The sequence below is a fragment of the Mucilaginibacter oryzae genome (genome assembly GCF_003148845.1).
GTDB lineage: Bacteria > Bacteroidota > Bacteroidia > Sphingobacteriales > Sphingobacteriaceae > Mucilaginibacter > Mucilaginibacter oryzae.
Window position 1 is genome coordinate 1 of record NZ_QGHA01000017.1, and the last position, 57,671, is coordinate 57,671.

The following is a 57,671-nucleotide window of genomic DNA, read 5'->3' on the forward strand; positions in this document are numbered from 1 at the left end:
CTCCAGGCAGATCTGGACAGATGGATGTACAATTATAATAATGAACGGACCCATAGCGGGAAATACTGCTTTGGTAAAACGCCCATGCAAACGCTCATCGACAGTATACCAATGGCACAGGAAAAGTTATTGGAGAGGCTCGCCGATGACCAGATTCTTCAGAGCCCTCACAAAAAGGGCTCAGAAGAATCTGTGTCGATGCATTTACACGAGAAAAAACTATATTCACAAATCAAATCTGACAACTTATAAAAACACACAACTGTCAGATCAAATAGTGGCTATTACAGTAACCAGAAAAAACAAAAGCAGTTACATTTTACTGTAACTGCCTAATTTTCAGGTAGACTCTACAGGACTACGGTCTAACTTCACAAAGGACTTAAGAGCCATCGAAAGTGCTGAACATTTCATTAATTTAGCACTAGAAAGACTAGAGATCAATAGCTTAGATGAACTTGAAAGTACAACAATGAAATCTCAAAACTCCAATTGTCGCAAATCTAAATAGTTACGCCAAACTTAGCAGAGCAAGATCGATGAGATAAATTATAAATCTACCGAATCGGAAATAATAGATTGATATGGAAATAAATCAAGAAACATTAAACGCGTATCTGTATTTTCATCTTTTTCAGTTAGGAACGAAAAACCGTTCTTGTGATAAAAGTCGAGGGACTGGTTGTATGCATCAACAGTAATAAACCGGCAACCAGTTTTATTCTTCGTCAGAAAAGAATCAATCAGGAAAGATATAATAGACGTTCCTATGCCTGTTAGTTTGTGACTTTTATTAACTGCAAGTCGTCCTATTTTTACTGCCGGGTAACTTTTCATTTCATTAGAGAAAGGGAAAATATCTCTCAAAAAAGACCAAATACCTGCATTACTGCTGTCTTTAATCGTGATTTTATCGTTTAAAAGGCTAAAAAAAGCAATAGTCTCCCGATCATTTTCAAGGATGTAAGTGACTGCCAATAGTTGATTCGAAAAGTTTTTAGATTCGAGAAGGAGGAAGTCGTTTAGGTCTTGGTCATCGCAATCAAAGGGCTTGATTGCATGATCAGGAGTGAGCCGAATAAGCCTCTCCTGACCAGGCGGAATATTCGGCATTAATTACTTATGGATGTTTTTTAAGCGCTCGGCGTTGGTTTTGATTTTGGACAACTCAGCCGGCGAAACCCGTTTATTCTCCGCTGTCTTCATGACTTGAAAGAAGTTGACAGCATCCCTGCCTGTCAAAATGGGTGTTTCTTTAATTGGCTTTGCCATAATGTTAATGTGTCTTTTTTAAATATAAGTTAAAGTAAAAAATTGGGCAAATATACGATAGTAACACATGATACACAAAATTGTGTGCTATCTATTTGCAATTGCTTAATCGTTAAATAAAGAACGCTGATAATGGCTTATACGTATTCGACTTCAGGAATGTTGACACTAAGATGTATTAACGTAAAAGAAATGTTATCCGCGATAAATTTAACGAAGGACTCGTCAGACGGAAGAAGTGAATTGTAAAGTGACGCCATGCTTAAGGTTTGTTGCACCTAATATATGAAAAGTTCTATAAATCAAATAAATCAATAACTTTTTTATCGTGTTTTTTGCCTGAATATTTTAAAAGATTTGACTTTTGAGGTAATTAGCGCCTTCTGGCTTTTCAGGTTTTTGGGTTTGATCTCTTTGCTTCGAGTTCCGCCAGTGTATTTTTTGTCAAATACGACCACGCTTTTCTTTATCCAATAATGTGAGCCACATTTGAATTTCCAATTCCCAATTGATGGGTTCAGCGTGACTACCTTGCCGTCAAAAGTTAATTTCCAATCTTTCGGCGATAATGGAGTTACTACCTCCATCCCACACCCGCACATACAGCGATGTACAGCTGTAGCGAATGGCATTGAAATATATAAAATGCCTTCTTGTACCTGCTCAAATTCCGGTACGTATTCAACGAATTGATGCTGAACTGTCTTCATTGAATATTTTAGAAATATTAATGGAATAAGCACTATGGTGCTCTTCTTCCAAGTCTTGGTAAAATGAGGCTATCTTTTTCCATTTGATTACAGCCAGTGCTGCATTCAAAGCATTCAAGTCAGCAATCTGGATATTGGTCGCATACATATCATTTCTTTGATCCGTATTAGGAATCCGTATCGCCAAATGGTCACTTTTGGTCGGTGTACCTGCTGTTATACGTAAAGTCCCCAAAAGCTGATCCTCAACCATTTCTACTCCTAGGCCGACATCAATAAATGAAATGTTCTTTTTTACTAAATTATCGGAGACCAGTTTTCTGACCTTATTATTGTCTACAGCGATAAAAACAAATGACAGGTCATCCAAATAATTTAAATTTTCCGCGGTGATGAACTCAGGGACAGCCTGTATATGTTTATGCATAGCTGAATATATATTCGCAAAATGTACCGCCTTATTCACCTGCTGATCAAGTTGCGCTGTCGTTATAGCGCCTGGTGACCGGAAAGCATTATGTTGTAATAAAACGTCTCCATCTATCAATTTGATACTGGAAACCGGGGTTTTAGCAACAAGATCAAGTATATAACTACCAGTTCCTCCCAAGCCTACAATTCCAACACGATAATTTTGCAATTTAGAATTAATGGCGTTGATATTTGACCTGCTCGAATTCGTGTCAATATACTGAAAGACGGAATCGTTGTCTGTATCGGGTATAACCTTGAATGTTTTTTCTGTTACTCGCTCATCAATCGCTTTGGCCGGAGCACTAATTATTGTTGAATAGGTAGTAACCTTTTCATAATAATCATTATATCCACCGATCGGCTTATTGGACAACATGTGATTTACCAAAACACCTCCCAGATCCATTGTTTGACTGGAGTGTGTGATGGAGATGATCGGCTGTCCGTTGTTATCGTATGGCTGGCCACCGGAAAAATACACGATATGTGAATCTGGGCGAGCGGTACGATCACTAGAAAGGGCCAATGAACTTACTAATTGTCCATAGTTAACCTTACCCATAGCATCCAAATAGGGAATGTGTTTTACTATCAAATAGCCGCTGCGAATTTCTATTTCATATCCTTCGTCCCTCAAGCGTTTGAGATCAGGACTACGACTTATCAGTTGCTGTAACATTGAAGATCATTTTATCTTTTACACGAATTTCATTGCCTTTTACCATGATGCCTTCAGGCTTGGATTCCACACCCCGGCTGTAGGTCACGGTATAAGCGCGCGTCATAGATTGATCAATTTTACCGAAGGCTATAATAATTACCTGGTCAAAAGAGATAAGGTCTTCTTTCCATGGTTTGCTTCGGCCATTTATGATCAATGTCTGATTGAATTCTCGCTTTTTAGAAATAAATTCTGCGCTTTTTAATTGCTCGAGATCAATACGTCCCCTATTCGCCAATGGCTGATCGGGCATCTGAATATTGAAAAGGTCGAGTTCCGGATCTACTTTCCCATAGCTTCGTATTTCTTCCGGCGAGATATATGGTTTATCCCAATTAAAAGCGTGACCGTTGATAATGAACTTTAATGTTTTTTTGGTATAAAAGTATTCCATTTCCGGCCGTGAGATATCTACCAATTGATCATCGCTGATCAGCTCATCTTCATATGGTCTTCTTAGCGATAAGTACAATTCTGTACCTGGAGATATTCCAGCAAGTTCTTTCAACTGTTGCCCGGTAAAATAAACTTCATGAGTTTCGAAGTTTTTTCCGTTTATGAAAATATTTAAGTTCATTGTTCTTCGTTAAAAGCCAGTTCTAATTCATCCAGATCAAAATTGTGTATCCGCATTAGCGATAAGAATCGCTCGTCGGTCATAAATTTTGAATAGATACTCTTTTCATCAATAATGTGTTCGATCTGCAACCCGAAGCTCAATGCCACCGATAAGTTTAAATAAAACTCATTTAACTTATTATCTAATGCATAGATCTCCGCCAATGTTGCAAAATACACCTCGTCTTCTGGAGATAATTCCAAGGCCCTGTAAGCGTCCCGATAAGCTAAGTCTAACATATTTAAGTCCCTATACACTCCGGCGCGCATATTTAAGGTCACATGGTCGGTAGGTAATCGATCCAAGATAAAATTGATCAGGTTCAAAGCTTCTTCGTATTCTTTCAATTCTACTTGTATTTCTGCCCTTAATCTAACAGAAGTATAGTTATTTGCCCGAGATAAATAATTCAGCGCGGTCTCATGATCTCCCTTTCTCATATAGCAGTAAGCAATATTTACTGATAGCTGCTGGGCCAGATCTCCGACCTTTATCGCAGATTTAAAATCTTTGATAGCGTCGTCCCACCGTTCTATATCACTGTATAACAATCCTCTGGCAATAAAATAATCCGCTTTCTTGCCGTTCAATTCGATAGCGCTGGTGTAGTGTTTGAGTCTTAACAATGTATCCTCCTCTGATTGCCCTTTCGCAAACTCCTTATCCGCAAAGCGGACTTGATTGAAGCGTTGCATTTCATAAGAATCTAAAAACCCAACTGTGAGGGCGTCGAACAATCTGAGATAATCATTTGAGATAGATACCCCTAATTGATATTCATACCCAATCATCTTTTTTTCTTCAATCTCCAGGCTGCTATCTGAATGAATAAGCATACATTCAAATTCATCTAATTTCAGCGCCTCCATCATTTCCTTTCGCACTTTTTCCTGGATCACAAATTTAGCCTCATTATCTTTTGGAGTGTCCTCAAAAGGCAATCGCGTCAATAAGAATGTGACTTTTGGCGGATTACCAAAAAGAGCTTTATCTGGGTCATAAAGGTTTTTTAATATCCGTTTACAACCAAAAAGATTCTCTTCATTATTCGCTGCCAGAACAACCACCTCATCTGCAAATATTTTTAAAGTAATGGCAGATATGTCGGTAATCCCTGTCCTGGAATCAATCAATAAAAAGTCCGGCGCGATCTCCGTTTCAATCTTCGCTTTCAGATCCAGAAAAAAATCTATGCCGTCGCCATCCTCGCTGTAAAAAAGCTTTGACCAGGGTAACACCGAGAGTTTTTCCCAGTAGTCATCTGATTCAATATTCCCTGCAGGTATAAAAGTGATCGGCTTTAATGTGTTCTTGATCGGCTTTAACTGAATGCTAAAATCCTTTATTTTCTTTTCTGCAATACCCTCTACGGCATAGCGAAAGATGTAATCTACCAGACCCTTTTCGATCTGCTCCGGACGTTCATAGTCATTAAACTTAAAATGCAAGCCAGGCGCATCTAGGTCAAAGTCAATGATACACACTTTCTTACCTATCTCTGCCAGGCGTGTAGCAATATTGCTTAAGGCCAATGACCGGCCTACACCACCTTTGTAAGAATAAAATGTGATCGTCCTCATACTGAAAATTTAAATAATGATTTTACTTCCTTCGTTGTACGTCTGGCCGACTCAATGGAGTCACGGTTAATTGTCGTCGGAACCGACCATTTATTGGATTGTGCTAATTTTACTGATCCGGTCGGCTTGACAGTTTTGCTTACGTTAAAAGGGACCAAGGCAATATCGAGTCCCAAAGCATGGTAAACTTCTATGATCCTTGACCACGAGGCTTTGGTATAATCATCCTGTTCATAGCGCTGTATCTGCTGTTCCTGGACACCTATCTTTTCAGCCAGCATCTTTTGAGACATATCTTTGGCTAGCCGGACCTGGGTTAACAATTCCGTTAGGTCAACCAATTTAAAACCAGAAAAAAGATTGACCGGTCTTTGGATCAGTTGCTCATAACGCTCAAGCTGACCAGCCAGATCATTGATTAAGCCTTCAAATGATTTAACCCCTAATTTGTACCGGATAGGATTTAATATGCCCTGCTGCGTTTTTTGAAACTGATCGAAGTCTTGCTTTAACTGTTCAAGCTTAACTTTCGTGATAGCTGCTTGTTTGCTGTTCTTGATCATAACTGAATGTTTATTTTAACAATGCCTTTTGTGTTACCTGTTTCTTTGTTTTGCTGGAAGAAGTCTTTGAATAGCAGTCCGGAATTTCCCTCATAAATATTTGCTGGAAAAACATCAGCTCGATAACGTAACTGCTGGGCTTTGCGTGGGGGATTAAGGTCGAAAAATATCGGGTAATGCGTATCCAGTAATTCCCAATCTATCTCATCATCATCATCCCAACACACATCAATATCCCCAGGCAATTCCTTGTCTGTTACGTAGCTGCCGTCAATATAAACTACCCAACAATTGATCGCCCTAAGATCATTGACCAATATTAAAAACGCAGCATATATTTCACTTCTTCTTGAATTATACACAAATCGTTCCTTAAATTCCTCAAAGGATGCCTCGTGCACCCCCTCCGGCAAAACTCCCTCATTATTAAAAACAGGAACCATACTTTTATGTTGTGAAATTTAGTCGTGTTGATAAATAATAAACAAATTTCAAAAAAAGTTTTGAGAATATCAAATTTATTACAACTTTTGTGTTGTGATAATTGATGAAATAACACAGTTAAGTTTTATGAAAGTTCAAAAACAAAAAAACAGAGAATAAAAAAAGCCAAGGGCAGAAAGCACCTCGGCTTGTAATTGGTGATTAAGACGAAAGCCTTACGAGCTCTAGACTAATCGGTAAAATGTTTTGCAATACAAATTTACCACCTTTTTCACTCATTTGCAAGTTTCAAGTGTTTTCACTGCAAAAGCGCTCTGCGCCTGCAGGTCTTATTTGTGTAACCTTAAAAATTAACGCCGTACAAAATCAAATGTATTACTGGTACGTCCAGTAGCCGGAAGGAATAATGAACCGGCACAACTGAATTTTAATTTTTAAAAAAACAATGATGAAACAAGAGCATAAAGTCGCCTTGAAGTTTGTGATCGAAGGTAAACCATACGAAACCTACGATCAATATAAGACGGGCGCAGAATTAAAACAACTTGCAGGTATACCATTAGATACAGAACTATACCTGTCGATCGCCAAGCCCTATAAAGATGAGCTGGTCGAGAACGATGCACGTGTTGACCTGGCACGACCTGAGACCGAGTATTTTTTCGTTAAGAAAAAACTACCGTTCACCATTAACAAAAAGGAATATACCTGGTACAAACAGTATATCCGTGGTACTCAGATCAGAGAATTAGGTAATATCCCACCTGATGACGAGATCTATCTGGCGATAGAACGCCCGTTCGAAGATGAACTGATCACCGATGATGAGCGCGTTGACCTCGCCAGACCGGGTAAAGAGCATTTCTTTTCAAAAGAAAACCCGGCTGATTTTACGATCATTGTGAATGCAACCCCAAAAGCGTGGAAGGAGCGAGAGATCTCTTTTGATCAGGTGGTTGTGCTGGCCTTCGGGGCGATCAGCAACCGTCCGGAAACCGGCTATACGGTGACTTACAGCCGAGGCTGGGAACCTAAACCGGAGGGCACGATGGTAAAAGATTCTGTAGTAAGGGTTAAGAATAAAATGGTATTCGATGTCACAGCAACTGATAAATCATAGTCCTGACCTGAAGCGTCTAAGAGACGAAGGTTACGAGATAGTGATCAATGGTGGATTTTTACAGATCCACCAGATTCCCTACCTCAACAGTGCAAAAGAGATCAAATATGGTATCCTGGTCAGTACGTTGTCCTTAGCCAACTCTACAACGACAACGACGCCGGACAACCATGTGATCCATTTTATCGGGGAGAACCCTTGCGATAATACCGGAAGCCCGATAACGGCGATCCAGTATAATAACGCGGCAACCCATTTGATGGAGGGCCTTATCGTTGACAGGTCCTTTTCCAATAAGCCGGCGGCGGGTTATCAGGACTACTATGAAAAGGTGAAGCGTTATGCAGACATCATTGCTGCGCCTGCTAAATTTTTGGATGATGAGGTGACCGAAAAGACCTTTAAGGTGATACCGGATATGGAGAACGATAGCGTTTTTCAATACATCGATACCAACTCCAGCAGGGCGAACATTGATATGATCAATGCCAAATTTAAAGGTCAGAAAGTTGCCATTGTGGGATTAGGCGGGACCGGTGCCTACGTACTGGACCTGGTCGCTAAAACTCCCGTAAGTGAGATACATATCTACGATGGGGACAGCTTTGACCAGCATAACGCATTCAGGTCACCTGGCGCAGCCTCCGTTGAGGATCTGGATCAGCGACAAAAAAAGGCCGAGTACCTGGGCGCGACCTATAGGCGCATGCACAAAGGCATCATCATCCATTCAGGGTATATTAGTGACAGTAATATTCACGAACTTTATGAAATGAGTTATGTTTTCATTTGTGTTGATCGCAACAGTGTGCGTAAGCATATCACGGACCGGCTTGCAGCACGCGGCGTATCTTTTATAGATGTTGGCCTTGGTGTGAATGTGGTTGGTGACCGTCTGACTGGTGCTGTTCGTGTCACTTCCGGTACCGCTGAAAAAAGCGACCACTTATCACAACGTATAAGTGGGGAGGACAATGATCAGAATGAATATACCACGAATATTCAGATCGCAGACCTCAATGCATTGAATGCGGTACTCGCAGTGATCAAGTGGAAAAAGCTGAGCGGTTTTTATGTAGATCTTGAAGAAGAACACCATAGCTCGTATTCAATAGGCGTATCTAAAATTTTTAACGAAGATGCTACAGCATAAGTTTGTCGAGTTTATGCCAGAAAAGCTGGAAGAAGGTATACTTTACGTTTCTGTAGAGTACTGTACGGCATTACACAAATGTGTATGCGGCTGTGGAAACACGGTCGTAACGCCTATATCACCAACTGATTGGCAATTGAAATTTGATGGTAAGTCGATCTCACTTTCACCCTCGATTGGTAATTGGAGTTTCGCCTGCCGATCTCATTATTGGATCGATAAAAACCATATCCGGTGGGCCGGAAATTGGGACAAAGATCAGATCGAAGAGGGTCGGAAAGAGGACCAGCAAAAGAAAGCGCGATACTTTAACAAGCTATCTATCTCTGAACCATCTAACGACAAGCTCAAAACCAAGGAATCCCTTCCAAAAACGTCGTGGAGTTGGCGGTCAATTTGGAATGCACTGATTTCTAAAAACTGATTTGTTAAAAAGTACAAATGAAGCGGCCGCGAAAAGCGACTGCTTCATTTTTTATAACAAAGTACCGTTTCCAAATTACCGAAATTATGATTTTAAACTACTATCAACCTTTATTTTTACTAATCACCAAATGCGCCTTAGCTGGGTCTTCCAGCAATCGCTCGAACACCACTTCTATCAACTCCTGCACATCCTGTTTGACCTGCAAATAATTACGCTGAACAATACCGGGATTAACCTGCCGAATTATTGGTAATTCGACATAATCCGCGATCTCGTTCTTCAATCCCTCATGGTCGTTCTGTAACTCACAATGAAAGGCTTTCAACTCGATCTTTTCATCCGGGTTATCGGCCACTAAACCGACAAACTCGCCGGAACTCAGAGCCGAGATGCGCGAGGCCGGTACCGCCGCTTCCAACTGCTTCGAGCGGCTGATGGAAGTATCGCTGCGATTGATCGACAAACTTTCCCGATCCTGCATGATGCGCCCGATCTTCTCCGATACCATTTTAGCCGTGTCGCCTGCCACCTGGCCGACCGCCATGTTGCCCACGATATTCATGATCACATCAGCCTGCTCCCGCCCGTATTCCTTCCGCAGCTGACTGGCATCCTGTATGCCCAAACAGGTCGAAATTAAATTGCTCCGACCCGTAGCGATGGTCGGTATCACATCAGCCACCAGCGTAGGATATTCATCCAGGATCAGGCTGGATTTGAGTTTGTTTTTCTGGTTAATGATCTTGAGCAGACGGTTGGTGAACAGCGACAGCACCGCCCCGTAGATCTGCAATTTCTGCGGGTTATTGCCCATGCAGACGATCTTCGGCGCTGCCGGGTCGTTGATATCCAGTGTGAATTCATTACCTGAGAGGATATAGTACAATTGCGGTGAAGCCAGCCGCGACATGGTGATCTTGGCCGAAGCGATCTGCCCTTCCAGTTGTTCTACCGCATCCCGCAGGTAGGCGCTGACAAAGGGGTTGATCAGCACATCGATCTCCTGCTCTGTCCGCAGCACGGTGAACAGCTGGTCATAATCCGCCTGCATCAATTCGATCACATGCGGCAGCGTACAGAACTCACCGTCCTTATAGCGGCGCAGGAACCAGATGATCGCCGTTAAAAAATTGATCGGTGATTCCACGAAGAAGTCGCCCTGCCGCTTTACCCATTCCCGGTTCAGGCCCAGCAAGATCGTCCGGGCCGACTCCACTGTGTCGGTGATATCGTGCATGGACGAAGGGTCCAGCGGGTTACAACGGTTGCTGCGGGCCAGGTCATCAAAATTGATGGCGTAAAATTTCGGTTCCACCGCATATTGCCCCTTATACTTCAGCCAGGTATTATAGGCGATGACCGACAGGTCGGGCATCTTGAAATCGTAAACGAACATGGCAAAGCCCTTGCGGATATGCTGGGTGATAAAATGCCGGATGATGAAATAACTCTTACCCGCGCCGGGGCTGCCGATCACCGCCGTGGACCGAAAAGGATTGATGATATTCAGCCAGCCATTCCGCCGTTTCCCCTTTAGCTGGTAACGCGTCGGCAGGTTCACGGAGTATTCATTTTCCAGCAAGCGTTCCTCCTGCGGGAAGGCCTCCTGGTCACGGTTAAAGATGTCGCCCGACAGCTTATCCCGGATGATCCGCGACACCATCGTCCCGCCGCTCAGCACCAACAGGAAACCCAAACCGCAGGTGCCCATATAGCTGGCCGCCAGCCAGGTCATTTTCCACCGGACCAGCAGGATCAGGCCGCTGCCAAAGAACAGCAACAGCCCGACGATCAGGTAGAGCGCCGCCGCCTTTACCGTCTGCTTTTCATCCTTCTTTCCCCTGACCCCGATCAGCGCGATGACCAGGAACGCCAGCGCGATCAGCTTGGGTTTATGAAAACCGCTGAACAAACCCGTCCGCATCACATTCGCGAGTACCCGGTCGACCATCGGCGCCGTCAAATGCCAGTGCACAAAAGCCCCGTAACCAACCACATAAAAGTGCAACACCAACACCACAATGGCGATCAGCCGTGTCATATCCAGGATCTGGCGCATGGCCTGATCATTCTCTCCCGTCTGCATAAACCCTCCCTGAAAAATTAACTTAATAGCCCGGTGATAACCGCCGCTTTTTCTTTCGCTTACGCCGCTTCAATTCGGCATCCATCGTTTCCGGCTGGTAACCCGTATCCAGCAACACTTCCACCAAGCCGGTCCCGTTCTCTTTTTTTCCCTCGCCAGCCCCATAGCCGCCCTGCCGGTCCCGCGCCAGGTCGCCGCCATGCCCCGCGACCATACCCCGCCGCTGCGCCGTGCCGTTTTGTTTTTTCCCCTCGTCGGCCCGCCATTCCCCGCAACGTTCCAGCACCGCTTTGGCACTATAAACTTTACCCAACTCGCTACCGTTAAAGACCACTTTCGTCACGTGGTCCACATAGGTCAAGCCGTAAATCATGCCCCCATCATTACGCCGCAACACCACATCGACGCCATCCTTTTTCAAAGCCGCGACCAAAACGGCCAGCTTCAGTTGATCCGCTAAACAGGCACGCCCGATAATACCCCGGACCCGCCGCGCCGCCTCGTCCGGCTTGAACTTGTTGCGCGCGAACAAAACCTGCAGGTCTTTCAATTGCCGCTTGCCCGCGAACAAACTTGCCTTGATCGGCGGTCCGAGCTTTTCGCCATCGCTATCCAGCACCCGGAACACCAGCCCGTCATGCTGCCGGATACGGCTGTCCGAACTGCCCGGATCGGCGACTACATAGTATAGACCCAGCACCGAGTTCAGCTCCGCAAGCGAAGCAAATTTGTAAGACCTCAGCACAAAATTCAGCACCTTGCCGATCGCCTGTTTGGTCTCTGCGCGGCCATAAATGACCCTTGCCGCATCGACCGGTTCCGGTAAGAGCACCGCCTTTTTTTGCTGACCGCCAGCCGGTACCAAACCATACTTTTTTTCCAATGCCAGCCGCGCCGGTTCGGACCTCAACTTCGCCAGTTTGTGCATCGAGATCGCCGTCCCGTCCGCCCGGATATTGGTCGAAACCAAATGAATATGCGGGTGCGCTGCATCCCGGTGCCGGTAGACCAGATAAGGCTGCCCGCCAAAGCCCAAACCCTCCAGGTATTCCGCCGCGATCTGCTCCATTTTTTCGGGCGAAAGCTTTTCCGAAGGGTCGAAATTCAGCGAGACATGCAGCGCATTTTTGGTCGTTCGCTGGTTCAGATCCGTGAGCTTTTCAAAGCGTCGTAACAGCTCGGTAAAACCCAAGTCACCCGGCTCTTTCAGCCATCCCGAGGCTACCAAAAGATCGGCTGCACCGGCCTTTACCTTATGCTCGTTATAGCTGATCACGCGCGCCATACTTGTGCTCTCATGGATCACTGCAACCATACCGTTTCAATGCTTGCCAACTGCTCATAGATCGCATCCAGCTTGCCCAACAATACCGCCTTGTCCGCATCCCAGCGACGCAGCCAATCCTGCATTTGCGGCGCATGATCGAGCGTATGCAGTTTATGCACCGCCTGGTTAAAATTCACCCCGATGGCATTCAGTTCTTTCTTCAGCAGGACCAGTTCGGCTACCAGTTCATCCACGGAAACATTCCGCGTTTTGACCGTCAACACCCGTCCGAACAGTAGCTGGCGGATATAGGCGCTCAACTTTCTCAGCGTCGTTCTTTTCCAGGCTGACAGCAGCTTTTCATGTTCTTCACCCGTCAAGCGGAAGTTGACCACCTGGCTGCGGCCAATAGCGAATTTTCCGTTTTTATCATCTTTCACTTCATCCATCACCTATCAAAAAAAACAGCCAATGATCTCAAAAAAACATCAAAGCAGCACCCCGCGAAGCGCCCGAGTTCCGAGGGCGCAGGCAATAGTTGTAAGACAACTATACATCTTGCCGTTTGCGTAGAAGGCAAACTCACCCAGGGGCTGACGAGGGGAAAAAGCGATCCTAACCAATCCATCAGAAACCGCGCACTTTCAGGCGCTGCCGCTTTTCCGGCACCTCACCCTTGTGGCAAAGCCATTCGTTCAGATCTTTAAAATGGCTGTATAAACCACTTTCGTCTATAAAGCGCTTTCCTAACGAAAGCGCCTTGTCCCGGTACCGCTGCCCCGTCGCATCCCGGTCCAGCCACAAATGCACCCCCTCATGCGCCAGCAAAAAAGGCAGCGCACGATCGAACAAAGCCGCACTGTTCAACACCACGATATCCGTTGCGCGCGGGTCGTCATAAGGGTGCAGCACCCTCCAAGAAAGCAGATCAAAAAAACCCTCGAAAACCTGCACCGAAGGCGCGCCAAAACGGATGGTCGTGATGTCTTTGGGACTGCTGCTGCTCTTGGCGATCCTGCTGCGGATCTCGTACCCGCCCGCATCATTTTTAAAGCCAATGCCATACAATTCTTTACCCTTAACCTGGTAATTTATCTCACAGCAATATTCATCCGCCACGGCTACCGGGATGCCTCTTTCATGGAGGTAGTTTTTGAGAGGATAGGAGTAGATGGGACACACCTCATTCACCACCAATTGCCGTTCCGGAACCATCCGGGATTCGTCACGTATAACATGCACTGCAAGAGCGCTGCCAACCAAAAAATGTGCTGCCAATTCCGCAACGTTACAACCATAATAACGAAGGCCGAAGTCGACCAGATTACCGCCCGTTGCCAGCCCGAAATCATACCATCGGTTCAGGAAAGAATTGACTTTGAAACTCGGAGCTGCTTCCTCGCGTAAAGGTGATCTGTACCAATATTCAAATCCCTTTTTTACCGACATCGGTTCGTAACCCAAACCAGCCAGCCAGGCCACCATATCCAGTTCCTTGATTTGCATTAAAGACATTCGTTCCGCTTCCATTTTCACCTCCCTCAAACTGATCAGCGGTTCAAATGTATCGCGGCCAAACCACATCTACCTATCCCGACTAAACTTTGAACAGGATCGGCTCGTTGAAAATATATGATCCAGCACAAGTTGCTTAAGTAGTTTCGATTTCGGAACTATAACGATGGATCACATCAGGATAAAGAAATATAGAATTGTATCAAAGAAAAATTGCTGATTTTGGCTTGACTGGGTTTATGAAAACCAATTGATCTACAATATCTTTAGTTAGTTTGGACAATGGTCTTTTGATAAAGTCCTCTTCATTCCAAAAAGTACCAAACGCTATTTTATATAAATCATCGATCGACCCCAACTGCGGAAAGGTATCTTGAAGCATTTCTAAATATTTGCCCCCCGAGATATAATGTCGGCGAACGATATCTGCTATTTCGCCATGATGAGCAGCGTCATAAATTTCAGGCAACTTAAATAATTTACAATTATTCACACAGCGTTGAACTTTTTCGGGCTCCAACGTATTATGCTCAACGGTAACTATATAATTGTCAGATAGACCGGTAAGGCTATCGACATCCAGCGAAAAGAAATTAAATTTCGTGGCGGTTCCGAAACCTTCTTCGTAAGGATGGATATATCTCCCATACACTGTCGGCTGCTGATTTTTTACGCTTCTGTTGCATACGAGGCAACTAGGTATCAAATTATAAAATGATAGGCCAACCAGCGGGTTTTTTGCTTGTGAAATGAAGTGGTCGATATCCGGCCTTGTCACTCGCTTTTTTTTATCAACGGTTACTGTATAATTGCGGTTACAGTAAGGGCACGTATTAACGTCTAATTTCTTGACCAACGTGTAGGCGGAATATTCCGTAACTGGTGCATTGGTGCGTGAAAAATGTTTGTAATTGAAAACGCTTTTAAGGCCTTTGTTGATATTTTTCGCAAGTAAAGCGCCCCGACCTTTAGCGGTACAAAATTTTTTATACTCGCTTAGCAGATCTGAGAGTTGTTTTGGTTTACCTGTGAGAATTCGGTCAATATTTTGATTAATGAATGTTTGCTGACGTGTTTTTAAACTTCCTAACCTGGCAATGATCGATGGCTTTAATTCCGCGCAGTGATGCTCAGCCAGGGCATCTAAATTTCTTTGTAAATTTGATTTTATAGCGATCATTGGTTGGTTATTTTAGAAATTCGATCCTTGATATAGGCTTCCTGCGCCTGTAAACGTGCCAATTCGGTGTTCTGTCCTATTTTTTTTGCGAATAGCTCCATTAGCTTCATCTTGATTATCGGTTCGCCAATGACATTGATTATACGCCGGATTTTTTCAGTCTGATTTAGGCTACCCTCGGATCTGCACCAATTGATTACTTTTTCAATTTCATCTTTGGCAAAATCACCCATTAAAGCATTCTCAATAAAGAAAGTTTCATTAAACAAATCATGAATATTAGCTCCAAAAGTTCCTATTGGGATTTTTTCATTAACAACTGTACAACGGTAGTCCTGCTTCTTCATGAAAATCAGGTTCTGTATTGGAAGATCGGATACGATGAATGGCGAATGGGTTGTCAAAATGATCTGGATTTGGTTGTTCCCGAACAACAATTTGATTACAGCTAGTAAATCGCGTAAATACATTTTTTGCCGCTCAGGGTGATAGTAGATATCACCTTCGTCGATTAACAACCATATGGGGCGCTTCTTTACCTTAGCTTTTAATTCAAACAAACGCGCATAGTGGAGCATAATTGACTCCTCACCTGTGCTAATCCCTCCAAACCATTCGTATTCGAGAAAACTTGATCCTTCGGCACTTGATAAATCATCTATAGCAGATAATACAGGCCAAAGCTGATTATCGATAGTGATTTCAAAACGGGCGCGACTGCCTTGAAAATAATCCTCTTTTGAAGTAAATCGCATAGACCGAACACTATTGGCAAAACGTTTCCCTAACAAGTGTTTTACAACATTCATTGTTGGGAGTTCAACCGACGCAAGGTTAACGTTTGCAAGTAAATTCTTTAAATGAATGAAGATACGTTCTGGCTCCTCAATTATCCTATCAAGAGCGCTATCAAGGTTATCTTCGAATAGACCTTTTGTCTCTTTAGGATTCCATCTCAATACATAATAAAATGTACAAAGTAGCGTGAGATTGATGAAATTTTCATGTTTATCCTCTGATTGGCTAATAGCTGCAACTGCTATTTCTTGAAACTGATGTAATTTCTTTGGTTGTGCCCATCGAGAATTAAATCCCGACGAGAGATATTTAAAATCATCAAAGTTAAAATAGATCACTACAGCATTTGGTAAGTCAGGAAGTCGGTTAAGCTGCCTTGAAGTGGCGTACGTTAAAAATTGTAAGGTAAGCTTACGCTCCCGTTTATGATAATCAGCAATAAAAGATGGAAAAAGGGGAACGATCTTCGTTTCCTTTTTCTTGTTTAACGCCTCTTCCACGTTTTCTTGAATAACTTTTTTCAAAAACGTTTCTACACGATAGTCAGTCGATAGATTTTCCAGACCTTCATAGTATTGCTCGGGATGGCCGTCGAAGATATTAGAATAGTAGGCACTGCAAACGTCCATAAAACTAAAATCCAGTCCCGTCACTTTTTCCTTATTATAATTTAAGCCCAACCTCTCAACTTTATAACCCATGGGATTTATTACATCATACAGCTTGCTTACTTCCAGCGACTCATTGACCGTCACATTCAATAAAGTCATATCATCGACACCGCCGCCCTGATAGTGATAAATTTTAACACGGTCACGTTGTTTTTCTTTTTTTTCTCTGATAGCAAAAATCAGTGAGCTGGTCAGGATACCCAACTGCCCCGTGATAAGTTTTAAGCAATGTAATAATGTTGATTTTCCGGCACCATTTTTCCCGACTATAGCTGTCAGATTTAAAATATTGGAATCAAAGAGATGGACGAAATCGGGATTCAGCTCAATGTTAACTGAGTAGTCCTTATTTTTCTTAGTTTCCGTTTTTAACACCACGGAAAATTTTAATTCCGGGCTAAAGTTAAAGGCCTGCTGATAAAAGCCCCTGAACTGTTCTACATATAAAAATAAAAATTCCATTGTGTGGATTAGGTGATAAGCAGGCCTGAAATTAATATTTTATTTACAGATTGCATATTCATTACATTGTAAGTATCCTGTTTTGCAAGGGGCATTATGGCTATTATACCCCTGACCATTAATCCCGACTAAATTTTGAACAGGATCGTTTCAATCGGGTAAGTTACTTTTGGCTTGTATATAACCTTAAATTTTACGAAATGGGAAAAGATGTGTTAGGGACGGTCTACGAAACTTTGTTATGTAGCCCCGGGATGAATGAAGCCGTAAAAATTGATGCGAAGATCAGCCGAAAAACGATCTTACTGTTGAGCAGCCTGATTGAGAACGGCGCGGGACAAGATGGAAATATGTCTGGTCTGCTCGGGCTCATACCTGCTGAGGACCGTGAGGAATTAAAAAACTTTGGTGATGAATGCTTGAAAAAAGCCGGGCTGAAAGAACTGAGCGAGAAAATAAAGACCCTCAAAAACTAAACAGTAAGGCCAGTTTTATCTGGCCTTACTGTTTAGCCTTATTAATCTCAGGTAAGTTCAACGGCAACAATTCAGTCAACGACCATTTTGGCTTACGTTTGAGCGCCGCATTCATTTCTGCATCTACATCACAATACAAATGTTCAATAATGCCACTATTGAATGCCGCATGGTCAAGAGCCGCCCTCCGTTGGGCAAGGTCTATGAAAAATTTCTGATGCCGCATATCGCCCTGTAGCATCTGGTTAAACGATTTGCGCAAAGCATTCAGATCGTAGGTGTCGATCAGTTTCTCCATCTCTGACGCACACTTCCTCATCGCTTCCTGATCCCTTAGAAAATGAAGGATCTCATAACGCGTTCGCAGGCTATTAAATTGATTTTCCCTGTGTTGAAGCCGCTCATAATTTACAGTGATCTTATCCACGTCTTGTAAGAGGTTCCGTAAAAATGCAGCATCATGTGCAGAGAGTGATGCCCGAAAGCCCTGCAATTCCTTGACCCAATTATTGAAAGCATGGTAGTGGTAGGCCTTCCGGAACTGCCATTCGATCTGTTCCATCATCAAATTACTGATCGCCAAAAAGTTTTGATGTTTTAATGCGTAATCATTCAGTTCCTTTATCTGCCCTAAAAATTGCTCATCAAAATTGATCCATTCGGTCGTAAGCATATCTCTGTAGACATCTACTTTCCGGCCCAATGTATGTAATGCATTTTTGGCTAGGTCATGTAATAAAAGAGTTGCCTCCAGGTTCAAAGTTTTCGCGTATGCGACCACGCGTATTTCATGAAAATCGGGATGCTTGGCAATAACTTGCATCGCTTCATCATAAAACGCCTTGATCCGTCCGCCGTGGTCGCGGTCTTCGCTCTCAAAAAACTGATCGGTCAGATTCTCCAGCTGCAAAAAAGTCCCTGAATGTTCATTGGAAACCAATCTCGCTTTCTCCTGCCGGAACGACTGTTCATCTACCATACCCAGCAAATATTTAGCATGGAGCAAGGTATAAGATAACATGTTGCTGTCTTCCGGATGTAAACTGTCGATTTCGTTGGTAGCCAGTTTAAGTAATTCGATAGCTCTGTACAGATTGGACTGGTGATAATAGGCGATACCACAGATCATATTGAACCGGGCAGAAGCCTTAGGCCTGGGGTATGTGCGCTGTTCTATTTCAATTACCTGCGAAAAGCGATGGCCGTTAAGTAACTCGATGCCAAAACGCTCGATGAACGCCATATTTTGTTCCATGCTATAGACATCCTGCAATTCGTCAATGACCAAACCACCTGGACGCAGTTCATTTCCATGACCGGATCTCAAATGGATGTTTAGTTTTTTCAGCAACGTGCCCGTCTCGAAAGTGTCTTTGTAGATCGCATCCAATTGTGGCTGATCCAGTACTTGCGTGAATTTTACCTTATAAGTTTTGGGTAATTTATCGGGCCGGTACTTTTGTTGTACCTCTCGAAATACTTCAGCTGCTGAAATAACATAAAATTGATCAGCAGTAGCATTATATAAGATATAATAACTTGGTAAACCAAAATTTACGAGATAATTCAGATTGCTGATCTCAATCGGATAAGCGATTGAGCCGTTCTTTTGTTTTTTAACCGATTCCGTAGATTTCAGTTGCACCGCGAAACGGAAGTTGGTATTCGCTCCATTGTGCTTGATCTCACCAATGATATCGACACCCTTATCCCGCAAATGTTCCGGCCGCAGTTCAAATAATTCAACATCGAACAACAGTGCAAGCCTATTGCGGGAGTTGGTCTCTAACGTTTCCTGACGGCTGGAAAGAGGTAATTGCTGGTTTCGGTTCATCTGTTAAATTACAATAATTTAAAGGCTTAAATCGCTTTAAACCTCGCTGATCGTTTTAAACAACTGCCTTATCTCCTTATTGCCCAATGGCTCAATACTGATCTGCCTGTAACGTTCATTCATTTGTTCGGCATGCCAGCCTAAATGCCCTGAGTTTTTTGGATAGATCGCTGATAGTTCATTAGCGCAGTTATCCATAAAGGCGGTGACCAAGCCTAAATCCGCCTCGCTTTTTGCGGCAAGGCCATTCAATATTTCCAGCATCAGGTATTTTGGCGAGTGGTGGAACCGGAGCGACTCCGTGGCGTCGTCCAGTAACAGAAACATAAGCGGCTTTAATTGCGTTAATCCCCAGCGCGTGTCTACGTTCCAATAAGAAACTTTTCCCTGAACATCAAACGGCGCAGTTTTTCCAGCTTCGAATTTATTGATCAGATATAAAAATCCTTCCTGGTTACCCAACTGCGCCAGTCTTTGCGCAGCTTCAATTTTTCTGCCCTCGTCTGTAACGTCAGATCTCAAACATGACAGCAAGCGTGTCTTTACCTTTTCAGGGTAAATTGGTTCCAATAACTTTACCATAAATAAAAACAGATAGTCGTTAAGATCTGTGATTTCCTCGAACAAGGGCAACAACTCGGCATAGTCACCACCTAGCGCGATATATAAGGACATATAATCATCTTCATGGTGCGATTCTGATTTTTTTAACCTGATCGCATCTAAAAGATAGGGCAATGCCTCGGTAGTATTAAGTTCCCGGCATATCTCGAATTGTGTGCCAATAACCTGGTAGTTTCGTAAACCGCCGGCCAGGTTTTTTAAGACTTTATTTTTTAGTAGTTGGGGCTGCTCAGCAAAATGCCGCAATAATAACGCGGTCACGGATTTGCGTTTATTGATCTCCGCAAAATGGATACCGCCATAACTTTCCGTATTGATCCGGGAAAATTCCAGCAATATCCGGTCGTCGGTGGGCCACTGGTGTTCCGCCCATATTTTCATCAGCAAACCAGCCTGAAAGGCCAAGTGCCGGGAACTTTCCATGTTGATCGCGGAAAAAGGGAAATGTACGATCAATTCATCGTAGTAAGTCTTCAACATCGCTGTCAGTAACTCCGGGTAATACCGCTTCAAGTAACCACTGAGCAGCTGTTCACCGCGCCAGCCTTTAAAATAGACATCGTCATCAACCGCGTGCAGACAAACATCCAACGACACCGTGTTACCTTCCGCTTGTAAACTGATGAAATGAGTCAAATGACTTGAGGGTATTTTATTCCTGAGGTTATCCTCATCGAATCGTCCATGCAGGGTATTCGTTTTGATCACCGGGCCACCAGCGAACTCAAATAATTTAATGATCCCTTCTCGGAACGCCTTACGTGAACCGATAAAATAAAGATCATTTTTGCGCTTTGCTTCTTCATGCCGATGCCAGGCATTTGCTTGCGGGTTGGGCTTCTCGATAAAGCCGAATATCTTTTCACCGAGTTGCTCTAATCTGTTCGCATCATCCTGCCGGCCACTAGAATAAAGCCCACTGCAAAATACCCGGAACCCTTGCTGATCCAGTTCACCCTCTTCGATTGCATAAAGCAACTCGTCAAAACAGTCTGGGTGCAATGCGCCGGAATAAGCATACTTCTGCCGGCCATCTTTGTGAACAGGAAGTAAGGCGATACGCATACCCAATGCATGAGTGTGGGTGATCTTCAAAAAATCTGACATTTCATTTGGTTCCCTGTCATAATGATGCCGTCCGGTATGTGACAGGTAATCAATGACCGAAAAGATCATCAATGGATCACTATGATAAATTTCGGCGCAAACTTTAGTTAGCGCATCATAGAATTGCTTAGTCCCGTCTTTATCATCCCGGAATTGTTTTTGAAACCCTTCACCCTTAACTATCTCTAACAAATTAGAGATATGCTTCCTGTCCCGCGTAGTCAGTAGTAAATCGAGCAAGCGCTTTTCCGAACCAAAATGCAGGGTATCGGAATTATATTGTCGTAACGCCTCAAAACCATCCAGCAGCCAATCATAGTAACGATTGATCAACCCATGTGCCGCGAGGTATTGATAAAACCCCTGACGGAACTCATGGAAGTTTTTTAATGCGGGATTTTTCAAAAACCTCGTCAGGAACACTTCGTCCCCCCGGCGATAGTGCGCCAATGCTTCCAGTAACAAACGGCCGAGGTCAGCATTAGTCATATCTATCAGCAAATCTTTCGCGAGTAGCGCATAACGATCTGCTTGCGCAGCACTTAGTTTCAGATAGCGCAATGTCCGGCAAGCCACGATCTTAACGATCATGACTTCCTCGCTGCGCAAAACAGCCAGCAATTCATCAACCACCGCATCGTCATTCCCGGCAAAAGCAGCCAGATCGGATTCGTCGATGGTGACCAATCGCGCCTGGTAACGTGATGTCCTGTTTAATATTTTCTGCAACACTTCCAGCCGGAAAGCATTACTGAATTTGCTGCCTTCACTTTTGGCCAGCAATTCTATATTATCCGCTTCTATAACAGCGACAACCTTATCGCGGTCAGCGTTATTTTCAGGTAACAGCGATAAATAGGTCGCTAAGGTCTGAATCCATTTCTTGCTGACCTTTTTGATCTTATCACCGAGCGTGATCAAACTGATCACTGTCGCGACATTCAGTTTTTGAAGCGCCAATGCCGCCAACTGTTCCTGAAATATGGCATTAATAAATGACCACTGATCATCTTTAATATTCAGGATAGAACTTTGCAATAGCAGATCCAGATCGTCCTGCGCGAATAATGGTTGTAAATCATCTTCCGTGCAGGCATTAAGGCCTTTGATCTGTAAGAGCAGTGCAAATTGCTGTAGGGCGATCCGATATTTGACACGGTATTTGCCCAAACTCAGGCCCGAGCGCAATTTACGGGAAGCGGAGATCTGTAAAGAATCATCAACAAAACGATTGGTGATGTCCATTTTATTTTTTGGCATCTCTATACCCGTGGCACTATACCACTTCGTTAGGTTGATCAGGTAAAAAGGCTTTCCCAGCAGATCAGCGATACCCAGGCCATTCATTTTGCTGTAAAAGTTCATCGCTTTTTCTCGCCCACCCAAAGGTGGCTCCAGATAGTCAAAGATCTGCCGCATGTGCAATTCCAGCAATTCGTAGGCATCAAAACCTTTCAATTCAACCGAAAGGTTTTGATACTTATAAAACATCGTCCGGCAGGATACCGCCAAACAGATGGCAGGATGTTCCATTTGAAAATCCCTGATGTGTGCCGTAACCGTATTGAATTGTTCGGCGGGCACTTCATCCAAACCGTCGATCAAAACGATCAGATTTTTTGCCGGTACTTCGCGCCAGGTGCCAAAGTTAGTATCCAGTAATTGCGTAATTGCCTGAAGAGAACAGAATTTTAAGTCAAGCACCAACGGCGTAAGGCCCAAATCAAGCTGACTTAATTCCCAGGCGGTTTGCCGGAATAAACTGGTTTTACCCTCATAGGCTTCCGCGATCAGACAAATACCTTTCTTATCGCCAGGGGCGGCAAGCAGATCAGTCAGCGTCAATGTCGAGCGAGGTGAATCACTGGTATGCCAGCGGTCATCGGTTATCTGGTCATTAAAGGGTTGAATATGCCGGGTAATAAAGTCTTCTATTGGCAATAGGGCCGGGGCATTGAATCTTGGCTTAAAACAATTGTCAACCGCTTCCTTCTGGCCAAAATACTTTTCGACGATCAGGTAGTGCCACTGTAAACGATCTTCCAACCGATGCCTGTCCCAGACATCGAATGCGATACCCTTTTGTTTCCGTAAAGCTATTTTTTGCTGGTTGACCCAAGCCTGGATAGCTAACTTTTTTTGAAGATCCGCGCTTGTGGTAATAATAAATGTATCTGTTTCGCCCGCAAACTCGCCTGACAGAAACAAATTGAGCGCGCTTTTTAGTTTTGCGAGGGTAAGATCTGTATGCTTACATTGGATACAAACATAGCTGCCGGTAGCCTGCTTAAACGAAAGCAGATCTATACCTGCCTGGAAATGGCCTTGCCGCAAATATTCTTCAATGGCCGGGTCGTCATGATCTTCCCGGTAAAGGAAAAGACTCACCCGTTGGAAATCCTTCCAATCCAGTTTTGCCCAAGTCAATCCATTTTCATTCATTAGGTAAAGATAATGGATTTTAAAGCGGCTGTTGTTCTGCGAATATTCTGACCGAAGCGATCAGACGGGGCATCGTCTCCTGTATGTAATTTTCCAACCCGGCCTCGTCAATTTCCGCTTTTGAGCTTAGGTGGTTTTCATTCACGATGGACAGGGCGCGATCATTGATCATACCAGCTATCTGCGGCAAATGAACGATCAGGTCACGCTGGAGATCAGCCAACATGGTCGGACACATCAGTTGATTCATAAAAGCAGTCGCCTCCGGCATATCAACATCCTGGGGAACAACGCCGGTCAAATATTCTTTCATTAACTCTAAATTCTCGGTTAGCTGATATTTGCCGGTAAGGTCGTAAGCGAAGAAAGGGTCTATTTCAGAATAGTCACGAACGATCTCCGCGATATGCTGCTCCAGGCGGGGAAGTTGCGGTTGTTTGAGGATCACCCGTTTAATGCCAGCAGAAATTATGGCGGTCATTTCCGCCAGTTCAGCCTGGCTCTTATCCGGGGCGGCGACCAGGATGGTTGCCATCATCTTTTCCATATAGCCGGCAATAAAAGGTTCAGCACTAAGTTCTTTATCTACCCAATGCTTTAATTCGAGCATATTGTACAATAAGCGGTTGAGCCGTTTCTTCTCTTGTTTGTGTTCATCCTTGCTGGCATTCCAGCGCCCCAGCGCCCAAACCAGCAAGCCTGAGATAATTGCCGTAATAATCGGTAAGTAAACCATGACCAAAATTTAGGTCGTACAAAGTAAGAAATGCGCCGTATTTATGCAAATAGCCTTAAAAAAGGCTTAATTGTACAAGGCTTACTTCACAATCAGAAATCGCTTTCAACGTCTTCTGAATGATATCCTGTTTGTGATTCGTGGTATCAGTGGAACCGACCTTAGCGGTGAACATCATTTTTAGTCTGGCTAAAGCAACGGACAAAGCCGCATCGCGGCTGGGAAACTGCGGGTCATACACCGATAGGGCCGAGCCACCGCCCTCACAGCCGTAACTATAACTGATGGCATAAGACCAGATGCCATTCACGCCACGGCCGATGCGGATCTCGCTGTACTCACCGTAGCGATCACTATTGCCTAACTTCACGACTTCATAGTCCAGGAACTTGGGGCGGATGAACCATCCATATTGATCAAAGGCAATATCCGTAAACCCAAACTCCAACCCTTTACGGTAGGCGTAAACATTCATTAAAATTGCACGAAGACTATCACCGAAACCGGCGAACCATTCCAGCTTTGCCTTGTCACGATCTGTTATCGCCTTTGCAATTTCATTTAATAGGGTTCTTTCGTAACCGATGGTGCGGCCGGTAAGGTATGCGGCGACCTCGGGTTGGGACTGAAGGGTCAATGCGAACTTTTCCATAAGCTAAGTATTAAGTTTTATTGCCCGGCCCGCGCGGCACGGCTGCCTGTCAAGGGCCGCGGCCCCGCCGCGGTTCATATACCCTTGACAGGCAGGCCGGGCAAGCGCGACCTTTGCAGCCTAAAACTTTAATGCTTAGCGGGAACATGCGCCCGCCGTCCCAACTCCAGCGCCGCCATGAGCGTAGCCGCCTTGGCAACGCCCACCCCGGGAAACCGGCAGTAATCTTCGGCGGACCTTAACCACAGCCGCGAAGGTTCATGCCCCACAGACCCCATGATCTTATGGCAGAGGTCAAGCACCGACAGTTCCGACGAACCCGTGCCGAGCAATATGGCCAGCAATTCCGCATCGCTCAGCGCACCGGCTCCTAAAGCATGCAGCTTTTCCCGCGGCCGGTCATATTCGGCAATGGCTTTCATACCTTTGTGGTTCTTCACCGCATTCATTTCCGCTTCCGGCAGATCCAGCTGGCCATAAGCCACCTGGCCCAATATCATTGAAAACGCTTCTACGAACATCGCCAGGTCTTCCTGCCAGATCAGTATCGTTTGCCGGCAATGCGTGTTAGGATTGGGAAAGTATTCACTGACAGTGAACAATATAAAGTAAGTATCATTTAGCGCCCTTTTTACGTCAATATAATATCGCATCCTTCCGCGGCTAAATGTTTCGCTGGCCAGTGTCGGGTAATTTGTCTTAATTGTTTCCATGGTAGGTACTTGTTTGTTCCCTGCAAAATTGAAAACAAGCGCAATCATTTCCCGGAGATCACTGTTGTTTAATCGATTATATACGTTTCACTACCAGTCGATACCTTCAGCCATGGATGAAGAAAAAGCCGTAGCCCAACCCAAAACCTGCCTCGAATGCGGCCTGGAACTTGGTGCCGGCCGGAGTGACCGCAAGTTTTGCGATCATTATTGCCGCATCGCGTACAACAATAAGCGGCGGTCTGAAGGCATCACCAGATCCGCAGTACCTGTCGAGCCTGATCCCGAACAACAAGATATCGACCGTGACATCGCTGCGATGAACAAGATCTTTGACATCCTGGTCAGTAACCGTATCAAGCTATTCAACATGTACCATATTTTTGAAAGGCGGGTACCCATCAGCGATTTCCACCGCTTCGGCATCAATCTCAAGTATTATACCAGCGAACACCAAGATGACTATTATGAAACGCTATTCAAAATGTGTTTTGATTACGGCTATCACATCGACGGCGAGATCGTTTACATCACTTACAGTGGCAGCGAGCTCTACTTCAACTAAAAAGACCAAACCGTCCGCCAACACAATTGATCAGCAACTGCCGCTGTTTTGGTCAGCGCAGGGACGGCTTTAGCCGCCTGCGCTGGCGCAGCGCAACCAAAACGGCGGCTGTTGCGTCGGCGGTGAAAAGCGGGTGAGCCGTAGCGCACAGCGCGTAGGCGAACCTGCTTTTCCCGCAGCAAACCCCCGAAATAAGAAATGCGATGATCTTGCCAAACCCCAAGGCTCACCTTAGCGGTCTATAGATTCGTGTGATTCGGCGGAAATCAAAAATGAACCGACAGCCAACGTAATCCCGCCGGGCCGAATGGTGCGATAAAGATAAATTGACGTATATTTACTCTTTCAAAGGGCTGTCGATCTTGACGGCCTATTGTGATAAGGTTTAGGTTGAAAGTCCCCGGCAGCGAGTGTTTTGGGGACTTTTATTTGAACTTTCGGCACCTGAATCGTTGTCTTGAAAAGATCGCTTACCCTGCTGTTACTTTTCGTTTGCTTTATCCTCAGCGCGCCAGCGCAAACCATCAACGCTGCCTATGTCAAGGCGCTCTATAAAAAATACCCAACTCAACAGTCCGATCTCTGCCCTTCTTGTAAACTCTGGTTCAATCCGTTCCACCGATCCGTGACTGCTACCGCCGAGCACCGGCCTATAGTTACCTTCTACATATAACAGCGTATATAGCGCCCTTCCAGCATCGCCTGTAATGACCAGTACAGGTAGACCACTGACCAGGCGGCGATCTGGCATTTCCAGTAAAGTGAGGACCTTAGTGGACATCTGCTTTGAATGAATCAAAGCAACATAATACCTGTCAGATCTGAAAAACAAAGTACAAGGGCGCAGTAATTGGGGGATGAACGCAGCTTTAAGGTTGATCGACGACCGCTTTACCAGCGATAGGTTTCAATGCTTTCAGCGGCGCTTTCATAAATTCATCCAGGTAATTCACACCGTCAGCCGAATAACCTGCCCCGTGTCCTTTATCATGGAGGATCAATAGCTGCGCGTGAGGTAGCCCCAGTTTGATCTGCCGGTTAAAGGAAGGACGGCACCAGGGGTCAACGTCACCTGCCGAGATCAGCGCCGGAACAGCTGAACGTACCAATGTTCTGATCTTTTTCGGAACGGGGCGTACCTGCCAGCAATCGCAGACAGGGTGATCGACGTCATTGAACGCGTAACCCGCCAGCCACGGGAAGCGCTTTTCTTCCTGTGCCTCGATCGTTCTGTTGGAAAAAGCGATCTGCCCGCTGCAATAGACCGAGTAACGCATGGCCAGGCTCACCGATGGGTTTCCGGCAAAATACTCGTCCAACACCTCCCGCACATAAGGTCCGTGACGTCCGCTGACGATCTCGGATATCACAAAGGGCACCGACTTGACCTGTGCAGTGTTCAAACGATTGACGACCGCATCCAGCAATTCCTGTTTACTATAATGAACGGTAATACTGTCGGTACTATTTTTCTCCAGGTACCGGATCGTGAATTTTTTGTTGCCTAATCCTGTGAAATATTGGCGGAAACGGGTTTTGAGGCCCTTGTAGGCTGCCGACGAATCTGCCTCGCAATTTCTAAATACCTGATCCAGCGCCTCGTTGATATTCTTCAGCGCGTTCTCTTCATAAGTGACGAAGGCCGGCAGCGGTGAATTGAGCACCAGGAGCCGCACGGCCTCCGGATGGATCTGTGCGACAGACAACATCAGACCGCCGCTGTAAGAAATGCCTACAAGATTCAGTGAGTCGAGGTGCAGCGCCAGCCGCAGGTCGTTGATGTCCTCTACGCTTTCGGCCGTATTGTAAGCCGAAAGATCTACACCCTGCGCGACCAGGCGGTCACGCGCATGCTTCACGGCCAGCAGTACCAAACTATCCTTGTTTCGGTTTTCCCGGTAACTTTGTCTGATCGCCTCATAGACTTCATTCGCTTCCAGGCTCGGTATCGTCCGCTCAGTACCCCGCTGTTCGAAAGCGATAAAGCCCCCATATTTTAAAAAGCCCGAATTATAGGTAACGCTATCAATATTTGCCGCGGTGCTGTAGCCCGGTCCGCCGGTCATATATAAAGATACATGCTTACGCGAATCCTGATCAGGTCGGCGTACAAAGAAAAAGGGTAGCTTCACCTTTCTTCCATTGGGTTTGGCCCGGTTCTCGGGCACGACCAAATAGCCGGTCTTGATGATCAGTCGCGGGTCTGCCCTGACCCGTTGCGGGTAAGGTTCAATGCTGACCGGGTATTTTTGCGCAAATGTCGGCAAAGTAAACAAAAGCGATAGATAGATGGTGATCGTAAATTGACGTTTCATTTTACAAAATAAACCGGTTGTGTAACCCTGCTAAAGTAAAAATCGGACAATCGGCGATGTTTTAGAACACTTCGCTGATCTTTCGGCCGGTAAATTTGAAGACATCCTTATAAAAATGTGCCGGATCATAATAACCATATTCCCAGGGCTTAAAATTACTGCGGTCGCTGACCATGGCCGTCAACGCCGTACGGGCCCGCAATACAGAAAAGTAAGTTTTAGGGGCCACGCCGATCACCCGGTTAAAGTAGCGGTTGATGCTTTTTGAAGTAATGAATAACCGTTCGGCGACTTCCGAAGTATTCAACTGCATCCCCGCAGCTGTGTACTCACCGATGGCTTCTCTTACCAAACGCGTGTAATGGTCTGTTGCCCTGCCTTTTCTGGCACCCAGCAAATAAGTCTCCGTGATACGCACGCGATCTTCGAAAGACGCCGCGGCCCTGATCGAACCCAGTAAGCTCGCGGGTAAGATATGGTCAAGCGTGATCACCTGGTTTGCCATTGATATCTGGTTGAAACCTAATACCGCCTCAAGCCCGCCCGGGTAGAATTTGACCGTAAAGATCCGGTCTTCCGGACGGTTATGCCGTTTTACAGTACCGTTGCGCAGGATAAGGATATCCTGGTCGTCGTTGATCGAAGATCGCTTACCGCCCACGTCGATCAGGTAGCCGCCGCTTAAGTTAATATAAAAAGTAGGCGTCCAGCTTTCAAACATCGTCACACTGGCGTGCCCCTGGTCAAAGTAACTGTCGCATTTTTCAGCCGAGGTTTCAGAAAAAAAATCCACGTAAGGCAACAACTCACCGCAGGGTGCGGTAAAGTCATAGATCTCCCGGATATCCTGAAATATTTCGATCATAGCAAGGTCGCTCATGATAAGACGGGTCTTTACGCCTAAAGGTTACAGTATTTAAAGTTCGATCTTTAGCGACGGAAATTAATATTTGCAGTTATTATTTGCCAAACACCTAAATAGCCAATGGAGCTCTCCGGAATGATCAATATCAGAAACCAGATCTTCCACCATTCAGCGGGTTATGTATTTTTAATCTGCATTGGGGTAAGTTTTGGGCGCCCGGCCCAGGCGCAACCTTCAGTTAAAGACAGTATCGTTCGCTTAACCGAACGACGTACGGTTACCGGGTTTAAGTTCGGGGTATAATTCCCGGAAGTGCCCGATCTGCGCTTCGAGTTGTTCTCCGGCTGAATCGATCACTGTCCGTTCGCGTTGCAATGAGTCCCAGAAGCCAGGATCACTCTTTAATAAGCCCAGCCATTTGCGGTCCAGGCCGTCTTTATTGCGCATGAAAGCCTGTAAGCCTTCGCTGGCTACAACGATGTAAAGCCGGTTAACGAGTAACCTTTGTTTCGCCGTTTCTGTAGTGGCGCTCAGCCTGTCCCGTAGGTTCCAGAAGTGTTGCCAGTCGCTTTGATAAACTTTTTGGGCGTGGCAAAGCGCCGGTACCAGTGGAAACAGTAATATCAACTTTTCATCGTTTTGGGTTCTTGATCATTCGGCTCTTAAACTCTTGACCGGATCGGCCAGGGCTGCTTTGACAGATTGGAAACTGATGGTGAACAGGGCAACCAAGATAACCAGCAGGCCGCCTGCAGCGAACAGCCACCAGCTCAGCGCGATCCGGTAGGGATAATGCTGCAGCCACCGGCTGGTGGCCAGCCAGGCAACAGGCAGGGCGATAACCAGCGCTGCCAGGATCAGTTTTAAAAATTCTGCTGACAGGATGGCTACAATGTTGGTCGCCGGGGCGCCCAGTACCTTGCGTACGCCGATCTCCTTGAGACGTTTTTCGACCGCTAAGACGGATAAGCCGAAAAGCCCGATACATGAAATAAAAATGGTCAGTAGGGCGCTGTAAAAAATAATCGCTTTCCAGCGGGCTTCTGCCGCATAGTTTTGTGCATTCTGATCTTGTTTAAAGGTATAGATGAACGGACTTAAAGGAAAGAGCTCCCGGAAAACCCTGCCAATGGACCGCACACTCGCTGTTTCCGTGCCGGGCCTGATCTTGATATACAACATCCCATAGTCGGCCGCATTCATAGTAAACAACTGAGGGCCTATCTTTTCCGTCAACGGTTTATCATGGTAATCTTTTACTACCCCGACAACGGTGTAGGCGCCACCGTTTCCAAAACCGTTTACCTGTTGCCCTAACGGCTGCGCCCAGCCGGTCTCTTTGACGAAGGCTTCATTGACCAGCGCCGCCTGCTTCTGGTCTGATGGGTATTGTGCAGAAAAATTGCGTCCTGCCGCAATGGGGATGTGCAACAGCGGCAAATAAGCGTCATCGATGGTTACGGCGGAAATGTTCACCTGTTGCCCACCGTTTACGCTGACAGTATTATTCAGGTAACCGCCATTCCTTACCGCAACAGCCACGATACCGGGATCTTTCATCAGTTGCTCCTTAAATAGGGCAGCTTCGCTGCGAGATAGTGGGAATTTGTCTACGGTGATCAGGTCTCGGTCATCATAGCCGAGCCGTTCCGAGGTCAGGTAACGGAATTGCAGGAAAATAGCCATAGATCCGATGATCAGCAACGACGCCAGTGCGAACTGGAAGACAACCAGGCCTTTTTGCAAAGAATTTTTGCCGGCCAGATTAAAACGGCTGTAAAGCGTCTGGACGGGCTGATAACCGGACAAGACCAGGGCTGGATAAATCCCTGCCAGTAAACTGGTGACCAAAAAGAGGATGATGTACCAGCTGACCAGCCTGATATTGAACAGGTAGGAAAGCGCGAGTACCTTATTGGACAACTGATTAAACACCGGTAGACTCACGAGTACGATCACGATGGCGAGGATAAAGGCGACGAGGCAAAGCATGAACGATTCACCGAGGAATTGCAGCCGCAGTTGCTGTTTCGTACCGCCGATCACTTTTCGTATACCGATCTCCTTGGCGCGTTTAACGGACCGCGCGATCGTCAGGTTGACAAAGTTGATGCAGGCGATCGCCAGCACAAAAAGGGCGATCGCGGAAAGAATATAAGTGTATTCGGGATCGCTTTTATCGGCCAGGGCTTCGTTCTCGTTGGGTACGGCCGTTCCCAGGTGGATCGCTGTCAGCGGTTCCAGGAAGTAAGAAATGCCGATGTTCTTCACTTTGAACTTGTGCTTAATTTCGCTGATCGCTTCACTGCCGTCTGATTCAAATACCTTTTGCATTTTGGTCTCAACGGCTTTCAGATCCGCTCCCGGCGCCAGGACGACGAAAGTGCTGAGAAAGGAATTGAACCAGTTGCCATTGTTTTTTTCGTCGGTGGCCGAAACTTTCAGCGGCAGCAATACCTGGAATTTGATCGAGGAGTTCTGCGGGCAGTCCCTGGCGATACCCGTAATGACATAGGGCTGGAAAAGGCTGTCTGCTTTCAGTAAAATGATCTTCCCCAGCGCCTGGCTGGTGCCGAAATACTTTTTCGCCATCTCTTCCGTGATCACGGCCGACCGGGGGTCACGCAGGGCAGTTCGCGCATCACCGCCGAGCAAGGGGAAATTAAAGACGGACAAGAAATTCGTATCGGCAAAACAGACAGCCTGTGACCGGATGTCGTTGTCTGTTTTAACGTCTGCCTGTGCCGGCTGAAAGCGCACGAAACGCTTTATCTCCGGAATGTTGGCGGCAAAGCGTGGCCCGGGGAAATAACCGGTATAACTGCCGCGGGATACGCTTCCGTCATTCTTTGTCGTTTGTTTATCGATGCGGTAGATCCGGCTCACCTGATCATGAAAACGGTCGTAACTCAATTCATCCTGGATATAAAGGAGGATCAGCATGGCGCAGGCCAGCCCGATGCTTAAGCCGACGATGTTGATACCCGCATACGTTTTGTTCTGCAGCAAGTTCCGGAAGGCTGTTTTTAAATAATTCCTTAACATAAAATGGTGTATTGTCTTTTCCGTGGCCCGGACTACCGGGATATCCGGGGACAATATTACCGGTGCAAGGGCGGATCGGGGTGCCGATTTAGGAAATGGTACCTCTTTTTTTAAACAGGTCTTGTACTCCGCAGGCGTTTTTCCGGTCAGTTCTTTGAATACCCGGTTAAATGTCGTTTTTGAATTAAACCCTGTATCATAAGCGATACCCAACAACGTGAGCCGGTCGTTCGCCGGGTCCTGCATTTTACGGATGACCTCCCGAACGCGGAACCCGTTGATCAGATCGTTGAAATTCTTGTCCAGCCCCAGGTTAATAGCGCGGGACAACTCATGCGGGGATAGCTTTAGTTTTGCCGCGAGCGTGGCTACCGTCAGCTCCGGGTCTTCATAAAAACGGTTGGCGGTGATCAGTTCTTTGATGCGTCGGCCCAGCTCCCTTTCCGTGAGTCGATCTGTCCACCGCAGGTCAGGCGGGTGAACGCCAGTGGGTTGAAGCACAGCGCCCGCCGCCATTCCCATCAATACAAAGGCGATGGCAAAAGCAAAGATGCCATTGAAAACCGCCAACAGGCACAGCACACTTAAAAGGAACAGGCACTTTTCCAGCCTACGGAAAGTAAACCGGGGGCGATCCATGAGGACCGGCTTCAGCTCGCCGTAGAACTGTTGGATCAGCCGGTAAGCCAGATATAAATACACAATAGCCCAGACAGCATTCAGCCACGCCGGCAGCCAGTAGCAGGCGACAAGGGTGCAGCCATGCAGCAGGTCTTTCAGCAGGAATGGTCGTTGCGGCCAAGCTGACTGACGGACATAAAAATACAGCGATACGCCGAGGGCCGGGAACGCAACAAGAAAGAGTGTGCTTGTTTTCAATAGCGCCGCCGTCAAAGCCAAGCTTAAAAACAGGTTGGCTTGCCGGTTATCGTTCTTTGCTAAACAGGAAAGCAGCGCGATTGTTAACCCGGAAAACAGGGTGCCCAGTGAAATCAGGTTATAAATGGTGCTATACATGGATGGCGTCGGGTCGTTAATGGCACAAACCCTGTACCGAAATTAACAACTTCTTCATTCATAAGTATTTCCAATACCGGATTATTTTAAAGCTGTAACGGCAACGTACACGATAAGTACGGTTTCGATCCAGGGTGATGCCGGGCTAACCGATCTGAAGACGAAAATATCATTGCCGGGAAGTCAGGATGGCGAGCAAAGGCATAAAACAAATGCCCACCGATCGGCATCGATCTGAGGTACCACACAAGCGAACATCAGGACGAGTATTATGAGAAGCTATTTAAGTTAATCAAGGGACAATGATGGTTTTTCGTTGGATGGTGTGCGCGCTGAAATAGCCCAGTGCGCCGCCGGAAAGATTGGTATCCGGGTTAGCCGGGGCCGCGTTGTTGCCATCGCCGCCGGCACCTGTTGACAGGCTGTACCAGTACTGGTAGATCACCGGGTCCAGGCAAAGCATTTCTACCGTCAGTTGGTCGCCGCTTTTAAGGTTACGCGCTGGATCGTCGTTGTCATTGCTAAAGCTCAGGCGGTTGTTCACCAGGTTGCCGTTGGTGAATTCGTCGTCGTCAATAAATACGGTCTCTTCTTTTTTGTTATTGACGTATTGGACGAAACGGTAAAAGTTTTTTGAGATGGCCGGGTCATGGTACCGGGTAAAAGCGTAAAGGAGAGGGCTGCCGTCTTTGTTATGGCCGTCCCCTCTTTTGACATAAAGGCTGTCAAAACCGACCGGCTGCGGCATGGTGCTGCTGGCCGTGAAAGTCTTGCCGTCCACTTGTACGGTCAACTGGTCGGTTTTTCCGGGAGCGCCCGTAAACGCGCTGTTCTGGCAAACGCCGGCGGAAGTTGGCGAAAGCGTTTGGGTGCTGCCGTCGCCGCTGATGGCCACGGCAGCGCCGCTGATACCGGTAAAGCTATTGTTTTCCGTAAATGGTTTGGTTTGCGAAAGGCTGACGCGGCAGCCGCCGGGCTCGTTGGTCAGGACCGCTTCGATCACGTATTTAGGGGTATTGTCGGGTAATTTCAGGTCAATGGCTTTTTTTCACGAGGTTAGTGAGATCTTGATAAGATGTCAAGGAGTTCCTGTTTTGCTGGTCGGGCGCCAGCAGCTCGATGATGGTTTCCCGCTACGCTAATATTCGCTTTTTTAATAAATGCATGACATAGTGTGTAACTTTCTGGTCACGATGGATATAGTCTGAAAAGCGATCCGTGATCAACTGCCGGAATCTTCCAGGCTCGCCAATAATATGTTGCCCGTGGTATCCTAACTTCTTCGATAACCGAAGCACCAATGCTTCCCCTGAGTCTTTCAATGCTAAAATAAAAGCTTTCCGAGCAACTTCCAGAGGTGTCAGGCATATTACTTTCTTCCTTTTCAGATTAGCTAACATGTATGCTTAACAATTCAATCTCACAACTTTCCGACTGATCCCTAATATCTATGCTTGACAATCCCCCCATCCGATATTTCTGCTTGATCTAAAAAACATTAATGCTTGCAAATCATGGCGAGTAAAACGAAAAAAGTTGGTTACTGGCTAACCGTTCTCACCCCCTATTCTAACAACAGCGTTGAAAATGCCTTTTTAAAGAAAGCGGGGTTCGTAAGTTTAAAAGGCATCACAGTCCGGCTGAAAACTGTTAATGTTTGATGAACCGCCGTATGCCGGACGGCACGTACGATGGTAGAGAGGACGGTAAGGGAAATAATCCCTTACTTTTTACTCGATTTAGATAACTTTTGTCACCTTTGGGAACTTAACCGGAAAATCCTTTTACAAATGAAATTACCAATATCTGCTATAGTTGTAGGACTTAATGAAGCACATCTACTTCGGGAGTCTCTTCCAAAACTCGCCTTTTGCGATGAGCTATTATATTTCGATTTAGGATCAAAAGACGATTCAATAAAACTCGCCACGGGTTTAGGGGCAACCGTTATAAAGCATGATAAGGTAGATAGTTGTGAGTGGATTCACGCAGAATATGCAACCAAAACTAAGCACGAGTGGGTACTAATATCTGACCCGGATGAAATGTTCCCTGATGAATTAATAACGGAAATTACCTTGCTTTTTGAAAATGGCACATTAAACGAAAGCATAGGCGCAGTCTGGGCACCATGGGTTTTTTACTTTAAAAATCATCGCCTTTTCGGAACTCATTGGGGTGGAGTGAGTCGCCGAATAATATTGGCACATAATAAACGGTTTGAATTTAAAGCCTTAGTACATGCCGGTAGAAAGCTGATTGGCGGCTTTAATGAATATAATATCGAGTACACCGGCAATAACTTTATTGCTCATAAATGGATGCAGAGTTACGGAAAGTTGATTGAAAAACACCGTCGATACCTCCGAAATGAAGGTGAGGCCCGGTACAAAACAGGCAGAAGATCATCAGCTAAAAGTGTAATGAAGGAGGCGTATCGCGCGTTTAAGTATAGTTATTGGTCGAGGCGAGGTTATAAGGACGGAATAACCGGGTTGTTTCTTTCTGCATTTTGGGTTTGGTATGAATGCTCAGCCCAAATTGAAAACATACGATACCAAAGAAAAATCGAAAAAAAAAAGCATAAAACTGCTAAAGCAAGCTTTAATTGATATCGCTTCAGGTACGATCACTAAAATGCCGCAGGATGCCCCTTTCACGACGTTTGAGTCATCAACTGATATAAAAGATAAGCCGGACTTACTCATGCTTGCTGAGAAGTGCGTGTAAATATTTAAATTGCGTTATTATTAAATCGTAACCTCTATGAGCTACTTATCAACTTTAACCCAAGCGATTTTTAGAAGAATCATTGGCCCCTCGAAAGATAAGAGCAATATTGAAGTAGATACGCCCTTAGCTAAGAGAAAACGACGACGAAGTGAACGTAAAAACGAGGTGAAGCAATCCCTTGATTATTGGGATAAAAAGCATGAGAATTACAAGTCTTTCTGATAGAAGTATTTAAGTTTCTTGTTCGAGTACCCGGTAAAAGGGCGTTTTAAGCAATTTAAACTGCTTTTGCTTAATTTAAATACTTTCAGCGGCATCAATGCCTCTGCCTATGGCCTCAAGAAGCTCTGGTGTATTTTTTTCCCTAAGTCCTTTTCTCAAACCCCTTTGACGGGTTCTATCCGGCAATTGCCTGAATTTGATGTTAGAACGTACGAGAGGCAGGCAGGGTAGATAATTTCATACAGGGCGCTATAATGATATCATTTGATGGACAGGGCGGCATAAAAGCCATTTGTAAACGGCTCATTGGTGCTGAATATCGACCTGCAAAAGCTTAAAATATAAGTGCCCTTGATGTTGTGCGGAAAATCAGGATATTTGGTTTCCAGATTTGTGACATTTGGTTTTTACGATTTTATAATGTCTGCTGTTTCTATAAAAAAGAACGTTATGCGTCGCCATCAAATTCAACAAGTTACAATGAATCGGTTAAGGTTAGAGTTCATCAGGGGAAATTACTGTTCACACCGCTTAGCGAAAGAACTCAAGCTTTCTACGATCACGACCTGGCGTTACCAGAAAGAGTTCGAACGTATCCAAGAGCATTATCCGGAGAAGCTGAAGGATATGGATTTTTATATGCCGGAGCCGCCAAGGCCGCATCGCGCCACACCCTTGTATGTGGAATTGATGCAGGTGCTCCCCGGTCTGATCCGCGCTGAGAAGCCAGGTACCAAAGCCAAACCGGTCTGGGAGAAATATCATGCCTTGTATCCCAATGGCTATAGCTATTTCCCCTTTAAAGATTTCTACTATAAATGGCTGGCTGAAAATCCCGGTTTTGAACGGCCCCAACTCATAAGTCATATACCTGATGCGGATCTGAAAGTGTTAAGTAAGTGGCGGCATGGCAATGACCACAGGCGCTGGCAGATCGCGACCACCTTACATGCAGCCTTGGCTGGCGCTAATGTGACGCAGATCATGGGAAAGGCCGACTGCGAACGTAAATCGGCCAATGACTGGTTGAATACTTACCGCACAAAAGGCTTAAAGGGTTTTGACTTAGCACCGCGAAAAACCAATGCCGGTGTCGTCAAGCGCATCTCGGAACGCAAAGAAAACCTGGTCAAACTCCTGCACGAAACCCCCAAATTGTACGGCATCAACCGAACCAGTTGGACGATCCTGGCACTTACCGAAGTGTACAACCGCATCTATCCGGTTAAGGTCAGCTATATGCAGCTATCGCATTCCTTAAAAGCCCTGGGCTACAGCTACAAAAAATCCCGCGATATGCTCACCAGCCAGGACCCCAAATTCCGCGAAAAAATCAATCATATCCAGCAAATCCTGCAGCACCTCGGTCCTAAAGAAAAATTCTTCTCCATAGACGAATATGGCCCGGTCGGTATCCGCATCAAAGGCGGCCGCACCCTCAAACGCGCCGACGCCTCACCCGACATCATCCCGGAAAAACAAAAAAACAAAGGCTATATCATCTGCACCGCCGCATTAGAATTGTCGACTAATCAGATTACACATTTCTACTCACTGAAGAAAAATACCTTCGAAATGATCAAACTGCTGGATGTTCTGATTGCGCAGTACGCCGACCAGGAAAGACTATACCTCTGTTGGGACGCCGTCAGTTGGCATAATTCCAAGATTTTGAAAACCTATATCGAAGACCACAACAAAGCAAAAACGCCCGAGATCAAAGTCGCCCCGTTACCCTCCTGCACCCAGTTCCTTAACGTCATCGAATCGGTTTTCTGCGGCCTCGCAAAAGCAGTCATCCATAACAGCGACTATGCCAGCACCGACGCCTGCAAAACCGCCATCGACCTCCACTTTGCCACCCGCAACCAGCACTTCCGGGACAACCCCCAACAAGCCGGCCGCAAAATATGGGGCAAAGAACTCGTCAAAGCGCATTTCAGCGAAACCCACCATACCCGCAACCGCAACGGAATGAGTGGCGCGAGACCAATCTGAGAATTACTTTTTAATCACCAAGTGCGCGAGCGCTGGATCACTCAATACACGCTCCATCTCCGTACCGGGATATCATTGACGATCTGGTCAACCAGCAGCATATCAGCCGCATTTCGAAGCGCGATCTTGCCGGCTATGGTTTCAACTTCAAATAGGGCACTGGCGCTCATGACGATCCTGAATTGGACCACTATCGCTTTTGCTATGAATGGGATTATCGTTACGATGAACCTGAGCAGGTCGAATTCTTTCTGCGCAAGGATGAGATTCGCTGTTTAGATGGCAGTCGATATCAAGTGTATTAGTTTTCGATTTATGTTTTTTTATTACACTACGCCTCAAGGCCGCGTGTATATTGAAGAACAGAGCGGCGAAATATGCTGTTAACCTGAAACACCCGAAGACAACCAAAAAGGATAAACATGAACTACGCACCGGCGAAAAAGATCGCACGCATCGAAAAAGCAATGAACAAGACACCCGTCAGGCGCCGCACTATTTATCAAATGGCGTCAATCGCAGCATGTTCCTTCGAATTTGGTTGGAGGTAGCCATCCGGTGCTTAACAATTGCCTCAATTTACGGAGCGGCTTTAAAATCAGCATGAGCGGGGGCAGTCTAATTTCGCTATCACGCAGAGCTTTCAAATCAAACTTCCATGACTTTAGCGTGTTTTTAAAGCTGCCGTGGCTTACTCCGCCGGCAAGCATATAGACCAGTGCCTTATCAAGATGGAAGCGGCTGGCCCCGTGCGCATATAAAAACCGCAGCATCAGCTCACAATCGGTTGCGGAACTATATCCGTGGCTGCAATTGAAAGTGGGATGTGGGGGTATAAATCCCCGATTGAGGGAATTTTTGCTACAAGGCTCGGACACGCGCCTGCGGTTAACCGGGCCTCGCAAGCTTATAAAATACAGGCTGCGGTAAATAATCTCGATATTTTGCAGTTCGAAAGCACGGAACACTTCTGTTATTACCTCGCTGTCGGTCAGCCTGTCATCTGCTTTCAGTGCCCCGATAATATCTCCGGTAGCCAGCCTGATCCCTTTATTCATGGCATCATATATGCATCTGTCCTTTTCAGATATCAAAATCAAGATATTGTTTCTCTATGAGTTGATCAACTGCAGCGTAAGGCTTCTTGAACCGCAGTCGAAGATGATGTATTCTATATCAGGATGGCTTTGTGCAACAACAGATTCAATACAATTACAGATAGTAACCTGTGCTTTGCAAACAACGGTTATGAGTGAACTTTTTAAAATAACGACTTTAAAAACATCTGATATTATGGCCGCATAAATATGTATTTTTGGCATTACGGCCTAATAAAGCGAAAACACAAAAAGGAATTTAAGAGCCATCCATGCGTAATTATATATTTATTTACCTTGCAATACTACTTTTTATAAGCCTAACCTCTTGTTCTAAGAAACAGTATCAAAACCTTTTCCAGCAAGAGGTACAAGCCGGGGGGGCGGCCGGAAACGTACAACCTTCTCTGCAGGATTATCGCATCAGACCGCAGGATATTCTGCAAATAAGAAACCTGCAAAATATAAAGTATATCGTTGATGTGACACCGTCCGACAAAACCGCTACGGTAGGCGGGGGAGGCAATGCAGGCTCCGGTGAGACTTTTCAGGTTGAAAATGACAGTACGGTTACCTTACCAGTGATCGGCCATGTCAAAGTTGGCGGGCTCACGCGGCCGGAAGCGGCGAGGCAAATAGAAGATCTTTACCGTAAACACCTTTTAAAGGACCCGATCATTGAAGTGAAGATCATCAATTTAAAGGTTACCGTCCTCGGTGAGATCATGCAGCAGGGCAATTATGCGTTAACGAAAGACAGAACAACATTGGTTGAAATGATCGGCCAGGCTGGGGGATTGACGGAAAAGGCAAATGAAACGAATGTGAAGATCATCCGCGGCGATCAGCTTAATCCGGAAGTGACGATCATCAATTTAAGCGATATCCGCTCCGTGAATGATCCGCGAACTGTTCTTCAAAACGGTGATATCATCTATATTGCCCAGAACAAACGGGCGATCCGCAACGAAAAACTTCAAAACCTTTCGGGTATCACTCAGCCCGTGTTATTGCTTCTCAACACCGCATTGGTTATTTTTACGCTTTCGCACCGCTAATGGCCTGTTCCCTTTTCCCAACCTGGGTACAATCGGATTAGTATTTTTGCTCAGTGGGCTCGGAAATACGATGCTGATGCTGCTGATTTCCGTTGTTTTCCTGTTGGCCAACTATGCGATCACCCTGATACTGCGTTACCGGCAGCCGGGCTATCCGGCATATTTAAAGAAACACAAAGTATAAAAGCAGGTATCAGCCAACAGCGCTGCCAGGTAATAACCTAAACAGGAGCCGAGCGCATTAACGCCCCGGGCCTCCAGGAAGACACTTTCCCGACAGAACGCGCAGCCTGCCGGTGATAGCCATATGTACCGACCCGAGGCAGGGCCCTATTACCGATAACCTTAAAGCCCGGCCGGCCGATTTATGACCAGGCAATCAATCATGTTATCCCCGGATTTAAAAGACAAAATATAATGACTCCGCACACTGGAGGCTTACCCTGGCTGGAACGCCTTCCGATAACGTCGTCGCTATTAATCGTTTTTTGAATCGTCGGTTTAATCCTGGCTTTATAGCGAGGTTTTGTCAACCATATTCCCTGATCTTACTGATCAGCGCTTCAAGCACCTGGATAGCGATTTGTTTATCAGTACCTTCCATTTTGTAGGTGCTGCTGCGTGCGCTTTTCCAGGAGAAATCCAGGAATCGCTCGGTGGAAAGAAAAGGGACGATACTTTTGAGCACCTGGCTGAAAGACCGGCTGATGACCAGCTTGATATCGTCAGCTGCCTTTAAAATGATTGCGATCTGGTCGACACTCAGCCGACAAAGCACCTTGTATAAAAGTTGGGGCTGCTCTGCCGGTGTTTCAGCACGCGGGTACCGGTAACGTTGTTGCAGGTTTTGACTGAATTCTTTCAACTGATCCAACAGTAGCCGGGCGGTGTCCCGTAACAGACCTTTTTCCGGATATTGCGCCAGGTTGATTTGCATTTGCTGCAGCAGCAGTTGGATCGCCTGGTCATGCTGCCCGGCGACAACTTTGATCTTCTCGCTGGAGTAAAGAGAGAAGGCCTGGTTTTTAAGCGCGGTACTGATCCGGCTGAGCTCTCCGGGCAACCGTTCCCTGATCTCGGACAGCGTTTCCGGTGTTAAAGCTTCAATACGGTTTTTATCAGGGTTGAGGGTAACTTCGGCCAGCTCATCGAGCCAGCCGAACGGATATCCGAAGGCTATTTCCTTGCGCATAGTACTCCTCCGCTCGTAAAAAATCGTTCTCCTGTTGAATACTCAGCAGCCGGTTGCAAATAATTTCCTGCAGTTTTCGGGCTTTCAGGCTCAGCATGACACTGCTGGTACAACCCGGTATTTAAGTGTTTTAACATAATTCGGGTATTTTAATGTATGCCCCTGCCAAGCCTGTTAACTGGCAAAAACTATCACATTGACTGGGGTAAGTAACTTCTTTTCCATAGGCCTTTCGGTTTGGCAGACAAGCAAAAGTAAGCGGGATTTGATTAGCGTAGAATACCGAATTAGTGTAAATGTGCTACTAAAAAAGTGGTAATTTGGAACAAAAAAAATGCGATGTGTATCATGTATGATACATTTGTAGTTTATGCAGCAAGGCTTGCCTGTTTTTTACACGCGTTTTTCTAAAAGTATTGTAGAGGTGCTTTTTGACGGTTTCCTCAGAGATGAACAAGGTCTCGGCAATTTCCCGGTTACTCATTCCGCTTCTCAGGTATTGAATGATTTCAACTTCCGTTTTGGTCAGGCCGTACAGGCGGGCATTATCTTCCAGCGCCTGCGGCGTAATCGTCGTCCGTGCCAGGCTCAACAGCCGGCGATATTCGTCCCTGGCGTTTTTAATGGAATGCCAGATAAATAAAAAGCTGATCGCTATGATGCCGGTATTCGTAAAAAGTACTTCCACAACCTGGCTTTCTTCCACAATGCCGAAAAAAGTCAGGGCTGCCCAGGGGCTGATGGCCAAATACATCAGGATTTCTTCGAGATATTGCCTGGCATCCCTGTTCTGCTTATGCTTTTTTCGTATGGCCCGGAACATCACCCAAAGCAGTACGAGCGCGTAAAGGAAGGGAGCGATCATGCCATATTTTATACTGGCATCCAGGTTGCCGTAAATGGCGTAAACGATGATGAAAAAGATGATATAGGGCGTTATCAAAAACAGCGGTACACCGAAAAGCGCATGCCATCGCAATAGCTGAAGATCGAAAGCCCGATAAAAATAGAAAGGGAAGTAAGACGCCATGAGGAAGCCGCTGCCATAAGCGGTCATTTCCTGCAACTGTATGCTCAGGCGGAGATTTGGGTCGGGAAACAACCCGCCGGTAATGTTATAAAGCAGGAGCAGCACCAGCAGCACCAGGTATAGTAGCCTGTTTTTATCCTCGGGCCTGAACAGATAGTAGAAAAACTGGAATATCAGCATTCCCGTTTCCATAAGAACGAAAATAAAGGTTACAATATGGATCTGTGTGCCAAAAACCAGCATGGACGTAGAGGTATGGTAGGTATTTAATGTATAGGGCTTATTGTTTTAGAAAGTACAAAGGATAACCCAGGTCGAGCCGGTCATAAACTTTAAAATTGAACCGTTCATACCAGGCCAGGTTTTCCCTGGTGGATGTCTCGAGAAAGAATACGGTGCCGTCAGTCCGGGCGCTGGCAATCAGCTCTAGCATGAGCTTGCTGCCTTTGCCTTGCCGCTGGAAGTCAGGATGGACACCGATGAACCATAGATAGGCCATTGGATCTTGCGTCTGCTTTGCCTTTATTTGGGCTTCACGGTTTATCGCTTTCCTGATATTTTGCAGGCCGATTGCCTGCCAGATCAGCCGGATGTCCAGCAAGATACTTGCAAACGTTGTTCGTTGGCGATGCGGATACAGCACGAGGGCGCAGGCTTGCTTATCTTCCGAAAGCCAGACGTCGCCAAACGAGGAACAAAGCTCAAATGAGTAATCCATCAATGCCGCTATCCTTTTTTTCTTTTTATGGTCTTGCCGCACGATATAGTTAACACTTTGATTGGTTGCAAACGACCTCGAAAGTATATTTATGACAAGTTCCTTATCGTTTTTTATTGCTTTGATCATAATATAATAAGATGTTCAAACATGATTGTATGCGTCTTTCGCTTCAAAGGCAGGCCGATGCTACCCGGGATATTCCTGATTGGAATGTTGTTTTTATTAATTCTAACGAATAATATCTCAAATAGTTGCTTAAAATGATATTTTTATAGCTATTAACGATAGTTAATCACGGGATTATCGCTGATACTACTTTATTGCTTAACAGGTCTGGCAGCAATTCGAAAACCAAACCGCGCAGTAACTTTACGACGTGTTGAATTCGAAAATGCATCCGGGATCTCACGGCGGCTCTTTGATAACCATCGTAGTATTAACCAAAACAGTCAACTTTTTAAGTGTTGATATTTGCTATAGCGGGGAACCGCACAGGTGTCATTTGTCATTGCTGTGTCCGGGCTGTGCCGAAAGTCCAAATACCGCCTTTCAATCAGGCGATACAGCTGCTGCAGGAATGGGTAAGGCAGGACAGCTTTATCGTTATACCGTGGCCCCCTGATCAGGATGTGGGTCTCCGCTGAACCATATATATGCATCATCAAGCGCATAATTCATGAAATCAATTATGTCAGGTCTGAAGGCAATCCCGGGTCGGTGCTGACGAAATAGCTATCAACCAGCCAGGGATAATTACGAGAGATGCGCCTTTTTATTGTCATAATGATCAGGAGCAGCAATGATCCTTATAATCCGCATCACAAAGAGTTTCTCGGTAAACTCAAAAACCTACAAATATTCCTGTCAAATCCACGCTAAATCCAATCGTAAACTCCTATATTTAAGCCACCTAACTCTTCAATCATGCAAAAACTCACCCGATTAATTTTCTCTTTATGCTTTACCTGGTCATTGATCCTTCCTTCGATGGCGCAGACCAATGCGCAAACACCTAAAACGGTATTGCCGGATCCTGTATCCGGCCCTGAGCCCGCTCCGGTGATCCTGCCGCAGGTGGTATCCATCAAGCCTGTTTATTCGGTCCTCTCCCAGGAGCAGACCGCGAGGGAGGATAACCTGTCGATCAATAACAGTAACCAGTCAGTCGCGGTGTACCCGGGCAACATCATCCGGTTTACGATCAGTAATCCCATGGCTTTTCTAAACTCCAGGCCGACCGATAACAGCAAAGTGGTGTTGTATGTGAACGGGGTGGAAATGAAAGGGATTGTCTCTGACTGGATGAGCCAGATCACGCGCTTGCAGATCAATTCCGGCCAGCTGCCGGCTTTGGGGAATACAGCTGATATCTTCATCGCTCTGCGGCGGAATGACAGCACCCGTGGTGCCTGGCAGTTTTTTTACGGGAATACCGGCCATTTCTATGACAACTTCGCCAACCTTAATGCCTCCATCGGCTGGCAGGGCATGTCCGAGCTGCAAAAGGTGCCCGGCGCACCCCGTGTCACCATCATCTATTACCGCATCTGGGTATTTCTCTGCTGGATGCTGCTTTTTGTCATTGTCCTGGGCTTGTTCGTCTATATCTGCGGGTTTACCGATGCGCTGAAGGACGGCGGCCGCGGCGGCGCCTATAGCCTGTCCTTAAGCCAGCTGATGTTCTGGACCACATTGGTGATCGGCGCTTTTATCTATACGCTGGTACTGACCGATATCGTCACCACTTTTAATACTTCCATCCTGCTGCTCCTTGGGGTCAGCGCGGGAACCACCGGCCTGGCTTACGTGATCGACAGTAATTTTGCGAAGAACAACCCGGGGGCGGCGCAGAAAAAGCATGAGACCTTTTTAAAGGATATCCTTACGGACGGCAACGGCTACAGCGTACAGCGCATCCAGGCTTTTGCCTGGAACCTGGTACTGGGCATGTATTTTATCATTTATACCATCGATAATAAGAGTATGCCCGAGTTTTCTTCGACCATACTCTTTTTAGCTGGGATCAGTTCGGCTTCTTACCTCGGCGCTAAAGGGCCGGAAAACACGAACGCAACGCGCCCGGTAGCTGCGGCCGGTGGTCCGCCTACTCCCGCTTCAGATTCATCTGCAACATAAAGCCCGGGGTTGCTTTAAATGTAGCCCAGTCGGCTTTGGCCTGTTCGTAGGTTTGCTGTATCGCCTGCTGCTGGGCTTCGGGCAATGCGGCGAAACCATTATTGGTCGTGTAGATAAGCTGCTCCAGGTACTCCACCAGATTATAGCACATGGTGGCTTGCCCGGTGATGAGCAGCTTATCCAGCATATCGCTGACGACATCCTGATCGGTGAACCAGAGCGTGGTACCAAACCCCGCGGCTTCCTCGGTGACCTTTTTGAGCGCGGGGCCGATCACCTCCTCATAGGTTCCGTTCAGCACGCTGTGCCTGGCGACATTAGGATCGGGGCCCCCGTCCTGCTTAAGCCGCGTCCTGCTGTTCAGGAAATCCTGTTCGGTCAGTTGTTTGATCAGGTTGCCGATCCGGCGGTAGTCGAAGGCGGGGTTATGATAAAGGATATTGTAATTGAGCCTGCGCACGACTTTGAGAAAAACGTTCATGAGCAGGTTCACCAGCGAGGTCAGCCGGTCCAGCAGCAGCGGCTCCATCCGGTGCAGGGACAGGTCCTCTACATGCAGGTGCGAAAGTTTATTGCGGTAAAAGCCGGGTATTTTTCCGGTCAGCCGGTCGATGACCCAGTTTAAAGCCGAGCGCAGCCGTTTTACAGCGAGTAACTTACCTATCCATAAGATCAGGGCGGCGGCGGCAAATCCTACCGACAGGCCATTGACAAAGCTGGGTTTAAACTGGGTAAACGCCGGGATGAGCAGGCCCAGCAGCACGATGCCCAGCAGCACGTAGCTCACCCGGTTGCTGACTGAGGCGGATTTGGCGACCAGGTCTTTCAGGGTCCATTTGTAAAAACCCGTTTTGGCCGCTTCGGGCGCCGGCTGGTAGGGATCCATATAGGGAGAAGCAACATCCGATACGATGATCAGGTCGAAATAAGGCGTCGGATCCTTCTTGCGGTAATTCAGGATCGAACTGATACCCTGGTTATCATAAATACCACCGTCCATCAGGCCTGTAGGTGCGTTTTTCTCTGCCAGTTCTTTAAGCCTGGGCGCCTGATCGTGCACAAAGTCGTGCGGCCAGAGAATCGGCTCGAAACCGCCCGGAAAGCAGGAGGAGGCAGCCATCACATCCCCCAGTTTGGCCTCTGCCGCCGTCGCGGCATCGACCTTCAGGTAAAAATTACCGCAATAACCGGCTGCCTTGTTGCGGAAACGGAAATCGCCGGCATTGGTAAATTCAGTCGTATTGAAAACGGCTGCCTCCAGGTGGGTACTGCCCAGATCAAGGTCGGCGAGCGTCGCTCCACGGGTCAGGTGCGTATCATACTGGCTGGCGAAGGCATTGATCAGGTTCTTGCGCTTAGCGGGGTTGGCCCATACCGCATCCGGGTTCAGCTGGCTGATCCCGGCCTTAACCAGGTCGAGGTGCTTGAGCTGACCGACCAGGAATTGATAGATCGTTTCAAACTCTTCCTTATGGGCTTTGCCCAGTGCATAGACAATGCCGGTGATCGTACCGCCCGAAACAGTAGAGATCATTTTTACATTTTCGAGCAGGGGTTTCCCCTGGTAGTGCAGCCGGTTCAGGTAGGCCATCGCGCCGAGGTGGTAGCTGGCTGCTCGATAACCACCCCCAGAACAGCTCAGGGCGATTCTTTCCAGCGGGTTTGACGAAATTTTCGTAGTACTCATCATTTAAAGTGTTAGTGTAGGACGACAGTGGGATCAAATCCCAGTTTTTTAACTAAAGTATCAAAGGCGATCATTCGTTGCGGCAGTTTAGCCCGGCTTTCAGATGGCTGATTGGGCAGCCAGTAGCAGAGCAGGACCGGCTGATGGCTGGACAGATCTTTGTAAGCAATAACCTTGTAATAGGCCTCGGGCATCGTCACCGAAAGCGCGCCCTGGCTGTAGCTATGCTGGGCGCCAAAGGTACCGCACCAGATCTGTACGCTGTCGGTCACGGCCTGTCCTTTAAAACCGGTCAGCTTGCGGCAAAGCTCTTCGGTGGCCAGTTCGGTACCGACGTTCTGTCCCTGGTATTCCATACCGGCATTGAAAGTATAGGTATCTGACAGGATAGCGGCATCCAGGCACCAGGCCAGCAGGATCCAGGCCTGGCAGTGCCCCTTGGCGATCATGTCGGGTGATTCTTTATTGGCGCCCCGGTAAACCATCGTCTCGTCAGGCTGCCCGTAGCCGGAGCTCCAGGCCGCAGGTATGCCGGTGCGGGGGATGTTCAGGGCTTCCTGGGCCAGGCGGTGTTCTTTCGTATAAATATAATAGGTAACGACCGGCCGGTGCGCCGAAGTATCAGCGATCGATTTGAAGTAAGGATTTTCCCAGAGTTTGCACGCGGGGCAAAGCGGCGAACTGACAGAAGGGTATTTCTGCTGCAGGGCGTGGACATAGGTGACGTCCAGCGCCGGGCTCTGTGCCCGTGTGAGCTCCGGCAGGAGGAATCCGGCCAGGAGGACAAGGAAGGTTCTGGTCTTTATCATTGTGATTGATTTACAGGTTGGTATCAAATAAGGCAGTCACCGCACGATCACTAAAATCGAGGGCTAATGCGCATTAAATGACCGAAGGCAGACAAAGGTTTTTTTCTCCTGCCTTTTGCTGACTTTTATTATCAGGCGCCGGTCGCGAACTGCACATGCATCGGGTCCGGGGTCTGGAAATGCCGGCCATCGCTCCAGCCATGTTTTTGCCAGATCGCGTACCACCAGTCCGGCAGGGTCCTGGTCAGCGGCTTTTTGTGCGGGTTATGCACCGGGTCCCAGTCGATCGCGATCCCGTAACTGTGCAGGGACAGTTTGGTATGATCGCCGGAACTCGGCCGGAAATTAAAGCAGCCGGCGGTAATGTCCAGGCGGTACCGGTGCAACCAGGCCCGGATCGCATCGTCCGTAGGGCTTTGCAATTGATCATTGGCATAGGCCCAGATCTCGTTCATCACCGTGGTAAATACCGGCGCCAGCAAGACATGCATCTGCAAGCCCGGATAAGGAGTCAACGCCCCGCCGTCGCCCTGGTAGTATAGTTTCCAGCCCGCAGGCGGTTTTACCAGCTGGATGTGGGCATGTACCCACGCTTTGTTTTCGGAGCCGTCGGGATTGGCGGGATTGCCGAACAGGGCGTTGATTTCCGGGTAGCCGTTAGGTGTGTTCATAAGGAAAGGTAATTGGGCTTAATAAATTGTGAATAAGTGATTTGTAAGCTAATTTAAACAATAGTTCAGTCAAAAACTACCGTAAAAACACGCTTTTTTTAATTATAGTTGCCACCGGCGCCGGCCGCTGCAATCCTATGCCGCGTTTTAATTTCGGATTTGATTCTTAAAATCCATCCATAAGTGGATAAACCACGGCATCTTGAACTCTACAGGCCAATTTGGATTGGCCACTTTCTTTTATTATAATCAAGTAGTTATGAATGCAAACGGATCGGCAAAGACGAGTCAATAAAATGGTTTGTCCAGCCATGACTGATCAAGCCATACTCCATCCCGTATAAAGCAACGAAATGACCATCGTCGTTCGCCGCATTTGCTTCAGATAATCCTTTGGCATAACTTGCAAGGTGCATTCCGGCCTGGCTATGATTATGCTCTGATATCCCCAGAAAATCCAAATGCTGCGTTCGCTTTGCAAATTGATAAGCATCTGCTGGTGTCAGTACGTGAGTGTGTGCTCCGTCTTTGGCGCCGTCCAAATACGAAGTATTTTATTAATAAATTCTTGTTGCTCAAGCGAATAACTGAGCGTACTCCGACAGCCGTAGGTATTGTTTGCGATTGCATTTCATCTACGTGGCAACTTCCATAAACAAATGGAAATCAAACTAACTTACTCTTGGTGAGTACCTGTTCGATCAATAATTTTAAGTTTTCCGCATTAAAGAGATCGTGCTTTAATAACAGATCATCCTTTAAGCTAAATGTGGTTGCCCCCAATTCACCAGCTTCAAAAGCATTTTTGGAGTTATCATAGCCTGTCAATAGAACGATCGGTATTTTTTTGTTTTTTTTCCTGATCTCTTCAATAAGTGTGATCCCTGATTCACCTTTGTCCAAATAATAGTCAATAAGGCAAAGTTTGATTGTTTTAAGTTCGTTTTTTTCACCGTTCTTGCCAAAGAGCATTTGTCTTGATGATGCCAAATCCCGGCTGGCCAACACATCTACTGTAGTCGGCTTACCGGCTATTATGGTGATTTTTTTTGCCAGATTTTTAAAATCTGAAATCAAAGACTCATCATCATCAAGAAGGAAAACTCTCATATATTTTCGTTATTAGAATACTTTTCCAAAATCAAATTTCCTGGCACATCTGAAGGCATCTTCCCGGCTCTATTGATAGACCTCAATATTTCTTTAATCGTCCTGGTAAACACTTTATCATCCTCACCCTTTACGACATAAAGATTTGCACCATTAAGAAAAGCATCCATTACATCATCGTCTTTATCTGAACTCGATATCATAATGACCGGTATCGATTTTAAATACTGGTTACTGCGAATTTCTTTTAATATCTCGATTCCGGATTTATTATGTTCTAACCGTAAGTCAAGGAACAACAAATGAGGGAAATTATGTTCAGTCAGATATTCTTCTGATATCTCGTCCAAGAACCTTTCTCTGAAATCACCTTCAGAGTCGAATTCACGTAATTTGCTGGTATGCCGCTTTGGCAAAGCACGTTTAACAAGGTCCCTATCATCCGGGTTATCATCAACGACAATGATATAAGTCTGACTGTTCATATATAAGTTTTTTTTATTTATTAGTTATTAACAAAACATGAATAATTGTACCCGACCCAACCTTGCTTTCCAGCCACACCGCACCTTCATGGGCTTCTGCAACACTTTTAACGATAGCTAATCCTAACCCACCGCCTCTGCCTTCCTCTTTTCTCCTGTTATCCTCAATTCTTTTTAAATCATCCGACTTTCTATCCGGGTTTATACGGTAATGAAGGTCAAATACTTTTTTCTGATGTTCTTCGGCTATACCGATTCCATTGTCAGTTACCTTAATATATACATAGCCGTTAGCTTGAGGATTTATTAAGTGTTTTTTCATTTCATCCGATAACTCTGCAGTTCGGATGTTCTTCAATTCTATCTCGATTCTTGGCGGCACATCGTCCTTCGCATAGGTGATAGAATTTTGAATCAAATTTTGCAAAAGTTGCGCAATTTTCAACTGATCTCCCGAAATTTTTGCTGAACCTGTGTGAATAACTTCTGCACTATTTTCTTCAATCGTTTTTTCAAGGTCGTTTTTCACCTTTTCAACCTCGTTATGCACACCAAAAGGCGTCCTATTTAATTTCCCACTCGATTTTGCGTAATTATTAATGCCATCGACAATCCGAATCATCCGTTTTGAATGTGTTTGCACCGCATCAAGTTCTTTTTCTGCTTTAGTGTTTCTTGAAGATGCATTCAGTTCATTTAAAGTTTCAGTATAAGCTGCAAGCTTCGGATGCAATTCACTCTGAATAAAATCTATGATTGTTTGAAAACCCACCATTTGTTGACGGGTCCGGAATGCTGATATGGTATCTCCCACATCTTTAATCCGTACTTCAAGTTTTCGTGTGAGTTCTATTGCCGCTTTTTCTTTTAATAATTTATCATCAAGAATTAATGACAATCTACCTTTTATCGAACGGATGCGCTCCCTGATATCATGCGATATTGAACTTAACAAAGCCTGTACAGACTCATTGGTAACCCCGCTCTCGACAACAGCTTCTGTCGATGATTTGGGTCGCTTTAGGCTGCTATTCGTTGGCAATGATGGTTTCGTGATAGTCTTTGTTTTGATTTGTCTCTTCATGATCTTTGTCCGATATAAATATTTTAGCAGCTTTTTCGTCGAGCCTTTTCATCAACTTAGGGTATGGCATGATCCACCCCCTTTTTTTGGCAACATCGCTATCTACTGGAATCATAGCAATCAGGCTTTCATCTATCATTTTTTCCAATCCATCTTCATCCAATGTGGCATTGTGACTGCCATGGTGTGAAACTTTATAAAACACAGTTCTTGCCAGAATATGCTGTATCGATATTGATTTTGATTTACTGCCGTCGCGGACTTCCCACTTGTAGTCTTTCCATGAAAGCCAATTACCAATTTGGGCATCGCCTGGGAAGAAAAGAATTTTGCCAGAGTCCACCAATTCTATGGCGATGACAAGACTTGTATTATTAATGCCATTGTCAAGATGGATCGCCAATCGACCGATAACGTTCAGCCAGTCAGTTTCTATCTTACGCCACTTGTTCTTTTCGTTGAAATATTCTTCAAAAATATCGACCTCATATTTTTTGTTTGCTTCAGAAAAAGTCCTGCGATACTCAACTAGTCGGTCCTGGGAAACTCCGATACCCTTTCGAAATGGAGTAAAGGCATCCTGAATATGACTATCATCGGGTAATAACGCCTGATACAAGTTATCGCCAAAATGCGATAAACCCATATTCAGATATGTTTCAGGATTACGCTGGGAAGGGTTCATCTTCTTCAGCAATTTCTTATCCTTTGGAGGCCCTAAGACGTAAAACCTCACCCCGGGGATAGTTTGTTCTCTTATCACGACCTTTCCAGGTAGGAGATACTTCTTTTTTATGCCATTATGATTTTTTATGGCCTGAAAAGCAAGAGCCGTGCGACTTTCCTTTTCACCAATATGCTCGTGGTTATTGACGCCAAACAGAGAAAAAAAGGATTGAAACGCTTGTTGCTGACTCGCGGATAGTATGTTTTCTGTATATAGTCTATCGTAAGCCAGTCGTACTATTTTGAATTTTTTGTCATGAGCCTCTTTCAATCGCTGAGCAAATTCGTCAGTTGGATCTTCTGTCCATGCCATCCATAGCTCGCGGATATCAATATCTTCAAACACATCCTTGGCCTGCAAAAAACCTGAAAGATGATCCCAATGTTCGTGTGTGGCCACTAGGATATCTATCCTACCTTTGGTCAGTTCTTTTATTTGCTGAGCGCGTTGCTTCATATCTTCTGCAGCCTCTTTACTGCTTGAAAGTACCCCGCAATCAATCAGCATATGAATTTTCTCTTCCTCTTTTCTATAATTAAAGCTCAACAAGAAGCAATCGCCCAAACCGTGGCGGAACATTTTAATTGTTACATCTTCCAGTTTCCTTTTCATCAATAGTCGGTTTGGTGAAGTGCGGCTATAGGGCCTGCAAGATTTGACGTGTCAATGTGTTCAATATAATAACCTTTGGCTTTCGCGTCTGCCGTTTTTGCTTTGTCATTTTCTCTTTTCTTAGTGAAATGATAATCAGTTTTACTTTTAGTTATGATATAAATGAACCTTGCCGTATTCAAGTCGAATATCAATGTACAGCCGGCATTATATCCATTGTTTGCTTCAGGAGTCTTTATAACTTCGCAAAATGAAAATACAGCCTGGTTCACAGAAGCGCCGTCCGGCCCTACGCGTTTGTTAAACACTACAGATGGTTTGATATTAATAGTTGAGCCTGTACCATCATCATTCAGATCAGACAATTCAAGTCCTGTATGGCGCTCAAAATCAATCTTAAATGTCTCAAAAACTGAAGATAGTTTTTGTAATTTCCTGAGTTCTGCAAAAAAGAACTTTTCAAACTTACCCGCAAGGTCACGGGTTTGTCGCTTGTCGTCAGAGTAATAATTCTCAGCTCTGACAAAATCCACAAAAAGCTTTGTGAAAGCAGTTGGAGTTTCCAGCGTCAATCCTTCATCATGAAGCCGCAGACTTTCCGTTGAAAGTGATTTTACGTTGACCGGATAAATGCCCCGTTTTCGGAACGCTTCGATAAATGCCAACCGGTAGCCATATACATCCTCTTTTACGAGGTCAAAATCAGCAGTAATAATCGCCCGCAAATAGTCACCGAATGTAAGATCTACGGGAGGACAATAATCCAGTGCCCTAATACAAATATTGAGCACAATCTGCGAAACTTTAGATGCTTCTTTAGCCAAACGCTTAACCAAATCCGGATGCAGCTCTCCCGGGTTAAGTATTCCAGTTCCATTAGAATTGATTCTGATCAGATCTGCAACCTTCAACTTGTAAACCTGGATAAACGCGTCGAAAACAGCAGCAACCAAAATCGACCCTCTTTCATGGGCCTCGTCTACCGATTCGTATTCTCTAGGATCTGGTATCTTAGGCTCCCATTTCCCGGTCACCTGATCACGCTTTCCAATCGCGTCACGCAAGGAACCATATTTACCGATAGCTTCTCCAAATTGTGTAGCAAGTTGTCCTAAGATATTTTCATTAAAAAGATTGCCCCGGGTTTCTGCAATTTGGCTTTTCAATACCTCGGGGAAAGTAAAATGCTGGAATAATGCAACCAGATCAGAAAACGCTTCATGAAAGGCCAAAGCATCCAGGTTATCGTTTTCCAGGAGCTGGGGCTTGATCCCGTCCAATATCGCATGTGTTACCTCGTGCGTAATAATATCATGTGACAGGCAGGTAAAAACTAATCCATTCGGCATTTGCCGACCTGTATTTTCCGTCGTCACTGAAAAATATCCAAATAAAATAGCTCCTTTATCCCTATGATAATAAGCATTTGCATCACGAATACCGTGGGGGTAAATCCTAAGCCGCTCATAGGTCTTCCCCTTATCAGGATCGCCAAGATTCCAGTTCCAGACCACTGGCCTTCCTAACGCTTTTTCAAAATTCTGAATGGTAGTCATCGCAATGGCATAAACCATCTGCTGGTGGAACTTGGGGTTACTTTCCGATGGATAAATACCATCAGTAGCGAGCAAAGACTGATCATTCAGATCAACAGGGGGATAAAACAACTCACTGGCCGGATCATAATCAATCACTTCAATATATTTACCAACGGGCCCAGGCGCGACATAGTCGTCCCATTGAACTTTCAATACAATATGATTTAATGGCGCTGTATCTAATCTATTCGATAAGCTAGGATCAAAAGCATAGCCGTAGAGCCTCCGATATACAGGTTTTTCTATATGTTGCGACGACGTACTCATTTACTGAAGATTTAAAATGATCTTAACTTACGTCCGGGAAAACTTAATAAAACACGAATCATGCTGTGATATGCCTAGATGCCTTAAAGTTAACTGGTATTCAAGAAAAAACAAAAAATTTAATTAACTAGTCGAGCCTTAAAAAGTCAATAATTAAGGGTTGATATAATAAATTGGTTGTTGTGTATTTTTTTGGAAGATCTGAACGAAGTGAAAAAAAAGCGCCCAAAGATTGTTTTTCCAGATATTCATTCGCGGAGCGCGTTTTTTAAACGTACACCCCTAAAACGGTTAATTGTATTATGGTCGGGATAACTCATCGAACTTAACCACATCAGGTAAACACTTTCTTTACAGGCTGCGGCCAGCTTACGGCTGGAATAGGTATTGGTTACATACCCGTAAACGAGCACCTTAAGCAACAGCTGAGGGTGGTAACTCGAACTACCCCGGATTTTATATGCTTTTAATAATGGTTCGATATTGAGCTTGTTAATCACCTCATTTACAACACGGACAGGGTGTCCAACAGGGATCAGTTCCTCTAATGAGGGAGGAAATGCAAGCACCTGGTGCTGATTGTAGGGTTTGAAAACAGGTCGTTTTATGGCCATTTATTTATCTGTTTATATATTAAAAATATGAAAATCAGATGATTAAATAAAATTTCAAGTAACTTTTTGATGATTTTTATCAAAAAAAGAGGCTGTACCTTGATTTATGATACAGCCTCAGTACAGTGAATTTGGATATCCAAAGGCTTGGATTTGAAAACAAGAAATGTCTTGTTCTAGCTCATAGAAGCTTAATTGCCTTTTCTCTTAGCTCTACGCTTGTCTCGATTTTTGGAATTCAGTTTTAGGTGGTTAATTAAAAATTCGCCTTCTTGTCCGTTTTCAACAATAGATAACTATAAATTATCATGCCTAATGAAAAATTCGTCGACTGGGAAAAGATAAATAACGGACATCAGGGGTTCGAGAGACTCGCCAATGAATTTGTCGCGAAAGAGATCGGCTTTGATGTCAAATGGCGTGCTACTCAGTTAACAAGGGATGGAAACAAAGATGGCATCGCTATCCTTTATTGTTATCTTCCTTTGGCCGGCACTACGGAAGAACAGATTTGGATGGAGGCGAAATACTCGCTCACGCAGCAGAACCTCAGCCGTTATAAACTCGATTCAACAATTGTAAGTGCGATCATCGAGGGAAACGTTAAGGAAATCATCTTTATCACCAACATCGAAATTGAACTGTCTGTTGAGCAAAAGATCAAGCAGGCCTTGATGAATGCGCTTCGTTATAACGAAAACAACGTAGCATTTTTTTCGAGATGGACCCTGGAGCGGTGGCTGCTGCTCCATCCTGAAATTTATCAGCGTTACTTCCCGGACGCACCGCAGATCCCTGCGAGCTTCTTCCAGGATCTCTATTGCACGGATAAAATATCCTTTCACCAGAAGAGTTATTCGATACAATACTTTACCGAACCATTGCAGCATTTGTATACGGATCAGGTTTACAATTCCTTTTTGAGGATTTTCAGCCCTGCCGATCAAACAGCTCGGATCACATCGCTGAACGCCGGTTTGAAGATAAAAAACAATCATTGGGTCACGGACAACAGGATCAGACTGAAACAGGGTATCAATACGATAGAGCTTGATGTGGAATGTGTTTTGCCAGCTGCCGTCAGCGGCCCAGTGATCCGCATCGGCGATCTGGAGCTGTTTTGTAACAGACCGGTGGAGATCAGCAGAAAGACCGCTCAACCGACCGTATCTATCGCATCGCAGGAAAATATTATGGCAGCCATCCTTTCCGTGGTAAGCGGCACTGTCCCAGTAAAGGGTTTTGTATTTCAGGAGATCCGCGGTGCTGGCGCTAACGGCAAGACACGTATGATCGAGATCATTGCATCCAAAGGCCTTAAAAATAAAGACACGATAGTTGCTGCATTTACAGACGATCAGTTAATGAATAGTCGCCTGCTGCTCGATGTGGTCCTGTCGGTTCTCTTTTATTACCTGGATTTGGAGTCGATCGACGTCGCCTATCTCCATGAGCTCAAAAAGCGGGGATTGTTTATCAGTTCCTATTTGGAGGATTTGGTAGGCGCCCGTGAACAGCCGGAAAAGCTGCATCGGCTGCTCAGTAAGTTCGAGGCTGCGGACCATATCCTTATTCCGCCACTTGCCCGGTTGAATGATAAGCTGATCCTGCTGGATGACCTCCATAAATTAGATGACAGCAATCGCCTCTTTGTTAACCACTTGCTTGTCGAAATTGGCAAGAGCCAACTGACAGGCCTGGCAGTGGTAGCAGCTAGGGAAAGCTATTTTGAATCTGCTGAGTATCTTTTTTTTAGAAAGAACAACATATCACGTGCCCATCAATTGGAACTGACCATAGATGACGTGCTGGATTCCTTTAAAAAGAACCAGTTGGAGCTGCCTGAATTAACAGCAAGGGTTTTATTCAGCCGCCAAAAACTAAATTGCCTGTTACTGATCGATCTCATTCGGCAATTACAGGACCGCAGCGAGCCTTTTGATGATGCCGGGCTTATTTTATTTTTCCGGGAATTTCTTAACGGGGACACGTACCTGCAATCTGTGCTGAACCGGTTCGCCAAAACGGACGCGGACCAGGACTTCCGGGCCGTTGTCAATGCGGTTTATCTTTCGAGCGGCGGTGTACTGCCTTCTGCATTAAAGGATCATCACAAAAAAACCGTTCCCCAGCTGATCCATTTTGAATTGATCAGGTACAGCCCCGATGGGCGGATAATACCCTATCACGATTTTTATACAAAAATATTCCGTGAGCGGTACCAGAACCGCTTTTTGGAGTGTTTTTCCGACAATGGTTATTTGTTTACCGAGATCGAGGAAACGAAATACCGGTTAATGTGCCTGTTCGAGGATGAAAAGGTTTCCATACAGCATATCGTCGGTCAGCTCCGGCAGTTGAGTGAAA

The 57,671-nt window shown here is 45.7% G+C and carries 51 protein-coding genes and 2 pseudogenes (1 of these 53 running past the window's edge); 12 read left to right on the forward strand and 41 right to left on the reverse strand.

Annotation, left to right across the window (positions count from 1 at the left end; all coding sequences use genetic code 11):
* Window positions 1-252 (forward strand): annotated as a pseudogene (locus LX99_RS26180) (hypothetical protein); the annotation flags it as partial.
* A 297-nt stretch (window positions 253-549) separates the two neighbouring features.
* Here the strand turns inward: LX99_RS26180 and LX99_RS23660 are convergent.
* The 8 genes from LX99_RS23660 to LX99_RS23690 all read right to left on the reverse strand — a co-directional run bounded on the left by LX99_RS23660 (window position 550) and on the right by LX99_RS23690 (window position 6,382).
* Window positions 550-1,113 carry a GNAT family N-acetyltransferase gene (locus LX99_RS23660; protein ID WP_109610499.1) on the reverse strand — a complete coding sequence of 188 codons (564 nt, stop codon included), beginning with the start codon at window positions 1,111-1,113 and terminating at the stop codon, window positions 550-552.
* 3 nt (window positions 1,114-1,116) lie between these two features.
* A complete protein-coding gene (locus LX99_RS25830; RefSeq protein ID WP_170122783.1) occupies window positions 1,117-1,272 on the reverse strand; it encodes a hypothetical protein in 156 nt (51 codons plus the stop codon).
* A 323-nt stretch (window positions 1,273-1,595) separates the two neighbouring features.
* The gene (locus LX99_RS23665) at window positions 1,596-1,982 is read right to left on the reverse strand and encodes a DUF6527 family protein (RefSeq protein WP_109610501.1); all 387 of its coding nucleotides are present in this window, start codon (window positions 1,980-1,982) and stop codon (window positions 1,596-1,598) included.
* Window positions 1,954-3,135: a ThiF family adenylyltransferase gene (locus LX99_RS23670; protein ID WP_109610503.1), complete on the reverse strand. Its 1,182-nt coding sequence runs from the start codon at window positions 3,133-3,135 to the stop codon at window positions 1,954-1,956. The genes LX99_RS23665 and LX99_RS23670 overlap by 29 nt, the downstream gene beginning before the upstream one ends.
* Entirely contained in the window at window positions 3,110-3,754 is a 645-nt protein-coding gene (locus tag LX99_RS23675; RefSeq protein ID WP_109610505.1) for a multiubiquitin domain-containing protein, read from the reverse strand. Before LX99_RS23675 ends, LX99_RS23670 begins: the two co-directional genes overlap by 26 nt.
* Entirely contained in the window at window positions 3,751-5,376 is a 1,626-nt protein-coding gene (locus LX99_RS23680) for a KGGVGR-motif variant AAA ATPase (protein ID WP_109610507.1), read from the reverse strand. Before LX99_RS23680 ends, LX99_RS23675 begins: the two co-directional genes overlap by 4 nt.
* Window positions 5,373-5,939, reverse strand: a complete 567-nt coding sequence (locus tag LX99_RS23685) for a helix-turn-helix domain-containing protein (RefSeq protein ID WP_109610509.1) — start codon at window positions 5,937-5,939, stop codon at window positions 5,373-5,375. The genes LX99_RS23680 and LX99_RS23685 overlap by 4 nt, the downstream gene beginning before the upstream one ends.
* Window positions 5,936-6,382 (reverse strand): DUF6932 family protein, encoded by a 447-nt coding sequence (locus LX99_RS23690; protein WP_109610512.1) that lies wholly within the window; start codon window positions 6,380-6,382, stop codon window positions 5,936-5,938. The genes LX99_RS23685 and LX99_RS23690 overlap by 4 nt, the downstream gene beginning before the upstream one ends.
* 446 nt (window positions 6,383-6,828) lie before the next feature.
* Here LX99_RS23690 and LX99_RS23695 point away from each other — a divergent pair, with 446 nt between their 5' ends.
* Genes LX99_RS23695 through LX99_RS26185 form a run of 3 tightly spaced genes read left to right on the forward strand, consistent with a single transcriptional unit; the run spans window position 6,829 to window position 9,080 of the window.
* Window positions 6,829-7,503, forward strand: a complete 675-nt coding sequence (locus LX99_RS23695) for a multiubiquitin domain-containing protein (protein ID WP_109610514.1) — start codon at window positions 6,829-6,831, stop codon at window positions 7,501-7,503.
* Complete coding sequence (locus LX99_RS23700; RefSeq protein WP_109610516.1) at window positions 7,478-8,656, forward strand: ThiF family adenylyltransferase; 1,179 nt, start codon at window positions 7,478-7,480, stop codon at window positions 8,654-8,656. The genes LX99_RS23695 and LX99_RS23700 overlap by 26 nt, the downstream gene beginning before the upstream one ends.
* A 13-nt stretch (window positions 8,657-8,669) precedes the next feature.
* Window positions 8,670-9,080, forward strand: a complete 411-nt coding sequence (locus LX99_RS26185) for a DUF6527 family protein (protein WP_245928004.1) — start codon at window positions 8,670-8,672, stop codon at window positions 9,078-9,080.
* 103 nt (window positions 9,081-9,183) lie between these two features.
* On the opposite strand, the gene mobC is transcribed toward LX99_RS26185, so the two are convergent.
* The 6 genes from mobC to LX99_RS23735 all read right to left on the reverse strand — a co-directional run bounded on the left by mobC (window position 9,184) and on the right by LX99_RS23735 (window position 17,062).
* Window positions 9,184-11,169, reverse strand: a complete 1,986-nt coding sequence (gene mobC / locus LX99_RS23710) for a conjugal transfer protein MobC (protein ID WP_109610519.1) — start codon at window positions 11,167-11,169, stop codon at window positions 9,184-9,186.
* Window positions 11,170-11,191: 22 nt separating this feature from the next.
* A complete protein-coding gene (locus tag LX99_RS23715; protein WP_170122784.1) occupies window positions 11,192-12,454 on the reverse strand; it encodes a relaxase/mobilization nuclease domain-containing protein in 1,263 nt (420 codons plus the stop codon).
* A 17-nt stretch (window positions 12,455-12,471) separates the two neighbouring features.
* Window positions 12,472-12,885 (reverse strand): plasmid mobilization protein, encoded by a 414-nt coding sequence (locus LX99_RS23720; RefSeq protein WP_109610523.1) that lies wholly within the window; start codon window positions 12,883-12,885, stop codon window positions 12,472-12,474.
* A gap of 178 nt (window positions 12,886-13,063) precedes the next feature.
* Window positions 13,064-14,020 (reverse strand): toprim domain-containing protein, encoded by a 957-nt coding sequence (locus LX99_RS23725; protein ID WP_211319082.1) that lies wholly within the window; start codon window positions 14,018-14,020, stop codon window positions 13,064-13,066.
* Between the two features lie 133 nt (window positions 14,021-14,153).
* Entirely contained in the window at window positions 14,154-15,131 is a 978-nt protein-coding gene (locus LX99_RS23730) for a hypothetical protein (protein WP_109610525.1), read from the reverse strand.
* Window positions 15,128-17,062: an AAA family ATPase gene (locus tag LX99_RS23735; RefSeq protein ID WP_109610528.1), complete on the reverse strand. Its 1,935-nt coding sequence runs from the start codon at window positions 17,060-17,062 to the stop codon at window positions 15,128-15,130. Before LX99_RS23735 ends, LX99_RS23730 begins: the two co-directional genes overlap by 4 nt.
* Window positions 17,063-17,262: 200 nt before the next feature.
* On the opposite strand from LX99_RS23735, the gene LX99_RS23740 reads away from it, so the two are divergent.
* A complete protein-coding gene (locus LX99_RS23740) occupies window positions 17,263-17,538 on the forward strand; it encodes a hypothetical protein (RefSeq protein WP_109610530.1) in 276 nt (91 codons plus the stop codon).
* Between the two features lie 25 nt (window positions 17,539-17,563).
* Here LX99_RS23740 and LX99_RS23745 read toward each other — a convergent pair whose 3' ends face one another.
* The 5 genes from LX99_RS23745 to LX99_RS23765 all read right to left on the reverse strand — a co-directional run bounded on the left by LX99_RS23745 (window position 17,564) and on the right by LX99_RS23765 (window position 25,646).
* Window positions 17,564-19,372, reverse strand: coding sequence for a DUF4365 domain-containing protein (locus LX99_RS23745; protein WP_109610532.1), 1,809 nt, complete (start codon window positions 19,370-19,372; stop codon window positions 17,564-17,566).
* A 36-nt stretch (window positions 19,373-19,408) separates the two neighbouring features.
* Window positions 19,409-23,545: an NACHT domain-containing protein gene (locus LX99_RS23750; protein ID WP_109610534.1), complete on the reverse strand. Its 4,137-nt coding sequence runs from the start codon at window positions 23,543-23,545 to the stop codon at window positions 19,409-19,411.
* Between the two features lie 19 nt (window positions 23,546-23,564).
* Complete coding sequence (locus LX99_RS23755) at window positions 23,565-24,281, reverse strand: hypothetical protein (RefSeq protein WP_109610537.1); 717 nt, start codon at window positions 24,279-24,281, stop codon at window positions 23,565-23,567.
* Window positions 24,282-24,336: 55 nt separating this feature from the next.
* A complete protein-coding gene (locus tag LX99_RS23760; RefSeq protein WP_109610539.1) occupies window positions 24,337-24,933 on the reverse strand; it encodes a hypothetical protein in 597 nt (198 codons plus the stop codon).
* Window positions 24,934-25,061: 128 nt separating this feature from the next.
* Window positions 25,062-25,646 carry a UPF0758 domain-containing protein gene (locus LX99_RS23765; protein ID WP_170122785.1) on the reverse strand — a complete coding sequence of 195 codons (585 nt, stop codon included), beginning with the start codon at window positions 25,644-25,646 and terminating at the stop codon, window positions 25,062-25,064.
* 64 nt (window positions 25,647-25,710) lie between these two features.
* On the opposite strand from LX99_RS23765, the gene LX99_RS23770 reads away from it, so the two are divergent.
* Window positions 25,711-26,211: a hypothetical protein gene (locus LX99_RS23770; protein ID WP_146203205.1), complete on the forward strand. Its 501-nt coding sequence runs from the start codon at window positions 25,711-25,713 to the stop codon at window positions 26,209-26,211.
* A 481-nt stretch (window positions 26,212-26,692) separates the two neighbouring features.
* Here LX99_RS23770 and LX99_RS23775 read toward each other — a convergent pair whose 3' ends face one another.
* The 6 genes from LX99_RS23775 to LX99_RS23800 form a co-directional block, all read right to left on the reverse strand.
* The gene (locus tag LX99_RS23775; protein ID WP_146203206.1) at window positions 26,693-26,992 is read right to left on the reverse strand and encodes a hypothetical protein; all 300 of its coding nucleotides are present in this window, start codon (window positions 26,990-26,992) and stop codon (window positions 26,693-26,695) included.
* An 88-nt stretch (window positions 26,993-27,080) separates the two neighbouring features.
* Window positions 27,081-28,526, reverse strand: a complete 1,446-nt coding sequence (locus LX99_RS23780) for an alpha/beta fold hydrolase (RefSeq protein ID WP_109610548.1) — start codon at window positions 28,524-28,526, stop codon at window positions 27,081-27,083.
* Between the two features lie 61 nt (window positions 28,527-28,587).
* Complete coding sequence (locus tag LX99_RS23785; protein ID WP_211319083.1) at window positions 28,588-29,406, reverse strand: helix-turn-helix domain-containing protein; 819 nt, start codon at window positions 29,404-29,406, stop codon at window positions 28,588-28,590.
* A gap of 243 nt (window positions 29,407-29,649) precedes the next feature.
* Entirely contained in the window at window positions 29,650-30,018 is a 369-nt protein-coding gene (locus LX99_RS23790; RefSeq protein ID WP_109610550.1) for a hypothetical protein, read from the reverse strand.
* Window positions 30,019-30,042: 24 nt separating this feature from the next.
* Window positions 30,043-33,453 (reverse strand): ABC transporter permease, encoded by a 3,411-nt coding sequence (locus LX99_RS23795; RefSeq protein ID WP_109610552.1) that lies wholly within the window; start codon window positions 33,451-33,453, stop codon window positions 30,043-30,045.
* A 292-nt stretch (window positions 33,454-33,745) separates the two neighbouring features.
* On the reverse strand, window positions 33,746-34,492 hold the full coding sequence (locus tag LX99_RS23800; RefSeq protein ID WP_109610555.1) for a DUF4249 family protein: 747 nt from the start codon (window positions 34,490-34,492) through the stop codon (window positions 33,746-33,748).
* Between the two features lie 179 nt (window positions 34,493-34,671).
* On the opposite strand from LX99_RS23800, the gene LX99_RS23805 reads away from it, so the two are divergent.
* From LX99_RS23805 to LX99_RS23825, 3 genes are all read left to right on the forward strand, one after another.
* On the forward strand, window positions 34,672-34,863 hold the full coding sequence (locus tag LX99_RS23805; protein ID WP_456238154.1) for a transposase: 192 nt from the start codon (window positions 34,672-34,674) through the stop codon (window positions 34,861-34,863).
* Window positions 34,864-35,243: 380 nt separating this feature from the next.
* Window positions 35,244-36,065: a glycosyltransferase family protein gene (locus LX99_RS23810; RefSeq protein ID WP_146203207.1), complete on the forward strand. Its 822-nt coding sequence runs from the start codon at window positions 35,244-35,246 to the stop codon at window positions 36,063-36,065.
* A gap of 793 nt (window positions 36,066-36,858) precedes the next feature.
* The gene (locus tag LX99_RS23825; RefSeq protein WP_170122787.1) at window positions 36,859-38,406 is read left to right on the forward strand and encodes an IS630 family transposase; all 1,548 of its coding nucleotides are present in this window, start codon (window positions 36,859-36,861) and stop codon (window positions 38,404-38,406) included.
* A gap of 41 nt (window positions 38,407-38,447) precedes the next feature.
* On the opposite strand, the gene LX99_RS26320 is transcribed toward LX99_RS23825, so the two are convergent.
* From LX99_RS26320 to LX99_RS26515, 3 genes are all read right to left on the reverse strand, one after another.
* Window positions 38,448-38,576, reverse strand: coding sequence for a hypothetical protein (locus LX99_RS26320; protein ID WP_281270998.1), 129 nt, complete (start codon window positions 38,574-38,576; stop codon window positions 38,448-38,450).
* Between the two features lie 342 nt (window positions 38,577-38,918).
* Window positions 38,919-39,464 carry a glycosyltransferase family protein gene (locus LX99_RS23830; RefSeq protein ID WP_109610566.1) on the reverse strand — a complete coding sequence of 182 codons (546 nt, stop codon included), beginning with the start codon at window positions 39,462-39,464 and terminating at the stop codon, window positions 38,919-38,921.
* A 54-nt stretch (window positions 39,465-39,518) separates the two neighbouring features.
* Window positions 39,519-39,728: a glycosyltransferase gene (locus LX99_RS26515; RefSeq protein WP_407937417.1), complete on the reverse strand. Its 210-nt coding sequence runs from the start codon at window positions 39,726-39,728 to the stop codon at window positions 39,519-39,521.
* Between the two features lie 47 nt (window positions 39,729-39,775).
* Between LX99_RS26515 and LX99_RS23840 the strand changes: the two genes are divergently transcribed.
* Window positions 39,776-40,561 (forward strand): polysaccharide biosynthesis/export family protein, encoded by a 786-nt coding sequence (locus tag LX99_RS23840; protein WP_109610570.1) that lies wholly within the window; start codon window positions 39,776-39,778, stop codon window positions 40,559-40,561.
* A gap of 529 nt (window positions 40,562-41,090) precedes the next feature.
* Here LX99_RS23840 and LX99_RS23845 read toward each other — a convergent pair.
* The 3 genes from LX99_RS23845 to LX99_RS23855 all read right to left on the reverse strand — a co-directional run bounded on the left by LX99_RS23845 (window position 41,091) and on the right by LX99_RS23855 (window position 43,630).
* Window positions 41,091-41,753 carry a hypothetical protein gene (locus LX99_RS23845; RefSeq protein WP_109610573.1) on the reverse strand — a complete coding sequence of 221 codons (663 nt, stop codon included), beginning with the start codon at window positions 41,751-41,753 and terminating at the stop codon, window positions 41,091-41,093.
* Between the two features lie 346 nt (window positions 41,754-42,099).
* Window positions 42,100-43,026, reverse strand: coding sequence for a helix-turn-helix transcriptional regulator (locus LX99_RS23850; protein ID WP_109610575.1), 927 nt, complete (start codon window positions 43,024-43,026; stop codon window positions 42,100-42,102).
* 37 nt (window positions 43,027-43,063) lie between these two features.
* On the reverse strand, window positions 43,064-43,630 hold the full coding sequence (locus tag LX99_RS23855; protein ID WP_109610577.1) for a GNAT family N-acetyltransferase: 567 nt from the start codon (window positions 43,628-43,630) through the stop codon (window positions 43,064-43,066).
* 798 nt (window positions 43,631-44,428) lie between these two features.
* Between LX99_RS23855 and LX99_RS23860 the strand changes: the two genes are divergently transcribed.
* Window positions 44,429-45,640, forward strand: a complete 1,212-nt coding sequence (locus tag LX99_RS23860) for a hypothetical protein (protein WP_146203210.1) — start codon at window positions 44,429-44,431, stop codon at window positions 45,638-45,640.
* On the opposite strand, the gene LX99_RS23865 is transcribed toward LX99_RS23860, so the two are convergent.
* From LX99_RS23865 to LX99_RS23910, 10 genes and pseudogenes are all read right to left on the reverse strand, one after another.
* On the reverse strand, window positions 45,609-47,330 hold the full coding sequence (locus LX99_RS23865) for a patatin-like phospholipase family protein (protein WP_109610581.1): 1,722 nt from the start codon (window positions 47,328-47,330) through the stop codon (window positions 45,609-45,611). The genes LX99_RS23860 and LX99_RS23865 overlap by 32 nt on opposite strands.
* An 8-nt stretch (window positions 47,331-47,338) precedes the next feature.
* Entirely contained in the window at window positions 47,339-48,136 is a 798-nt protein-coding gene (locus tag LX99_RS23870; RefSeq protein WP_109610583.1) for a DNA/RNA non-specific endonuclease, read from the reverse strand.
* Between the two features lie 131 nt (window positions 48,137-48,267).
* Window positions 48,268-48,807, reverse strand: coding sequence for a M15 family metallopeptidase (locus LX99_RS23875; RefSeq protein ID WP_109610585.1), 540 nt, complete (start codon window positions 48,805-48,807; stop codon window positions 48,268-48,270).
* A 257-nt stretch (window positions 48,808-49,064) separates the two neighbouring features.
* The gene (locus tag LX99_RS23880; protein ID WP_109610587.1) at window positions 49,065-49,349 is read right to left on the reverse strand and encodes a hypothetical protein; all 285 of its coding nucleotides are present in this window, start codon (window positions 49,347-49,349) and stop codon (window positions 49,065-49,067) included.
* Between the two features lie 124 nt (window positions 49,350-49,473).
* A complete protein-coding gene (locus tag LX99_RS23885; RefSeq protein ID WP_109610589.1) occupies window positions 49,474-49,917 on the reverse strand; it encodes a response regulator in 444 nt (147 codons plus the stop codon).
* The gene (locus LX99_RS23890) at window positions 49,914-50,402 is read right to left on the reverse strand and encodes a response regulator (RefSeq protein WP_109610592.1); all 489 of its coding nucleotides are present in this window, start codon (window positions 50,400-50,402) and stop codon (window positions 49,914-49,916) included. Before LX99_RS23890 ends, LX99_RS23885 begins: the two co-directional genes overlap by 4 nt.
* 13 nt (window positions 50,403-50,415) lie before the next feature.
* A complete protein-coding gene (locus LX99_RS23895; protein WP_109610594.1) occupies window positions 50,416-51,486 on the reverse strand; it encodes a sensor histidine kinase in 1,071 nt (356 codons plus the stop codon).
* A complete protein-coding gene (locus LX99_RS23900; RefSeq protein ID WP_109610597.1) occupies window positions 51,431-52,825 on the reverse strand; it encodes an MBL fold metallo-hydrolase in 1,395 nt (464 codons plus the stop codon). The genes LX99_RS23895 and LX99_RS23900 overlap by 56 nt, the downstream gene beginning before the upstream one ends.
* Window positions 52,825-54,690 (reverse strand): gluzincin family metallopeptidase, encoded by a 1,866-nt coding sequence (locus LX99_RS23905; protein WP_109610599.1) that lies wholly within the window; start codon window positions 54,688-54,690, stop codon window positions 52,825-52,827. Before LX99_RS23905 ends, LX99_RS23900 begins: the two co-directional genes overlap by 1 nt.
* 251 nt (window positions 54,691-54,941) lie before the next feature.
* Window positions 54,942-55,304 (reverse strand): annotated as a pseudogene (locus LX99_RS23910) (transposase); the annotation flags it as partial.
* Window positions 55,305-55,612: 308 nt separating this feature from the next.
* Here LX99_RS23910 and LX99_RS23915 point away from each other — a divergent pair.
* A protein-coding gene (locus tag LX99_RS23915; RefSeq protein ID WP_109610601.1) for a hypothetical protein crosses the window boundary here: on the forward strand, window positions 55,613-57,671 show its 5' portion. It continues 1,088 nt past the right edge of the window; 2,059 of the gene's 3,147 nt are visible here — the first part of the coding sequence; it begins with the start codon at window positions 55,613-55,615; its stop codon lies off the right edge, out of view.

Excerpts from the sequence above, each read along its gene's own strand:
- LX99_RS23670 (WP_109610503.1), bottom strand. The coding sequence starts at position 3,135 with ATGTTACAGCAACTGATAAGTCGTAGTCCTGATCTCAAACGCTTGAGG.
- LX99_RS23810 (WP_146203207.1), top strand. The coding sequence starts at position 35,244 with ATGAAATTACCAATATCTGCTATAGTTGTAGGACTTAATGAAGCACAT.
- LX99_RS25830 (WP_170122783.1), bottom strand. The coding sequence starts at position 1,272 with ATGGCAAAGCCAATTAAAGAAACACCCATTTTGACAGGCAGGGATGCT.
- LX99_RS23660 (WP_109610499.1), bottom strand. The coding sequence starts at position 1,113 with ATGCCGAATATTCCGCCTGGTCAGGAGAGGCTTATTCGGCTCACTCCT.
- LX99_RS23715 (WP_170122784.1), bottom strand. The coding sequence starts at position 12,454 with ATGGCGCGCGTGATCAGCTATAACGAGCATAAGGTAAAGGCCGGTGCA.
- LX99_RS23845 (WP_109610573.1), bottom strand. The coding sequence starts at position 41,753 with ATGCGCAAGGAAATAGCCTTCGGATATCCGTTCGGCTGGCTCGATGAG.
- LX99_RS23700 (WP_109610516.1), top strand. The coding sequence starts at position 7,478 with ATGTCACAGCAACTGATAAATCATAGTCCTGACCTGAAGCGTCTAAGA.
- LX99_RS23725 (WP_211319082.1), bottom strand. The coding sequence starts at position 14,020 with ATGTGGTTTGGCCGCGATACATTTGAACCGCTGATCAGTTTGAGGGAG.
- LX99_RS23795 (WP_109610552.1), bottom strand. The coding sequence starts at position 33,453 with ATGTATAGCACCATTTATAACCTGATTTCACTGGGCACCCTGTTTTCC.
- LX99_RS23850 (WP_109610575.1), bottom strand. The coding sequence starts at position 43,026 with ATGCTGGTTTTTGGCACACAGATCCATATTGTAACCTTTATTTTCGTT.
- LX99_RS23775 (WP_146203206.1), bottom strand. The coding sequence starts at position 26,992 with ATGTCCACTAAGGTCCTCACTTTACTGGAAATGCCAGATCGCCGCCTG.
- LX99_RS23750 (WP_109610534.1), bottom strand. The coding sequence starts at position 23,545 with ATGAATGAAAATGGATTGACTTGGGCAAAACTGGATTGGAAGGATTTC.
- LX99_RS23695 (WP_109610514.1), top strand. The coding sequence starts at position 6,829 with ATGATGAAACAAGAGCATAAAGTCGCCTTGAAGTTTGTGATCGAAGGT.
- LX99_RS23825 (WP_170122787.1), top strand. The coding sequence starts at position 36,859 with ATGCGTCGCCATCAAATTCAACAAGTTACAATGAATCGGTTAAGGTTA.
- LX99_RS23785 (WP_211319083.1), bottom strand. The coding sequence starts at position 29,406 with ATGAGCGACCTTGCTATGATCGAAATATTTCAGGATATCCGGGAGATC.
- LX99_RS23675 (WP_109610505.1), bottom strand. The coding sequence starts at position 3,754 with ATGAACTTAAATATTTTCATAAACGGAAAAAACTTCGAAACTCATGAA.
- LX99_RS23685 (WP_109610509.1), bottom strand. The coding sequence starts at position 5,939 with ATGATCAAGAACAGCAAACAAGCAGCTATCACGAAAGTTAAGCTTGAA.
- LX99_RS23760 (WP_109610539.1), bottom strand. The coding sequence starts at position 24,933 with ATGGAAAAGTTCGCATTGACCCTTCAGTCCCAACCCGAGGTCGCCGCA.
- LX99_RS23855 (WP_109610577.1), bottom strand. The coding sequence starts at position 43,630 with ATGATCAAAGCAATAAAAAACGATAAGGAACTTGTCATAAATATACTT.
- LX99_RS23870 (WP_109610583.1), bottom strand. The coding sequence starts at position 48,136 with ATGATAAAGACCAGAACCTTCCTTGTCCTCCTGGCCGGATTCCTCCTG.
- LX99_RS23895 (WP_109610594.1), bottom strand. The coding sequence starts at position 51,486 with ATGAAGAGACAAATCAAAACAAAGACTATCACGAAACCATCATTGCCA.
- LX99_RS23680 (WP_109610507.1), bottom strand. The coding sequence starts at position 5,376 with ATGAGGACGATCACATTTTATTCTTACAAAGGTGGTGTAGGCCGGTCA.
- LX99_RS23755 (WP_109610537.1), bottom strand. The coding sequence starts at position 24,281 with ATGGTTTACTTACCGATTATTACGGCAATTATCTCAGGCTTGCTGGTT.
- LX99_RS23840 (WP_109610570.1), top strand. The coding sequence starts at position 39,776 with ATGCGTAATTATATATTTATTTACCTTGCAATACTACTTTTTATAAGC.
- LX99_RS23765 (WP_170122785.1), bottom strand. The coding sequence starts at position 25,646 with ATGGAAACAATTAAGACAAATTACCCGACACTGGCCAGCGAAACATTT.
- LX99_RS23900 (WP_109610597.1), bottom strand. The coding sequence starts at position 52,825 with ATGAAAAGGAAACTGGAAGATGTAACAATTAAAATGTTCCGCCACGGT.
- LX99_RS23905 (WP_109610599.1), bottom strand. The coding sequence starts at position 54,690 with ATGAGTACGTCGTCGCAACATATAGAAAAACCTGTATATCGGAGGCTC.
- LX99_RS23730 (WP_109610525.1), bottom strand. The coding sequence starts at position 15,131 with ATGATCGCTATAAAATCAAATTTACAAAGAAATTTAGATGCCCTGGCT.
- LX99_RS23690 (WP_109610512.1), bottom strand. The coding sequence starts at position 6,382 with ATGGTTCCTGTTTTTAATAATGAGGGAGTTTTGCCGGAGGGGGTGCAC.
- LX99_RS26515 (WP_407937417.1), bottom strand. The coding sequence starts at position 39,728 with ATGCCAAAAATACATATTTATGCGGCCATAATATCAGATGTTTTTAAA.
- LX99_RS23830 (WP_109610566.1), bottom strand. The coding sequence starts at position 39,464 with ATGAATAAAGGGATCAGGCTGGCTACCGGAGATATTATCGGGGCACTG.
- LX99_RS23745 (WP_109610532.1), bottom strand. The coding sequence starts at position 19,372 with ATGAACCGAAACCAGCAATTACCTCTTTCCAGCCGTCAGGAAACGTTA.
- LX99_RS23875 (WP_109610585.1), bottom strand. The coding sequence starts at position 48,807 with ATGAACACACCTAACGGCTACCCGGAAATCAACGCCCTGTTCGGCAAT.
- LX99_RS23740 (WP_109610530.1), top strand. The coding sequence starts at position 17,263 with ATGGGAAAAGATGTGTTAGGGACGGTCTACGAAACTTTGTTATGTAGC.
- LX99_RS23890 (WP_109610592.1), bottom strand. The coding sequence starts at position 50,402 with ATGAACAGTCAGACTTATATCATTGTCGTTGATGATAACCCGGATGAT.
- LX99_RS23665 (WP_109610501.1), bottom strand. The coding sequence starts at position 1,982 with ATGAAGACAGTTCAGCATCAATTCGTTGAATACGTACCGGAATTTGAG.
- mobC (WP_109610519.1), bottom strand. The coding sequence starts at position 11,169 with ATGCAGACGGGAGAGAATGATCAGGCCATGCGCCAGATCCTGGATATG.
- LX99_RS23885 (WP_109610589.1), bottom strand. The coding sequence starts at position 49,917 with ATGAGAGTTTTCCTTCTTGATGATGATGAGTCTTTGATTTCAGATTTT.
- LX99_RS23860 (WP_146203210.1), top strand. The coding sequence starts at position 44,429 with ATGCAAAAACTCACCCGATTAATTTTCTCTTTATGCTTTACCTGGTCA.
- LX99_RS23780 (WP_109610548.1), bottom strand. The coding sequence starts at position 28,526 with ATGAAACGTCAATTTACGATCACCATCTATCTATCGCTTTTGTTTACT.
- LX99_RS23865 (WP_109610581.1), bottom strand. The coding sequence starts at position 47,330 with ATGATGAGTACTACGAAAATTTCGTCAAACCCGCTGGAAAGAATCGCC.
- LX99_RS23735 (WP_109610528.1), bottom strand. The coding sequence starts at position 17,062 with ATGGAATTTTTATTTTTATATGTAGAACAGTTCAGGGGCTTTTATCAG.
- LX99_RS26320 (WP_281270998.1), bottom strand. The coding sequence starts at position 38,576 with ATGAGCGCCAGTGCCCTATTTGAAGTTGAAACCATAGCCGGCAAGATC.
- LX99_RS23720 (WP_109610523.1), bottom strand. The coding sequence starts at position 12,885 with ATGGATGAAGTGAAAGATGATAAAAACGGAAAATTCGCTATTGGCCGC.
- LX99_RS26185 (WP_245928004.1), top strand. The coding sequence starts at position 8,670 with ATGCCAGAAAAGCTGGAAGAAGGTATACTTTACGTTTCTGTAGAGTAC.